Consider the following 56,397-nt stretch of genomic DNA (forward strand, 5'->3'; position numbering starts at 1 on the left):
TGGTCCCGATCGGGCGCAAGGAGCAGGGCGAGCAGGCGGCGGCCGAGGCGCGCAAGCTCGGTGCCGCGATCAAGATGATGGGCATCCGGGTCCATGTGGACGACAACCGTCCGCAGCTGTCGCCCGGGTTCAAGTTCAACGAGTGGGAGATGCGGGGCGTCCCGGTCCGGATCGAGTTCGGCATGCGCGATCTGGAGAACGGCGTCGCCACCGTGGTGCGCCGCCTGCCGACCGAAGAGGGTCAGGGCAAGGAGCAGATCCCGCTGGAGAAGGTCCCCGAGCTGCTGCCCGGGATCCTGGCCGAGTTCCAGTCGTTCCTGCTGGCCCGCGCGGAGACGTTCCGGGACGAGCACACGGCTCAGGTCGACGACTTCGAGGCGTTCAGGACGCAGGTCGACACCGGCTGGGCGACGGCGTTCCACTGCGGCCGTCCCGAGTGCGAGGACGAGATCAAGGCCGACACGGCGGCGACGCCCCGGGTGATTCCGGCGGACGCGCCGGAGGAGACCGGCGCGTGCGTCAAGTGCGGGCAGCCGTCCGCGTACGGCAAGCGCGTGATCTTCGGTAAGGCCTACTGATCACGCGCCGCCAATCGCTTGCTTCCTGCTGATCATTCGTCGCTGGGCCGGGCCGGACGCCCGGCCCGGCGGCGGATCAGCAGCGGCTGGACGAACCACGCCCACCCGCAGAGCACCACGACGGCCGCGGCCGTGAGGGCGGCGGCGAGGTCCGAGACCAGGGTGTGGATGATCAGCGTGGTGGCGGAGGTGATCGAGGTCGCCAGCGCCAGCGCGCCGAAGATCCCGAACCGGTTGGCCCGCCGGATCAGCGCCGGCTTCTGGTTCAGCTGGAACAGGATCCGGTGCTGGATCACCGGCGCGATGAAGGAGATCGAGGCCACCGCGGCGCTGAACAGCGCCACGTAGAACAGCCGCCGGCCGGTGGCGTTCACCTCGTCGAAGCCCGGCGCGAACGGCACCGTGAGCAGGAACGCGAACAGCACCTGCACGCCCGTGACCGCCACCCTGAACCCTTGCAGCATCTCCATCAGCTGCCGGTCGAGGCGCTCGTGCTCGGTCTCGTTACGGGCGTTGTTGCTGGGCCTCATGCGCGAGGACATACCCCCGAAAACCAGGACCTAGTCGGCGTGTCGCGGTCCGTGCCGGTCATGCCCGTGATCGATCAGGGCAGCTCGCGCGGCAGCACCCGTACGGCCAGCATCGACACGTCGTCGCGCAGATCGCCGTCGCAGAAGTCCAGCAGGGCCCGCTCCACGGCGTCGAGCATCTCCTGTACGGAGTGGGTCGCGGTGCCCGCCAGCGTCTCCAGCAGCCGCTCCTGCCCGAACTCCTGGCGGGACAGGTCGCAGGCCTCCAGGACCCCGTCGGAGTGCAGGAACAGCGTGTCGCCGACGCCCAGGTCGATGGTGTCGATCCCGGCCTCGAAGTCCTCGAACAGGCCCAGCGGGACGCCCCCGCGCGAGGCGGTACGGATCACTCCGTCGGCCCGGACGATGATGGCCGGCGGATGGCCGGCGGTGCCGAGGGTGATCGTCACGCGGTCGTTGCCGATCTTCAGACCGGCCATGACGGCGGTCACGAAGCGCTCCTCGTCCAGCAGGGCGTGGTTGACCGCGGACAGGACCTCGTTCGGGTCGTCCCGCCAGCGCGACATCAGCCGCACGCCGTGCCGGGCGGTGGCGGTGACCGCCGCCGCGTCCTCGCCCTTGCCGCAGACGTCGCCCAGGACCATGCCCCAGCCGTCCTTGGTCGGGAACACGTCGTAGAAGTCGCCGCCGACCTCCGCGCCGTGGGTGGCGGCCGTGTAGTGCGCCCCGAGCGCGACGCCGGGGATCGAGGGGAGGCGCCTGGGCAGCAGGCTGGACTGCAGCGTCTCGGCCACCTCGGCGCGCCGCCGGTACAGCCGCGCGGCCCGGATGACCAGCGCCAGGTAGCGGCCGAGCCGCTGCACGACCGCCAGGTCCATCAGATCGAACGGGCCGTGCTCGCCGCTGCCCGCGAGGGTGATCGTGCCGAGGCAGCGCTCGCCGTCCTCGATCGGGACGCACAGCGTCGTGGTGACGCCGATGGTGCCGCAGATCGGCTGGCCGTCCGGGCCCGAGCCGAGCAGGTCCAGGTCCTCGATGTGCGGGCGCAGCGCGCTCTGCCGGGTCGTGAACACGGTGGCGGGCAGCGTCCCGGGGCCGGGGTCGAGCTTCTCGATGGCCTGGGTGGCCTCGATCGAACGCTCGTCGTCCGGGCCCATGACGACCTGCCGCTGCAGCCGTCCGGTGCCCGCGGCGGGGTCGGCCGGATCGGGGCGGCCGCCCGGCTGCCACGGCGTCTGGCCGGCCTGCGCCGCGCCGTTCGCGCCGGCCAGGTCGATGATCGCCCAGTCCGCCAGCTCGGTGGCCAGCAGCCGGGCGCAGCGGCGCACCGCCACGGTCTCGTTGAAGACGGGGTCGTCCAGCAGCAGTTCGGCGGCGTTGGCCAGCACGTCCATCCGGTGAACGATGGTGGCCACGGCGTGGTCGTCGTCGGCGCGGACGGCCGCCGTACGGGGCGCCTCCGTCAAGGGGGCCGAGGGGGTCCCGCTCGTCCCCTGTACCCCGGCCGTCGCCCTCGACGAGGCCCGGGGCGACGCCTCCTGGCGGGCGCCCGCCGCCTTGCCCGTAGCCGCCTCGCCCGCCGCCGGGTCCTCGCCGGTGGGCGTGGTGCTCGGCCCGGCCACGGCGACGACCATCGGGTCGGGCTCGCCGCGGATCCACACCCGCGCCAGCGTCACCACCGCGTCGACCGGCCGCTCGCGGCCCAGGAACCGGACCGGTACGCGGCGCCGCCGCCCGGTGCGGACGACCCCCGCGACCTGGGAGCGCAGCGCGGCCCGGGTCGCCAGATCGCAGAACGCGGTGAACTGCTTGCCCGAGACGTAGCCCGGTGAGGTCCCCAGCAGCGTGGCCGCCTGCCGGTTGACCCGGCGCACGCTGGTGTCGCGGTCGATCAGGAACAGCGGTACGGGGGCGTCCTGGAAGACGGTCCGCAGCACCCGGCGCTCGGTCTCGGCCGACGCCGAACGCCCTGCGGCGTTGGAGTGGTCGGAGCCCATGGTGCGCAGTGCCGTCAGGGCCAGCTCGAGCTCCACCAGTGCCGCGTCGAGGGTGGCCTGGAGGTCGGGCGCGGGCATGCCGGCAGCCTGCCGGAGTTCACCGATCCGGCCTTCGAGATCGGTGATCTCCCGCATGATGCTGCCGGGTTCGAGCTGGTCGGGCATGAAGGGAGCTCCCTACGGTCCCAGGGGCACGGCAGCACCGGACCGGGCTGGTCAATGCGCCGGGTACGACCGCCGAGCGCAGCTTATGCCGGTTTCTCATAGTGGGCCTAGTCGGTGGTTCGATCAGGCCTTTCGGTGATTTCGGGGAGTCCCTGGTCGCCCACGATCCGTTGCGCGAGCGCGGTCAGCTTCACGTGCCGGGTCTGTGAGATCCGCCGCATCTCGGCGAACGCGTCGTCGGCGTCGCAGCCCAGGGCGTGCATCAGGATGCCCTTCGCCTGGTCGACGATCGCGCGGGCCTCGACGGCCTCCTGGAGCTGGACGGCGGTGCGGTGGACGCTGTCGTACTGCAGCGAGTTCGACATCGCGGCGCTGCCCTGGGCCACCAGCAGGGACGCGATGGCGTGCTGGCTGCGCGCCAGCGCCCGCGCACCCACCCCGTACAGGGTCAGCGTCACCAGGACCGGCGCCCTGACGTGCGGGGTGGTGCTGAAACAGCGCACGCCCCGGCTCAGCATGTCGTTCACGGCCTCGGGCCAGCGGGTCTCGACCAGGATGTCGTCGGAGGACACCGCCCGCCGGTGCTCGACGACGTCGAAGACCGGGCCGCGCCGGCGGGCGAGCTGCCGGTCGGCCACCTCGGCCAGGTCGGGATGGCTGGCGGCCGAGGCCAGCGGCTCGGGCCGCTCGCCGGCGTCGCCGGATGGGATCGCCCACCGGATGCTCGTGGCGCCCGCGCAGCCCGGAACGGCCTGGCAGGCCAGCTCGGTGACCCGGTGGAGGGTCCCGATGTCGGAGGACTCGCCGACGATGCCCAGCCGGGCGATCTCCACCGCGAGCTGGTCGGTGAGGACGGACGGGGTCTGCTGCACAGCTCGACGGTATCCGTTATGTCGGGCTACCGGGGCCCGGGAGGACAGGTCGGCGGCCGGGATCCGCCCGTGATCCAGAGGCCGCCGTTCAGAGGTTCGGCGGGGCCTTGCTGATGTCGCACAGGGCATGGGCGCCCGCGCCGTCCAGGCCCTCCATGATCGCCAGATCGCCGATCGAGACGATGCCGACCGGGCGGTACTGCTCGTCCACCACGGGGACGCGGCGGACCGCCTCGTCCCGCATCAGCCGCAGTGCGGTGTCCACGTCGTCGTCGGGGCCGACCGTGATCGGCTGCGCGGTGCACACCTCGCTGAGCGGGGTGTGCGCGGCATCCCGGCGCTCGGCCACGCCGCGCACGACGATGTCGCGGTCGGTGACCAGCCCGCACAAGCGTCCCGAGAACGTGACCAGCACGTCCCCGATTCCCACGTCGCGCATGATCCGCGCGGCCTCGTCCAGGGTCGCGTCGAGGGGCAGCGCCCGCGGACTGACGGTCATGACGTCGCTGATTCTCCGCGACATGGGCGTCGGCCTCCCATCGAGGGCGGCCCGGACCGCGGTCCGGGCGGGGCTCGGTTCGGGTACACGCGGGGTTCGAAGCGGTACACGGGACGGGCCCGTGGACGCGCCCTACCCCGAGTGAACGCGCCTATGCGGACGGCGCCCTTAGAAACGGAAGAGGGAGCCGGTTCGGGCATCGAGCACGCAGTCGTTGGCATATTCGGCTCTGAAGCGTACCGGCCGTCCCCGCCAATGGCCACGGGCCTCGGCGATCACCGGGGCGTGGATCATCGTGCAGACGGCGTCCCGGTCGGGCTCGCGCTCGATCCGGCCGCCGGAGCGGGCGAGCTCGGCGCAGGCCTGGGCGGCCTTGGGATGGGTGCCGCCGAGCGGGTCGCACTGCAGCGTGACGCTGCGGGCCCCGGACGCGCCGTCACCGGGGTGGGTGAGGGTCAGCCGGAGCGAGGTCGCCGGCGCGGTGGCGGGCGGCGTCGCGGGCGGCTCGGCGACGGCCGCCTCGGCGGGCAGCAGGGCGAGGGCGGCGCCGGTGAGCGCCGTCGCGACCAGATGCGGCATCGATACTCCCGATGATCGGTTTCGGCCCCGTTTTCGGTCACGGGGCCGGGCATGGGCCCGGATCATCGCTCAATGTATCGGTGTGGTGACAAAAAGTATCGGAAGAGGGGGTGATCCCGCGGTCACGGGGCAACCGCGGGATCACGATCGTGCAGGGGTGAGGGGAGAGCAGGGGCTGGGAGCAGGCGGTGAGGATCGGGCCTGGCGGGGGAGGCGGGCCTGGCGGGGAGGCGGGGGCTTGGCGGGGCGGGCTGGGAGGCGGGGTACGGTCACGCGGCCAGGACGTGGGCGCGGCGGTGGTCGGAGAGGGCCTCGCGGAGCTGCTTGCGTCCGCGGTGCAGGCGCGACATCACCGTTCCGATGGGGGTCCCCATCATTTCGGCGATCTCCTTGTAGTGGTAACCCTCCACGTCGGCGAGGTACACCGCGTCGCGGAAGTCCCTGGGCAGGGCGCGCAGGGCGTCCACGATCCGGCTGTCGGCGATCCGGTCCAGCGCCTCGGACTCGGCCGAGCGGAAGCCCGCGGTCGCGGTCTCGCCCTGGTCGATCTGCCACTGCTCCAGCTCCTCGGAGCCGGCCCGCTGCGGCTCGCGCTGGCGCTTGCGGTAGGTGTTGATGAAGTTGTTGGTCAGGATCCGGTGCAGCCAGGCCTTGAGGTTCGTGCCTTCCTGGAACTGGTGGAAGTTCACGTACGCCTTGGTCAGGGTCTCCTGGACCAGGTCCTCGGCGTCGGCGCTGTTGCGCGTCATGCGCACGGCGCTGGCGTACAGCGGGTCGGCCAGCGGCAGCACATCGCGCTCGTAACGCTCGGACGTCCCCGTGGCGGGGACCGATGTGGCGCAGGCAGGGGTCGTGTCGCGAGTCGGCATGGTGACAGCGGTCATCGTCGCTCCCCGTAAGGTCGTGACCCGGGTCGGGCCGGTTGCTCGTGCGGCGCGCCGGAGGGCGCGCGGCCACCGGGCGGATCGGGCCGCCCCCCTTCAGGGGTACGTTCCACCGATCCCGGCGGTTCGGGTCCGGTCATGACCCCGATGCCGGCGGAGCCGGTCATCGTCATGCCGGGCCGGGATCTCTCGGCCGCGCTTGGAGGGTGGGCCGAGGACGGCGCGCGGACCGCCGCTGCCAGGGCGACCCCGGTTTCGGGACGTCGCGGGCTCTGTACGGTCGGGCGCTGGGACGTGTCGGTGGTGCTCCCTGCCAAGTAAGACGCCCGATGGCTCCTTACAGGTTGCGAGAACCGCACGTGTCCTCCATCACATCACGGACAATCAGCATCATTCACGACAGTTGCCCCGATAAAGGGCATGCATGCGCGGTGATCGTCCCGCCCGCCGGCGCGCACGCCGAAGCCGCAGGGCTCCGGGAGCGCCGAGGGCCCCGGCCGGTGGAGGCGGCCGGGGCCCTGACGGTCTCATTCCTACCCGAGTTCCTACCCGAGAAGGTGGTCCAGAGCCCTGCGCATCAGGGCCTCCTGCTCCTTCCTGGTGGTCACCTGCTCAAGCCCGAACCCGAGGGTCAGGGTGTCGCGGGTCGCCACGGCCGAGACCGAGTCGATCAGGGCCTGGGTCCGCACGAACTCGCTCGGGTTGCCAGGGCTGCCCGCCGGCGCGCCCTGGATCGCCCAGGGACCGAGACCGGACTCGAAGCCCTCGGCGTCCAGCTGCCCGCCGGACGTGGTGACCTTGGTGTCGTCCACGAACAGGCCCGAGCCGCCGGTGAACGGGTCGCTCACGTATGCGATCGTCACCTCGACCTTCTTCCCGGCGTACGCCGACAGGTCGAACGCCGCGGGCACCCAGCCGTTGGAGTCGCCCGTGAACGAGTTCCACTTTCCGCTGGAACCGGTGTTCTGGCACGGGTTCCCGCCGGTGAGGTAGTGCCCCAGGAACGGATGCATGGCGAGGAAGTAACCCGCCTCGCACTCGGACGGCACGGCCGAGCTCGTCCGGCCGTTCTTGTCCGCCAGCGTCGTCCAGTCCTCGCCGCCGGCCGTCCGCGCCTCCACGATCACGTGGTCGTAGCCGCCCTCGGTGCTGTACGACAGCTGCGCCTGCAGCGCCGGAAGCTGGGCGGCCGTGACCGTCGAGAGGTCGATCGTCCGGGTCAGCCGCCGGTACGTGCTGTCGGTGTGGGTGCCGGCCACGTACCACTGGCCCTCGACCGGCTCGAACGGTGCCGCCGCGCCCAGGTAGTCGCCCGCCTTCCAGCTCCTGAACTGCGGGAACTTGTCGGCCGGCAGGACCGTCGAGGTCACCTGGAAGCCGCCCGCCTCGTTCACCCGGTTGGCCGGGGTGCCGCCGATGTCGGCGTCGGTGCCGTCGAACGGCCGCCCCGTACCGGTGAATCCGGTCGGCGCGCCCACCAGAGCGCGGTCGTAGCCGCCCAGGTAGTACTGCATGAAGTCGTCCGACAGCAGCTCGCAGTCGTCCCGGAAGTTGCTCGTGATCACGCACGGGCGTTCCGGATGTCCCTTGAGGCCGTAGTAGATCCCGCCGCCGCTGAGCCGGTTGAGCCGGCCCTGGTAGCCGCTGGTCTCGCCGGTGTAGAGCAGCTTGCCGCCCTCGTTGAGGTAGGACCGCACCGACAGCAGCAGGTCCCTGGCCCGGTCGGCCACCTGGGAGTCGGGGACGTTCCCCAGGTAGGTGCGGACCGGATCGTCCGCCGCGTCCTGGGTGAGCCGGTTGTCGCCCAGGTACCAGACCACGCCCTCGAAGTGCTTCAGCACGCCGAGGTCGTGCGGGACGCCGTCTTTGTCGATGTCCCAGATCATCGGCTTGTGCCTGGCCGACTTGACCAGGTCCGCGTACTGCCGCGCGTACTTGGGCGCGTTCGTGCCCGCCGGATAGGTGGGGTTGACGCCCTTGTAGTCCTCGTCGGCGACCACCAGCACGTCCGCGCGCCCCTGGTCCCTGACCGTGTAGGTGAACTTCTCGCTGCTGACGCGCTTGCCGTCCTTGGTCCCGGTGAACCAGACCTCGACCCGGTCGCCGGGCCGCTGCCGGGTGATCTTGCCCCGGTACTCGGCGTAGTAGTGGTCGTTCTCGTCGCCGAAGCGCTCACCGCCGCGCCACTCGTGCAGCCCGCCCGTACGGACCCGGCCGCCGTTGACCCGGTACTGCAGCTTCTTGGCGTGCAGCGACCGCCGGATCACCGAGGCCACTTCCTGGGACGAGCCGAACGAGGTCCCGAACGTGTCGGCCTGGAAGTCGGGGGCCGTACGGCCGACCGGCGAGACCGGCTCGTCGGGCGTGTGCGCGGACTTGCCGACCGCCAGCGCGAGCTTGATGTTCTTCTGGAACTCGGCCTGGATCAGCTTCTCGTCGTCCGGGAACTCGAAGACGCTGCCGCAGTCGCCCGGCTCCCACTCGTCGTCGGGGTCGGAGCGGGCGGCGGTGACGCAGGTCGCCATCTCGGGCGTGATCGACAGCGCGCCGTGCCGGTTGTCGGCCTCGCCGTCGGTGTCGCCGTTGGTGGTGTAGAGCTGGGCGCCCAGCTGGGGCGTGTAGCCCGGTACGGCCGGGTGGTCGATGTCGCCCAGCAGTGCGTCATGGATCAGGTCGTCCGGGCTCCGCGTGAGCGACTGCCAGCCGACACCGTGCAGCAGCAGCTCGGCCGCCGAGTGGTAGTTGAGGACGTACTTGGGCTTCAGCCGTTTGAACAGGCCCGTCTGGGCCTTGGTCTCCGGCTCGGAGCCGGGGCTCGGGCCGCGGTACGTGCCGCTGGTGCCCTGGTCCGAGGAGCCCTCGTTGTCGTAGCCCCACTTGTACGGGAAGTTCCGGTTGAGGTCGACGCCGTCCTGGTTGGTGATCTGGCCGTCGCCGTCGTTGTCGCGGACGTTCTTGCGCCAGAGCCGGAAGCCCTCCTGGAACGTCAGGTCGTAGCCGTCCACGTTCACGACCGGGACGAACCACAGGTCGGTGGTGTCGACGATCCTGGTGATCTCGGCGTCCTTGCCGTACCCGTCGACGTAGTGGTGCAGCAGCCGGCGCACCATCTCCGGGGTGATCCACTCCCGGGCGTGCTGGGTGGCCTGGTAGATCACGGCCGGGCGCTTGCCGTCCTTCAGCCGTGCCACGTCCTTGCTCACCCGGATCGCCGTGATCGGCTTGCCCTGGCCGGACTTGCCGACATCGACCGCGGTGGCGATGCCCGGATGGTCGGTGGCGACCTTGAGGATCTCCTCGCGGAGGTTGCCGTCGCCGCTGTACGGGCGGAACACGTTGTCCGGCTCCGCCTGGGCCGCCTTGGCCCGCTGGGTGACGTCCTTGCCGTCCACCTTCTTGACCTGGAGCTTGATGCCGCGCTTGGCCAACGCGCTCGCCTGGGCGCCGTTCATGACCGCCTCGACGCGCGTCTTGCCGTCCTCGGCGCGCCCGAAGGAGACCTCCTCATGGTCGAGACCCGCCCCGTTCAGCGTCTTGAGCTGGTCGGGGGTCAGATCACCGGCATAGACCTCCACCCCGCCGGTGGCGGGCTTGGGGCGTGGTTCGGCCTGGGCCGGGGCCGCCACGAGCGTTCCGATCAGGAGCGCCGCGGCGGCCAGGATGGGGGCGGCCGTCATCCGGCGCCGCAGCGGCGGACGCCGGAGATGCCTGTGGTGCCTGCGCGTCATCGCGCCTCCCTGGCAGGGGATCACAAAGGGGCGGCGTGATCGTCTGCCCGGACGCGAGGGGTGTCAATGTGCCGTCAGTGCCGTTTGCCGCATTCGGTCATTTCGTGGCTTGTGTGCTCCATTGACCCTCCCGATGCGTCGGCCGTCCCGCGCGTGCTGCCGTCCGGGCGCGGTGCCACGGCTTCCTGCCCCGGCGGCTACACATTGTCGCCGTCGCGACAGGCGGTTTCCGGCGGTGCGTTTCGCATGATCGGTAGGAGGACCGGACGGGTCGGGGCCGCGTGCGTGGCGCGGTGCCCAGGGCGGGGGTACGAGGTTGGGTACGAGTCTGACGCTGCCGGTTCCCGAGACGCTGGAGGCCACGTACGCAGTGGCCCTCGCCGCCCCGCCGCCCGACCCCCGCGAGCTGGCCAGGGAACGGGTGGCACGGTGGATCGAGGCGCCGCTGCGCGACCTGGTGCTGGGCATGCTCGACAGCCCGCTGCTGACCCTCGACCTGCGTCCCGCCGCCGAGTTCCCGCCGCTGCCCGCCGACCTGCTCGTCGCGTACGGTGCCACCCGCCGCGATCTGGCCGGCATCGCCGCGGCCTCCCATCTGCTGGCCGTGCGCGCCGCGTACCGTCCCGGCTGGCCGCCCGCGCACGAGTGGGTCACCCGCGCCATCGCCGGCGCGATCGGCCTTGAGGCGGCGGACAAGGGACGGGCCGTTCCGGTGATCGATGTCTTCACCCCGCAGGTGCTCGCCGCCGACCGGATCCGCGACTCGCTCCCCGGCCCGGACGGCACCGTACGGCTGACCGACTGGATCCTGCTGCCGCACACCCCGGTTTCCGCCTCGGACGCCGCTCACGCCTCGGACGCCTCGGACGAGGAGTGGTTCTGGTTCACGACCAAGGGGCTGGCCAGGTTCGGGCTGCCGGAGCTGCAGACCGAGCACGTCCCGTCGCGGCTGGTCGAGCCGTGGGGCCGGCTGCTCAACGGGCTGGCCTCCCGCCTGCTCGGGCTGTGGCTGGACGAGATCCCGGCCGGCGAGCAACCCGTCTTCGTGGAGCTGCCGGAGATCGTCTCGGTCGGGCTGCGGGACGTGGCCGCTGCTCAGGGCGCCGAGGAGCCGGCCGGGCGCGAGGTCCGGGTACGGCTGCGGATGGACGCCGACGGCACCGGCCGGCCGCTGCTCACCGTGCTGCCCGCCGACGGCGGCCCGGACGGTCTCGAAGCCCTCTGCACCGCCCTCTTCGGCACGTCCCGTCCCGCCTGACGGCACTGTGCTCAGGGCCGTGCGGCCCTGTGTTTCTGGCCCGACGGCGCTGCGCTTCCGACCTGAACGGCCCCGTGTTTCCGACATGACGGCACTGTGTTTCTGGCCCGATGGCCCTGCGCGCGGGCGGATGCGCTTGCCGGGATCATCGCGAGGCCTGAGGATCGGAACGTGAGAATCGGTCCGCGCGACAGTCCCAGGCCCGAGCCGGGAGACGAGCCCCCCGAGCCCCGAACCCCCCGCCCGGTGCCTTATCCCGGCGATGTCCATGTTGCGGGCTCCCCGTCCGCCGACACCGCCGAGCCCCCCGACGACCCGGGAGCCACCGGAGACCCTGGAACCACCAGAGATCTTGGAAACGCCGGCAACACCGGAAACCCGGGATATCCCGGCAACAACGACCCGGCCCCGGCCGACTGGGTCCCCGTACAGGGCACGCCCCGTCCCGAGGAGCCGATCGTGGCGGAGGACCGGCGCGAGCAGCGCGAGCGGGAGCTGGCCGAACTGTACGAGCGGCGCCGCCGGGAGCTGCGCCGCCAGCGCGAGGCCCGTGACCGGCGCGAGCCCGAACACCCGGAATCGGCCCCGGAGCCGGAACGCCCTGCGGCGTCCCCGCCTCCGCCTCCGCCCGCCGTGACCGTCCCGGACCTCTCCGCCTGGAGCGTGCCCGAACGCCCCGCCGCGGTCGGGCCGATGGACGATCCGGAACGGCGCCGGACGCTGGTGGACGCGTTCGTGGCCGAGTTCGTCGCGAGCGCGACCTGGCGCGCGACGCTGGCCGTGCTGGAGGGCGCGTTCCCCGGTCTCGGGATGGCGGCGACGCTGTCGCGCCGTACCGACGAGCTGTGGCGGACGATCCACACGCTGGAGGAGGTGGGCTCGGCCGGGCTCGGTGTGCCGGTCTGGCTGGACGGCGGCGGACTGGTGTTCGACCTCAGCGCCCGGCTCCGGGCGCGGCGGCACGGCGGTGGCCCGCAGCAGGGGGTCCGGCCGCGTGCCTCGTGGCCGTACGCGGGCGCGTTCGTCGTCGACACCCTCGATCCGCTGCGCTACCACCGCGCCGTCGGGGGACCGGCGGCACCGGCCGCTCCGCTGCGGGAGGGCGCGCCGGTCGCCCCGCCGCCCGGCGAGGAGGACGACAGCGGCGTGGTGATCGTCGCGGACCTGACCCTGGCCGGGGTACGGGTGCTCGACGCGGCGGCGCTGTGGCGGTACGCGGGCCGGGTCGTGGTCGCGACCCTGCACGATCCGGTCCGCCCGGAGACGCGGGCGGTGGCGCGCCGGGCCCTGCGGGCGCTGCGGCGGGTCGTGTTCGTCGACCCGTACCTGGGCCTCGGGATGTGCCTCTGGATCGACATCACCCGGACGCCGCGCTGCCTGCTGGTGTTCGCCGTCGACCCCGACGACGAACGGACCCCCCGCTTCGTCCGCCCCTAGCGGCCCCGGGTGTTGACTCGTGGCGTGTTCGCCTCAACGGGCGATGCCGGAGGCGAACACGCCACGGGTCAACGGAAGCGAGCGGCACGGCTGTGGGCGGCGCGCCTGCGGGCGCGGTCTGGGGTCAGTCCGGGGTGCGTAGCCAGCTCAGTTCCACCTGGAGTTCGGCGGGCAGTTCGCGGATCCGGGTGGCCGGCTCCCACGGCTCGGCGGTCTCCGGGACGTCGTCGGTCAGCAGCCCGCAGACGAGCGTGGCGGAGGTGCGGACGGCGGTGAACGCGCCGAGGCGGGCGATCCCGCCGCCGCTCAGCCGGGCCAGCTCGACCAGCAGCGCGGCCAGCGCCGAGGGGTCCTGCGGGTCGCGCAGGTCCCGGACGTAGGTGAACAGCTCCTCGGCCAGCGCGTCCTCGCGGCGCCCGGACAGGTGGTAGGCCGTCCCCAGGAACCCGCCGCCCGGGGTCTGTACGGACCGCTGGTCCCTGATCCGGACGCGCAGCCCGTACTCGGCGCAGCAGCGCTCGTACGCGTCGGAGAGCAGCGCCTCGGCCTCGCCCTCCTCGCTGAGCAGCAGCCCGGACACGATGCCCTCCTCGCGGCCGAGCCGTTCGAGCAGTTCGCGCCGCAGCTCGCCGACGACCTGCTCGGCCGCGTCCAGCGAGCGCGCCAGCGCGTGCCTGGCCTCACGGTCGAGCTCGGCCCCGGCCAGCTCCACCGTGATCGACTCCAGCTGCTCCTCGATCTTGTCGACCCGGACGCCGAGCTGCTCCACCCGGCCGGCCATCTCGCCCTCCATGTCGGCTGGCACAGGGGCGGCCGGCGCGGACCGGTCCGCGTACAGCGCGTGCGGCGGCGGCTCGGGCGGCTCGGGCTCGGGCGGCGGCGGCACCGTGATCGCGGCACCGTCCCGTACCTCGGCGAGCTCGGCCTGGAGCGCGTCGTGCCGCCGGCCGAGGTCGAGGACCTGGGCCCGCAGATCGCGCAGGTCCGCCTGCGCGCGGGGGAGTCGCTTGTCGGAGGCCAGATAGAGCTCGCGCCCGGCGATCGCCAGGCACAGCAGGACCAGGGTCAAGGTGGTCATGAAGCTCCTTGGGGGCGGGCTGCCCCTCGACCCTAACCGGCCGTGCCCGCCCCGGCCGAGAGCGCGGCGGATCTCCGTCCAAATCCCCCGGAATTTCCTATCTGCCGGGGGATCTGGGGAGTCCGGGAGATCTGCGAGCCTGTGCTGCGGTCAGCCGAAGAGTCCGCCGAGCAGCCCGCCGAGGATCTCCCCGACGGCGCCCGCCGCCTCACCCGCGACCGCGTTGGCGGCCTCGCCCGCGACGGCGTTGGCCGCCTCGTTCGCCAGCTGCCCGCCGACCTGCCCTGCGAACTGCCCGGCCGCGTCGGCGGCGTACTGTCCCGCCGCGTCGCCGAACTGGTTCATCGGGACGCCGGCCGCGTAGCCCGCGACGTTCCCGGCGACACCGGCCGCTCCGCCGATCACGTTGCCGAACGCGTCGACCGCCGCGCCGGCGGCCATCCCGCCCGCGACACCGGCGGCGGCGACCCCGCCGACCGCGCCGACCGCGCCCGCCGCGGCCCAGCCGGCCCCGTGATGGGGACGCCCGTGGCCGGGATAGCCCTGGTTCGGGTAGCCCTGGTTGGGATAGCCGTGGGACGGCTGCCCGTGCTGGGGCTGCCCGTAGGCAGGAGGCGGCGGCGGATACTGCGGCGAGCCATGGCTCGGGGGCGGCGGGTACTGCGGGGCGTTGTGCCCGGGAGGCGGCGGCGGGTACGGCATGCCGGGGTTGCCCGGCCCAGGCGGCGGCCCCGGGTACGGAGCCGGCGCGTGACCGGGCGGAGGCGGCGGCGACATCGGGCCCTGCCCGTGGCCAGGAGGCCCAGGCGGAGGCGGTGGGCCGGCGGGGTTGTGCGCGGGACCCTGGCCGGGCCCCGGAGCCGGCGGCGGGAACTGCCCCTGGCCGGGCCCGCCGGGCTGGCCGGACTGCCCGTACTCGGCGGGACCGCCGTACGAGGCGGCCGCCGGTGCCGGAATGCCGTGCCCCGGCGTGGCGTGGTGGCCGGGCGGCGGCGGGAAGGTCGAAGGGCCACCGCCGGGCGGGGGAAGCGGAGCGCCCCCGGGCGGCGTGTGGTGACGGCCCGGCCCGGGCGGCGGAGCGGGGGAGTTGAAGGACGCCTGCGAGCGCGGGCGCGACACGGCCTCGTCCAGCCAGCGGCCGATCTTGGCGCCCCAGTCGGTCTCGGCGGCCTCCGGATGCTCGACCTTGAAGCGGCCGAACGACTCGTCGCCGCCGCCCCCGTCGCGCCGGTCGGCCTCCAGCGCGAACACCATGTGCCGGGGCGAGGCCACGAAGGTCAGCCCGATCTCACCGAACCGGCCCTGGTACTGGGGCGGCGGGGAGAGCTGGATCTCCTGGAAGAACGGCAGCTGCTGCGGTACGCCGGGCAGCTTGGACTGCTCGAACGAGACCTGCTTGATCTTGAAGCCGAGCCGGGCGATGGCGGCCAGTACCCACTGCTGCGACTTCAGCGGCTCGACCGAGATCGGGTCGATGTCGCCCGGATCGCGCGCGCCCTTGACGTCCACCTCGGTGCACAGCCCGATGGTGAAGCCGGGCAGCTCGCGTCCCAGCACCGTGGTGAACGGCAGCTCGTACGGCAGCGGGATGGAGAACGACAGGTCGCGCCGCTGCCCCGGGTCCAGCCGGAACGAGCGGGTCAGCGCGCCCCGGTAGACCTCAGGCCCGGCGCTCTCGCCGCCGTAGCCGTTCTGCGTCCGCGGCATCAGCGCCAGCGTCACATGCCGGACCTCCGCGGGCTGCGCGCCGCCGAGGATGTGCACCTTCCCGGCCACGACGCCGCCGGGACGGCAGTTCGGCTCCGACAGGACCGTCTCGACGGAGATCCCGGGGCCGGGCCCGCCGCCGGGTCCGCCTCCGTGTCCGTCGCCGTACCCGCCCGCCATCTGCCCGTAGGACACTGGCCGTTCCCCTCTCGCGACACCCGGGGGCCATCCCCACAACGGCCGGCCCCGCATCGGTCAGACGGAATCCACCATGCCATCGGTTCACTCCGGCAAGCGATGTATTGCGCCCATAACATGACAGTGCGCCCAAAACATCACGGGTTGCGGCCTTTTCGCCGCGCGTCCGGATCAGCCGACCTTGAATCAGCCGCCCCCGGATCAGCCGGCTTCGGGAGCCTCCGCCGCCGAGACCGTGACCGGCGCGTATCCCAGCTTCTCCAGCGGCCCGACGATCTGCGCCGCGTCGCCGACCGCGATGACGGTCAGCGCCTCCGGGTCGACGTGCTCGGCGTACGCACGGGCGACGTTGTCCGGCGTCGCGGCGCGCACGGCCGCCAGGTAGCGGCTCGGATAGTCGGGGCCCAGGTGGTTGGCCGTGGCGTCGGCGAGCTCGGCGGCGACCGAACGGGCCGTCTCGTACTCGGCGGGCGCCCGGTCGGCCAGTGCCCGCACCGAGGAGCCGCACTCCTCCTCGCCGATGCCGCGCGTGCTCACGCCGCGCAGCTCGGTGAGCGCGTCGGCGACGGCGTCGGCGGTGACCTCGGTGTGCACGGCACCCTGCGTGATGAACAGCCCGCAGTGCCGCATCCGCAGCAGCCCGGCGCGCACGCCGTAGGTGTAGCCCTTCTCCTCGCGCAGCACGCTGTTGAGCCGCGAGGTGAGCCCGCCGCCCAGCACGTGCGACACGACCGTCAGCAGCGCCCAGTCGGGGTGCGAGCGGTCGGGTACGCCGTGCCCGATGCTCAGGTACGTCTGCACCGATCCAGGACGGTCGACGACGACGATGCGCGGGCCCGCAGTGGGCGCGACCGTGTCGGCGGTACGCAGGACACTGCTGGACGTCGTCCAGCCCTGCAGCGCCGCGTTCAGCGCCCCCTCGGCATCGACGCCGGACAGGTCGCCCGCAACGACGGCGGTCGCCTCGGCCGGCACCACCGAGCTGTAGAAGTCGCGTACGGCGGCGCCCTCGATCGCCTCCACCGAGGCGGGCAGGCCGCCGGTCGGACGGGACGCGCGGGCCTCGCCGGGGAACATCACGGCGCGCAGCTCGCGCATCGCCCGCGATCCCGGGTCGGCGTCGTCCTGCGCGATCTCCTCCAGCCGCTCGCGGACCAGCCGGCGGACGTCGGAGTCGGCCAGCGCCGGCCGCCGTACGACCGAGGAGAACAGCTCCAGCGCCGCGCCGAGCCGGGTGACCGGCACGTCCAGCGCGATCCGCAGCGCGGTCAGGTCGGCCGAGGCGTACAGGCTGGCGCCCAGCCGCTCGAACGCGGCGGTCAGCGCGGTGCCGCCGCCGGGCTCGGTGCCCTCCAGCAGCGCCCGCGCGGCCAGCGTGGCGACGCCGTCGTGGCCCTCGGGCTCGCGCCCGGCGCCCGCGTTCAGGACGAGGCGTACGGCGGCGAGCCGGCGGCCCGGCAGATCGCAGCGGAGCGTGCCGGGACCGCCGCCGGGCACCGTGCCCTCCGTACCGGCGGGGAAGGACCAGGCGGGAACGGGCCCGGGGACCGGGCGCGGCGCCAGAGCCATGCCGGTCGATCCGCCGGTCGATTCGGTGGTCACGACGCCGTACCTCCGTAGGTCAGGACGGAGCGGGCACCGGGCTTGAGCCAGTGCCCGGCCATCTCCTTGATCTGCTCGCCGGTGACCGCCGCCGCGCGGCCCGGCGCGGTGAACACGCGGGCCGGGTCGCCGAACTGGGTGGCGTTCTGCGACAGCGCGTTGGCCAGTCCGGTCACCGTCTCGGTCTGCTCCAGGAAGCCGCGCTCGGCCTGCGCGGTCGCCCGCGCGGCCTCGTCGGCGTCCGGGCCGTGCTCGGCGAAGCGGGCCAGCTCCTCGTCCAGGACCGCGGCGATCCGCTCCGGATCGGGGCCGATCGCGTCCACGATGGCCAGCGAAGGGCCGCCGGCGAGCCGGGTCACGCCCGCCCACACCTCGGTGGCGATCTCGTCGCGGCGCACCATCCGGTCGTACAGCCGGGAGCCGGAGCCGCCGCCGAGGATCTCCACGGCCAGCTCGGCCGCCTCGACGTCGTCGCCGCCGTCGGAGGGCAGCGGGAACATCGCGAAGTAGGCGGGCGAGGGCACGTCCTCGTCCACGATCTCGCCGTTGATCCGGTCCAGGGCGCCGAGCGCTCCGGGACGGGACGGCGGCACCTGCGGGCCGGTCAGCAGTCCGCCGAAGTAGCGTTCCACCGCGGCCAGCGTCTCGTCGGGATCGACGTCCCCGACGATCGACAGGACCGCGTTGCCCGGCGCGTACCAGGTGGCGAAGAAGTCGGTGCAGTCCTTGAGCGTGGTCGCGTCGAGGTCCTCCATCGAGCCGATGGGGGTGTGGTGGTACGGGTGGCCCGCCGGGAACGTCAGCGCGCACAGCCGCTCGAACGCGGTGCCGTACGGCTGGTTGTCGTAGCGCTGGCGGCGCTCGTTCTTCACCACGTCGCGCTGGTTGTCGAGGTTGGCCTGGGTGAGCGCGGCGGGCAGCGTGCCCATCCGGTCGGCCTCCAGCCAGAGCGCCAGCTCCAGATGGCTCACCGGGACCGTCTCGTAGTAGTTGGTGCGCTCGAAGGAGGTACTGGCGTTGAACGTCGCGCCGGCGCTTTCCAGCAGCGCGGCGTGCTCGCCCTCGGCGACGTTGGAGGAGCCCTGGAACATCAGGTGCTCGAAGAGGTGGGCCAGGCCGGTGCGGCCGGCGACCTCGTGCCGCGAGCCCACCCCGTACCAGATGTTGACGGCGGCCAGCGGTACGACGTGGTCCTCGCAGACCACCACGCGCAGGCCATTGCCGAGCGTGTGCTCGTGCAGCGGCTGTTCTGCCACGGAGGCGCTCCCGTCCGTTCGGAGGTCGTTTCGGTCTCTCCCTGGGGGTGGACCCCCAGACCCCCAGGGCGTCCGCCCAAAGGGCGAGTAAGTGGAAAGCACCGCGCGTCGGAGGGACGGCGCCACCCAGGCGGCGGGCTTGATCTCCGTCTCACGGTACCGGTTCGCGGCCCTGCCGGGTGCCGCGCGCCCGTGCTGGATGAGCCCGTGCGGATGAGCCCGTGCTGGGTCGGCCCGGTGTGGGCCGGCCGGTGGCGGGTCAGCCGGTGGTGAGTCAACCCGTGGTGGGTCAACCCGTGGTGGGTCAGCCGGTGGTACGGGAGTTGCCCGAGCCGCCGGTGCCCTGGGCGGTCGTGGCCTCGTGCGCGGCGAGCGCGTCCGCCAGCGACGCGTGCAGGACGAAGATCTTGGTGAGCTGGGTGACGTGGAAGACCCGGCGGACCCGGTCGTTGGCGCCCATGAAGGACATCGACCCGTCCCGGGCCCGGAGCCGGTGGTAGATCCCGACCAGCACGCCCAGCCCGGTGGAGTCCAGGAAGGTGACCTCGCTCAGGTCCACCACCAGGTGCGCGGCGCCGCTGTCGATGATGTCGAGCAGCATCTCGCGCAGCCGGGGACTGGTGAAGACATCGATCTCACCACTGATCTTCACCACGGTGAGCCCGTGCTCGACCCGGTGCGCGACGGCGAATTCCACCGAAAATTCCTCTCCGCTCGTTCCCTAGGGCCCCGTTCATTTTGGGGGATATGGGCCTATACCCGCAGGGAGCGGCCATTACCCCCGCTCGCCCCTGCGACATCCGCCACAGGTGTGTGGCGGCTAGGACGAGCGGAACAGTGCCCAGACGATCTTGCCGTGCGGCAGGCCGCACCAGCCCCAGCGGATGCTGAAAGACTCGACCAAATGCAGCCCGCGGCCGGTCTCGGCGATGTAGTCGGGTTCCTTGCGGCGCGGCGCGGCGGGGCTGGAGTCGATGATCCCGCAGAGCAGCCAGGGGGCCTCGTACAGCATCCGCAGCCGGATCGCGGCGGGGGCCGAGCCCAGCGGGTCGGCGGTCATCCCGGCGACCCGGCCGTCCCGGCGCGCGCGGCGGGAGAGGGGCGAGCCGCCGCTGTGCCGCAGCGCGTTGGTGACCAGTTCGGAGACCACGAGGCCGACGTCGTCGGCCAGGACCGCGCCGCCCCAGCCGTCCAGCCGGGAGACCGCGAAGTGCCGCGCTTCGGTGACCGACTCCGGCTCGGGCAGGACGGTGAACGAGACGGTGGGCCCGGCGGGCGCGACGAGCGCGCGCAGTCCCATCCCGAGCCGGGGCGGCAGGTCACACGATTCGGGCACCGCGACCGAAGCGACGGCACAGTCCTGTGAGCCCGCCGGCCCCGCGTTGGAGGCGGCCCCCCAGCGCGTGTCGTCGTGCGCGTGGCGTGACGTCATTCCCCGGACCCCGCAGAGTGATCTCGTTGTGCAGCCATGGCTTGGAAGTCTCGTGCGTTATCCTGCGCATCGTAGCGTGCGAATGCAAGGCCCAATGCACGTGCATCCGGCCCGGGAGAGTGATCGGGACGGTGCGTGCGCGGGTGATCGGAGGTAACCCCAGGACAGGGCCCCCAGTGGCACACTAAGTTCGCTGTCCGCCAACGAGCCGGGAGGTTGGGCGTGACTCCAGAGACGCCGGGAACCGGATCGACGGTACGTCGGATCCTGCTCGGTTCACAGCTTCGTCGCCTGCGTGAGACGAAGGGTGTGAGCCGCCAGGACGCCGGCTACGTCATCCGCGCGTCGGAGTCCAAGATCAGCCGCCTGGAGCTCGGACGGGTCAGCTTCAAAGAGCGAGACGTCGACGACCTGCTCACGCTGTACGGCGTCGTTGATGCCACCGAACGCGAGGCGCTGCTGCAACTCGCCCGGGAGGCCAACACGCCGGGCTGGTGGCACCGGTACAACGACGTCCTCCCCGGCTGGTTCCAGACCTATGTCGGGCTGGAGGAGTCTGCGGCCCTGATCCGGACCTACGAGCTCCAGTTCGTCCCGGGTCTGCTGCAGTCGGAGGGCTACGCGCGGGCGGTCATCCGCCTGGGCAACGCCGGTGCGGCCGAGCACGAGATCGACCACCGCGTCGGGCTGCGGATGCAGCGGCAGGAACGGCTGACCGGCGCGGAAGCCCCGCGGCTGTGGGCGGTCCTGGACGAGGGCGCGCTGCGCCGTCCGATCGGCGGGCCTGAGGTGATGCGGGGCCAGTTCGAGCATCTCATCGAGATGTCCAAGCTGCCCAACGTCACCATCCAGGTGATGCCGTTCCGGTTCGGCGGCCACGCGGCCGAGGGCGGCGCGTTCTCCATCCTGCGCTTCCCCGAACAGGACCTGCCGGACGTCGTGTACGTCGAGAACCTCACCGGCGCGATGTACCTGGACAAGCGCGACGACGTCGACACCTACCTGCAGGCGATGGAACGGCTGTGCGTCGACAGCGCGACACCCGAGCGCACCGTCGAGCTTCTCGGTGATTACCTCAGAGAGACATGATGCTCCGAACCGACAAGGGCCAGAACACCACCCCACGACGGATCAACGCCTACGACAACGGGATGCCGGCGACCTGGCTCCAGGGAGCCCGCTGGCTGAAGTCCCGGCGCAGCAACTCCCAGGGGAACTGCGTCGAGATCGCGGAACTGCCCGGTGACCGGATCGCGATGCGCAACTCGCGCCATCCCGAGGGCCCCGCGCTCATCTACACCCGCCCGGAGATCGAGGCGCTGATCCTCGGCGCCAAGGACGGGGACTTCGACCATCTGATCGCGGCCCCGTCCAACTGACTCCCGGTGCCCGCACCCTTCCGGCCGTTCTCCCTACCGACTCCGACCGACTCCGATCCGCTCCCGCGATTCTGAATCCCTCGATCCGACGAAGCCCGCCGGGCGCCCCCGCTCCCGTAGCAGCGCCCGGCCCACATTCCGTCGCCTCGCCCTGGCCCGCCGCTTCGCCGTGACCGGCGGGCTCGCTCCGGCCCGTCGCCTCGCCGGCCCGCCTGCGCGCCTCGTTCAGCCGCAGTTGCCGTAGGGCGCCGCAGTGGAACCGGATCCGTACCGCACGCACTTGCCAGGAGCCTTGACGTAGGCGGGACCCGCGTACCAGGCGAACGATCCGCCGTCGCTGACCCTGCTGCCGCCGCTGGCCTGGATCCACACCGACACCGACGAGGCCTTGCCGACGTTCTTCGTCTTCATCGTCACGGCGCAGTTGTACTGCGAGCTGCTGCTGTAGAGCTGGTACGCCCGGCCGCCCGCCACCGCCATCGAACGTTGCACGTAGTAGCCGCCGCCGGGGGCCTCGGCGTTGCACACGCCCTGGGGCGTGTACTTGTTCGCCGGCTCCTTGGCGGGCGTTCCGCCGCCTCCGCCACCACCCGTGGCAGGGGGAACGGACGTCTGCGGCTTGCCCGGCTGGTCGGGGGCCTTGGGATCGTTCGGCTTCGTCCCGGGCTTCTGGGAGTCCTCCGGCTTGGCCGTGCGGCCCTTCGGGTCCGCGGCCGTCCCGCCGGGAAGGTTCTCTTGGGGGACGGTGCCGGGCGGTGCCTGCTGACCTGCGGCGGCGTTGTCGCCGGCGCCCTTCTCGTCCCCGCCGCGCGTCGTCGCCCACACCGCACCGCCCGCGAGAAGGACCGCCACCGCCATCGCCGCGGCGAGCGGGATCAGTAGCCGGTTGTGGCCATTCTTGGCGGGCCGCGCCTGCTGATGCGGCGGCGGCCCGGCGTATGCGGCGTGCGCCTGCGGTTGCAGTGCGTACGGAGGCGGCTGCGGCGACGTCGCACTGTTGGCGAGCGGGGCGGCAGGCGGACCGGCGAGCGGATCGGCGCGCGGGTCGGTCAGCGGATCGGCGACCGCGAACGGGGGCGGCGGCGCGGGCATCTCGACCGGCGGCGGAAGCGGCGCGGGCGCCTCGCCCGGGGCGGCGCCGACGAGCCGCTCCTGGGCCTCGCGCGCGGTGGGGCGCTGCTCGGGCTCCTTGGCCAGGCAGGACTCGACCACCTCGCGCAGCGGGCTGGGCAGGTCGCCGAGGTCGGGATCGCCGGTGAGGATGCGGTGCATCACCGCGGCCATCTCGTCGTTGCCGAACGCGGGCCGCCCGGTGGCGGCGAACACCATCGTGGTGCCCCACGCGAACATGTCCGCGGCGGGCCCCACGGCCGCGCCGCTGAAGTGCTCGGGGGCCATGTACGCGGGCGTGCCGACGTTCTGCGTCTCGCCGGCCGCGCCGAGCGCGCGGGCCACCCCGAAGTCGATCACGCGCGGGCCGTCCGGGCCCATCATCACGTTGTGCGGCTTGAAGTCGCGGTGCACGATCCCGGCCTGGTGGATCGCGTACAGCGCGGTCAGCGTGCTGATCGCGAGCCGCTCCAGCGCGCCGCCGGTGCGCGGGCCCTCCTCCTGCACCAGCCGGTGCAGCGACTGGCCGGGCACGTACTCGCTGACGATGTACGGCTGGTCGCCCGCCAGATCGGCGTCCAGGACCTGCGCCGTACAGAACCGCGCCACCCGCTTGGCCACGTCCAGTTCGCGCACGAACCGGTTCCGGGCCGGGACGTCGGCGGTGAGCCCGGCGTGCAGGAGTTTGATCGCGACATAGTCGGCCAGCCGCTCCGGGCCGCCGGCGCCCGCGCGGCGGCCGAGGTACACCGCGCCCTGACCGCCCTCGCCCAGCCGGCCCAGGATCTCGTACGCCCCCAGGGTGGCCGGATCGCCCGACCGCAGCGGGTGGGCGTCCGGCATCGTCCTGTCCGTCACACGACTCTCTCTTCGTCTCTCTGCGTCGGCTCGTGGAAGAAGGCCAGACTATTGGGCGATCCAGGGTCGGCGTGCCGGAAGGCCCCGGCCGTTGCGGCTTGGTGATCAACGAACGAAGGCCCCCGCGCGGGTGCGCGGGGGCCTTCGGATCGGTGTTCGGGCCAGGCCGGACGGTCAGGCCGGGTCGGGCGTGCCCCGCGAGGGGCCTCCGTCCGCCCGGCCGAGTCCATGGCCCGGCGGTCCCTCCAGGGCATGATCGCGTTCCAGCCGGGCGGCGACCGCGAGCGCCCGGAGCGAGGTCGTCTTGACGTGCTTGTGCCCGTTCGTACGGGCCTTGGGAATGCTGCTGCGCATGGTTGACCTCCGTGTCGGGGGGCGCGGGGCCGCGGCTGATCGGGATACCCGATGCGCGGCGTGTCTCGCATGGTGCAACAGCAAGATCGTCGTCCCTATTCCGAGTGACCGCTCGCATTTTTACCTTCGGTGCAGTGGCCCGGGTAATCGGCGGCGCTGTCTAGGTTGTATTCCTAACTAGGTTGCTCTAACGTCTAGATCGTTCCACCGAACGAGCAAAGGTGCCCCCCCCATGACCACCGATCGCCGCTCCAGTTGGCTCAAGGGCGTTCTCGACCTGCTGGTGCTCGCCGACCTCACCGCCGGTGAGAGCTACGGCTACGAGATCGCCAAGCGGCTCGCCGCCTCCGGCCTCGGCCAGATCAAGGGCGGCACGCTCTACCCCGTGCTCAACCGCCTCGAAGAGGCCGGGCTGGTCGCCGCCGAGTTCCGGGCCGCCGAGCGCGGCCCCGGCCGCCGCTACTACAGCCTGACCGGCCCCGGCCGCGACGTCCTCGCCGAGCAGAGCCGGCTGTGGCTGGCCTTCGACGAGTCCGTCCGTTCCGTCCTTGCCAAGGGAGACCCCCGATGACCGTGTACTTCGACACCCTCGCCACCCGGCTCCGCGCCGAGGGCATGCCCGCCGAGGAGGTCACCGGAACGGTCGAGGACCTCGCCGCCTACACCGCCGACTCCGGCACCGACCCGCGCGAGGAGTTCGGCCCGCCCGAGGAGTTCGCCACCCGCCTGGCCGGCGGCGCCGCGGCCGAACCCGCCCCCGCCGCCGAGAACTGGGTGTGGACGGCCGACGCGTTCCACGAGCTCCAGCACCTGAACCACTTCGGCGACCAGGGCTGGGAGGTCGAGCGCGTCGACGGCGTCGGCCGCTTCGTCAGCCGCCGCGACGCGGGCGCCCCGCAGCGCTGGGAGTACCGCCGCGAGACCGTGCGGCCCCGCCGCGAGTCCCGTGCCGCGCTGGCCGGACGCCTCGCCCCCGACGGCTGGGAGCCCTGCGGCACCTGGATCTGCTTCGAATACTTCAAGCGCCCCAAGGCCGCCGACCTCGGCCCCGCCGCCGCGCTCACCGACGTCCCCGTCGCCCCCGCCCGCCGCGCCTTCTGGAGCAAGGGCTTCGCCGCCTACCTCCTCTTCCTGGGCGCCATCCTCGCCTGGAGCCTCCTTGGGAGCGGCGATTCCGGCCGTACCGCCACCCTCCTCCTCGCGGGTTCCGCGACGGGTCTCGCCATCGCCGGCGTCTGGTCCGTGCTCGCGCGACGGTCCGCCCGGCGTTCCTCCCAAGGGTGAACGGGCCGAGGGTGAACGGGCCGAGAGGTGCCCGAGCCAAAGGTGACCGGCCCGTCCCGGAATCCGTGACCGCCGGTCCTGACAACCGGTGAACGGCGCCGTCCGGCATCCTCTACAGTCGTGCGGCAAAGCCCAATACAGCGGGAGAAAGCTGTGCGCGCAGTCGTCGGAGCCGTGATCAGTGGAGCCTTCCTGGTGTTCCCGCAGGCGCCCGCCCACGCGGCCCCGGCGCCGGACCTCGCTCCGGCCCCCGACTGCCAGGTCGCGCGCGGCGTCCCGGGCCCGATCGGCGAATCCTGGGCCGACCGAAGGCTCGGCTTCGCCCGCGTCTGGCCGCTGACCCGGGGACGGGGCGTGACCACCGCCGTGATCGACAGCGGTGCCGACCCGTCCCACCCGATGCTCGCCGGCCGGGTCGCCAGGACCGTCGACCTGACCGGCACCGGCCCCAGCGACTGCGCCGGCCACGGCACGGGCGTCGCCGCCCTCGTCGGCGGCCGCGACCTCACCGGCTCCGGCACCCGGCTGACCGGCGTCGCACCGGAATCGCGGCTCGTGGTCATCAAGCAGCAGAACGCCGAACGCGACGAGGGCGGCGGCGCCCGCCTCCCCAAGGCCGTCCGGTCCGCCGTCGCCGCCGGGGCAGGCGTCATCAACATCTCCATCAAGGCCGGCGACAGCCCCGCCCTCGCACGGGCCGTCCAGGACGCCCAGAGCAAGGACGTCGTGATCGTCGCCGCGGCCGGCAACGCCCAGAAGGAAGGCGGCGACGCCGGCCCCGCCTACCCGGCGAGCTACCCCGGCGTCATCTCCGTCGCCTCGCTCGGCCCCGACGGCGCCCGCGCCGAAAGCTCCGGCGTCCAGTCCAGGGTCGATATCGCGGCCCCGGGCAAGGCCGTCCCGACCGCCTGGCCCGGCGGTGGCTACAACCCGCAGGCCGAGGGCACCAGCTACGCCGCCGCGTACGTGACGGGAGTGGCGACGCTCGTACGATCACGCCACCCGCACCTGAACCAGCAGCAGGTGGTGAACCGCATCCTGACGACATCGGACGGCAACGCGGGCCTCGGCACGGGACGCGGCATGGTCAACCCCGTCCAAGCCGTCACGGCCCTCGTCCCAGGAGAGACCGACGGTGGCGGTCCCGCGCCTACGATCGCCCCTGCCGCGCTGGCCCCGCCACGGCACACCGACGAACGCACCCGGGTGATCGCCTTCTCGATCAGTGGTGTCGCGCTCGCGGCCGCCGCTCTGGCGGTCCTCATCGGGGTCGTGACACCGATGGGCCGGCGTCGCCGCTGGCGCCCCGGCCGCGCCGTCCTGACGGAACCGGGCCTCGAAGAGGATCTCCTCCTCGAAGCCCCCGCGCCGACCACCATCGGCGCTCCCCGCTGAGCCGGCCTTCTCCGAGCCGGCCGCCGTCCTGCCGCCGGTCTCATGCCTCCCGGACGGCGGTCTGGATGAGACGGGCACCGGCGCGGCGGTCGCCGAGCGTGCCCCGCCCGGCCGGGAGCGGCATGGGCCGGATCTCGTGGAACAGCGGTCCCTCCTCCCGGCTCCCGGACATGATCAGAGCGGGCGAGGCCATGTCCTTGAGCTGCTGGAGGACCGGGTCGTACAGGGAACGCCCGGCGCCGCCCATCGCGCGGGAGAGCACCAGGTGGACTCCGATGTCGCGGGCCTGCGGCAGGAGGTCGCGGAGTGGCAGCAGGGGATTGTTCGACGTCGCGACCAGGTCGTAGTCGTCCACGAAGAAGAAGACGTCCGATCCCTTCCACCACGAACGATCCCGGAGCTGGTCGGGCGTGAGGTCGGCCGGCGGCAGCCGTTCGTTCAGTGCCTCCACCAGATCGGTCACCAGCTCCATGGCCGCCGACGCGGACGCCGCGTACCCGACGCGGTGCTCGGTGGTGGCGGTGTCGAGCAGCGAGCGGCGGTAGTCGATGAAGATCAGCCGCGCCTCGTCGGGGGTGTGCCGGGCGACGATGCCCTCGGCGATGAGGCGCAGCAGGTTGGTCTTGCCGCATTCGGTGTCGCCGACGGCCACGAAGTGCGGGTCGGCCGCGAAGTCCAGCTGGACGGGGGAGAGCGTGTCCTCGTCGATGCCGACGGGTACCCGCCACCGCTCCCGTGCGACGCCGGCCAGCTGGGAGACCGGCAACCGGGCAGGCAGCAGCCGTACCGGCGGAGCGTGCGGTCCCTGCCATGCCGCGGCGATCGCCTTGACCATCGCGGTCACGCCGTCGGCGAGGTCGTCGGTGCCGCCCCGCCCGTCCAGCCGCGGCAGCGCGGCCAGGAAGTGCATGCGGTCACGGGTGAGGCCGCGGCCGGGACGCCCTTCGGGGACGCTCTCGGCGAGCCGCCGGTCGATCTCGGACTCGTAGGAGTCGCCGAGCTTCAGCTCCAGCCGCGTGCCGAACACGTCCCGGATGCCCATCCGGAACTCCGACCACTTCCCGGCCGTGGCGATCACGTGAACCCCGTAGCCGAGCCCGCGGGCCGCCAGGTCGGTGATCGTGTCCTCGAGCTGCTCGTACTCCTGCCGGAGCGTCATCCAGCCGTCCACCACCAGGAACACGTCCCCGAACCCGTCGCCGGGAACGGTTCCGGCCGCGCGCAGCCGCCGGTAGGTGGTGATGGAGTCGATGCCGTTCTCGGCGAACCGCTGCTCGCGCCCTTCCAGCAGCGTGGACACTTCGGCGACCGTACGCCGCACGCGATCGGGATCACGGCGGTTCGCGACACCGCCCACATGCGGCAGTTCGGTGAACCCGGTCAGCGTGCCGCCACCGAAGTCCAGGCAGTAGAACTGCGCCTCCTCGGGCGTGTGCAGCACCGCCAGCGACGTGATCAGCGAACGCAGCAGGGTCGACTTGCCGGTCCGCGGTGCCCCCACGATGGCGACGTGGCCGGCGGCGGCGGAGAGGTCGACCCACAGCGGGTCGCGCCGCTGCTCGAGTGGCCGGTCGATGATGCCGGCAACGGCCGCCAGGCGTCCGCGCCCTTCCCAGCCCGCCGCCGTCAGCCCGTACCCGGTGGTGGCCGACAGTGCCGGAAGCAGCTGGTCGAGAGCGGGCGGGACATCGAGCGGCGGCAACCAGATCCGGTGCGCCGCGGTGCCGTTGTCCGCCAGCCGGTCGATGAGGGTCTTGAAGAGGCTCTCTTCGGGGCGCTGCTCCTGCGGCTCCACCGGCGCCGGCCCCTCGACCGTCCGCGGTGCGATGTAGGCGGTGGAGTACGGCGCGATCTGGCGCTGCCGCGCCGGCCCGTCCGGCCGTGTCCCGCCCCCCTCCGCGCTGACGGGCCCGGAGACGTACGCGGCCTTGAAGCGGACCATGTCGCTGACGTCCACCTTGAGATACCCGTTGCCCGGCTGAGAGGGCAGCTCGTACGCGTCGGGCACGCCCAGCACCACGCGGGACTCCATGGCCGAGAAGGTGCGCAGACCGATCCGGTACGACAGATGGGAGTCCAGGCCGCGCAGCTTGCCCTCCTCCAGGCGCTGGGAGGCCAGCAGCAGGTGCACGCCGAGCGACCGCCCCAGCCGGCCGATCATCACGAACAGCTCGGCGAACTCGGGCTTGGCCGACAGCAGCTCGGAGAACTCGTCCAGCACGACGAACAGCGTCGGCAGCGGGGAGAGAGGTGCTCCCTGCTCGCGCGCCTTCTCGTAATCGCGCAGCGACGCGAAGTTGCCCGCCGCCCGCAGCAGCTCCTGCCGCCGGATCATCTCGCCGTTCAGCGCGTCGTACATGCGGTCGACGAGATGCAGCTCCTCCTCCAGGTTGGTGATGACCGCGGAAACGTGCCGCAGCCGCTCCAGCCCGAGGAACGTCGCGCCGCCCTTGAAGTCGACGAGCACGAAGTTCAGCGTCTCCGAGGGGTGGCTGACCGCCAGCGCGAGCACGAGCGTACGCAGCAGCTCCGACTTGCCGGATCCCGTCGCGCCGATGAGCAGACCGTGCGGTCCCATGCCCCCCTGGGCCGACTCCTTGATGTCGAGCTCGATCGGCCGCCCGTCGGCGTCCACTCCGATCGGGACCCGAAGCCGGTTGCGCGCCGCCCGGGGCTGCCGCCAGGCGTACTGCGGGTCGAGGGCGTACGGGTCGCCCAGGCCGAGCAGCGACGTCAGCGAGAGATCACCGGCCAGCGGGTTCTGATCCGGCTCGTCGCCGGTTCCGGCACGCAGCGGGGCCAGCCTCAGCGCCAGCCCTTCGGCCTGGACACAGCTGAACGTGTCGGGGCGCCCCAGGGAACTCGCGATGTCCTTGCCGGTGTGGTCCCGTTCCAGCATCTCCAGGCCGTCGGCCGTCACGTTCAGCCGCAGCATGGTGGCGTCGGACGTCGGCGCGACGTTCCCGTCCAGGTCGATGACGCACACGCCCTTGACTCCGTCGGCGCCGAGCTGGGAGTCGGGCGGTACGGCGCCACCGTCGACGATCACGACGTGCAGCGGCAGGTCCGGGGCGTCCACGCCGGGGCTGAAGCGCGGCCTGTCCTTGAGCTCGTCGTCCAGCAGCCGTTCCAGCTCGGTGAGGGAATGGCCGAACAACCGCACGGGCCCCGCCGCGTCATGCCGGCTCGGGTGCAGGCAGTGCGGCAGCCACTTGGCCCAGTCCCACTCCAGCATGCGTTCGGGCGAAGCGCAGAACGACAGGCGCACGTCATCGGGCGTGTGGAAGACGGCGAGCTGGGCGACCATGGCCCGGGCCATGGAACGGATGGACTCCGCGTCCCCGGTGGGCACGATCCGCGCGAACGCGGGCAGCGACACCGCGACCGGAAGGTCCGGGACCGCCGCGTGAGCCCGCAGGAACCTGCGCAGCGCGCCGGCGCACATCGGCTCGAGATCCTCGATCGGCCTGGTCTCCGGGGTGATGAGCTCCAGCGCCAGCCGCTGCCGCCCGCGCCCGATCCGTACCTGGCCGAAGTCCGCGTCGGCCGGACGCCGCTCCCACAGGCGGTGGCTCATCGCCAGTGACCACAGTGTTCGCGGGTTGGGGCCGGTCCATTCCAGAGCCTCGCGCTGCTGCGCGGCGGCCTTGCGGACCCGTGCCCGGATCTGGTCGAGGTAGCGGTAGTAGTCGCGGCGCGCGCCGTTGAGCTGCTGCTTGCGTTCCCCGGCCCCCTGGCCCATCTGCCCGATACCCATGCCGACCATCGACAGGACGAACAGCCCGCTGGCCACCCACATGATCGGGTTCCCGCCGCCGGCACCGCCCGCGCCGCCCATGAACATCAGCCCCATGGCGCCACCGCTCGCGGCCATCGGAAGGTACATCAGGGCATTGGTGAAACCCTGGGTGACCGCCTCCGGAATTTCGGGCGGTGATTCCAGCAGGATTTCGCCTTCCGGAAGGCGGGGCGGCGGCCGTCGTTCCGGCCGGCGTACGAGAACGATGCCCAAAGACCGATCCCTTCAGATCGCCCTGACCAGTGGTCAAAGACGTGTCATCCTACTGATTCCGGGCGCGCCGGAGGTGTCGTTCTCGCCTTTCTGTGTCAGTACGGCGAGAGGGAGAGCGGAAACTTCATGATCATTAATGATCGTTGGGCTACCCTGGCGCACCGATGGCCTGACTGGACGTGAATATGCGGTCATCATCGGGCGTAATGGCATCGGAGCGGAGACCGAGTGAATTCGACCACCGGGGCGGATCTGTGTCGCGTGGTGCTCGTCGCGCCGCATCGCCGGCTGGACATCTCGCTCCCCGCGGACGTTCCGCTGGCCCATATGCTGCCCACGTTGTTGCAGGTGGCGGGGCAGAATCTGGCCAACGCGGGGCTCGCGCACTCGGGCTGGGTGCTGCAACGCGTCGACCAGCCCCCGCTCGACGAGTCTCAGACCATGTCGGCGCTGGGCGTCCGTGACGGCGAGCTGCTGTACTTCCGCCCCGAGCTCGCCCAGCTGCCCGAGGTGATGTTCGACGACGTGGCCGACGTCGTCGCGACCGGGGTCAACGAGCACGCCGACCGCTGGCGCCCGGAGACCACCCGCCGGTTCGGGCTGATCGCTGGCGCGGCCGTTCTCGTCGCCGGGGCGGTGGGCCTGGCCGGGTCCGGCCCGCCATGGGGCCTGGCCGCACTGGCCGCCGCAGTGATCGCGATCGTGCTCCTGGTCGCCGGGATCGCGCTGTCGCGCGCGGTCGGCGACTCGGGCGCGGGGTCGGTGCTCGGCTTCGCGGCGTTGCCGTACGCGTTCCTCGCCGGCCTGCTGGCCCCTGCCCGGCCGGTCGCACTCACCGACCTCGGTGCCCCCCACCTGCTGGCCGCACTGGCGGCGGTGACCCTCGCCGCGGTGGTGGCGGCCTTCGCCATCGCCGCAGGGCTGCCGACGTTCCTCGGCCTGAGCTTCGCCGCGCTGCTGGGACTGATCGCCACCGGATGTGTCCAGGGCTTCGGCATCGCACCGCACGGAGCCGCGGCCTTCGCCGCCGCACTCTGCCTGACCCTGACCGCCCTCATCCCCTCGGTGGCCTTCCGGCTGGCCCGGCTGCCGCTGCCACCCGTACCGGAAAGCGCCGAGGAACTGCGCAGCGCGCAGACGTTCGACGGGCCCACCCTGCTGCGGCGCACCAGGGAGGCGGACCGCTTCGTCACGGGCCTTGTGGCGGCGGTGGGGTTGGTCGCCCTGGTCGCCCTGGCTTACCTGGTCCCCATGAATGGCTGGCTGCCGTTCTCCATGAGCGTCTGCGTCTCTCTCGTACTTCTCCTGCGCGCGCGTGTCTTCCACGGCCGTACGCAGAGGTTGTGGATGCTCGGCACCGGCCTCACCGGCCTGGCGCTCCTCGGCCTGCGCCTGGCGTCCAGCGCTTCCCCGGGCGTGATGATGCTCGGCGTCATCGCGCCCATGCTGCTGACCGTGACCGTCATGTTCGTGATGGCCCTGTGGCTGCCGGGCCACAAGCCCACCCCGTTCTGGGGACGGGCCGGAGACATCATCGACCTCACCCTCATCATCAGCCTGCTCCCGCTGGCCATGGGACTGCTCCACCTCTACTCCTGGCTACGCGGCCTGGCCGGCTGAACTCGGGGACGAACGCATGCAGACCCGTAAGGACCTCTATCAGGCGCACCGGCTGATGACGCAGCGGGTCGCCCTCGCACTCCTCCAAGGAAAGCCCGGGGCCGCCGAGTCTCCGCTCCGGCGTACCGGCGTCGGCACGATCTGCGGAGTGATGGTCGTCGTCCTGGTCGCGGCGGGATTCGGCATCGCCGGACTCCTCTTCAAGGGCGGGGCCCGCAACCTGGAGAAGCCCGGGCTGGTGCTCATCGAGAAGGAGACGGGCGCCGTCTACGCGTACAGCGCGCAGGACCGGCGGCTGGTCCCGTTCCTCAACTACGCCTCCGCACGCCTGGCGATGTCCACGACGTCCATCGAGCGGAAGATGGTCTCGAGCAAGTCCCTCGCCAAGTACGGCAGGGGCCCGATGACAGGCATTCAGGGCGCCCCCGAGTCGCTGCCAGAGCCCCGCAAGCTCACCAAGGCCCCCTGGTCGGTCTGCGTTCGGAATCCTGGTGGCGGTTCGGTCGTCTCCTTGATCGGAGGCCGGGACGTCGGAGGCCGCGCCCTGGGCGACGACCAGGGAGTGCTCGTCCAGGGTGGCCCTCAGACATGGCTCGTCTGGCGCAACACCAGGATGCGGATCTCGCCTAAAGCGGCCCGGGTCCTGACGGCAGACCAGCCGGCCCCGGTCGACCAACGTTGGCTGAACGCCCTGCCGCAAGGCCCCGACTTCGCCGCGCCGCCTGTCCCCGACTGGGGACGCCCTTCCCGAGGCCCGGACGGAGCCCCGGCTCCCATCGGCCAGGTCTTCCGGGTGGCACCCGTCGCGGGAACCCCCGCGCGCTGGTACGTCCAGCTGGTCGACGGCCTGTCAGGCGTCTCCCAGTCCCAGGCCCGCCTGCTTCTCGACACAGCGGGCAGCGCGCCCCCTCGCGAGATAAGCCCGGCCACCGCCGGATCCCGGCCCTCACGGACGAATCTCTTCGACCGAAACCTCCCGGAGAGCCCACCCCGGATCGCCGCGTACCGAACCGGCGAACCTCTCTGCGCCGCCTACCGCGACACGGGCCGACTCGCGACCGAGGCCAGGTTCACCATCGGCGGCTCACTCCCCGCACCCCCGGCCACACCGACTTCCGCAGGGCTGGACCAGGTCGTCATGCCCGGCGGCGGGACTTTCGCCGGCACACTTTCCCATGCGGGACAAAAGCCCCAAGCATTCTCATTGATCACCGAGCAGGGGGTCCGTCATCCCATTGCGACCCCTGACGACGTCGCCAAACTCGGCTATGCCATGAACGCCGCCGTCCCCGTACCGGCCAACCTTATTCAGCTGTTCCGTACCGGACCGATATTGGCCTCTGAGGCAGCGGTGCGGCCGGTTCCGGCCACCGGTCCCCATGACCAACCGGCCTCTTGACAAATGGCCATGCAGCTCACAGGCAGTTGAGTCAACTGTTGCTCAGGAGCCCGAATTTCCTTCATGTGCTGGGCGTGGACAGCCGATTCCGCCGTCCCTACGCTTCATCTTGCTTGCTGTCACGGGGTGTGTCGCTGTCGAAGCGTCACTGAGAGTAGGGATCGGCGTGCTCTGTGATGCCACACGCAACCCGTCCACGTGGAGGACTCGGTGACACAGCAGTCGGGACACAGCCAAGAAGGCATGCGCAAGGGCGCAGACGCCATCGAGAACGCCGAGCGGCAGCTTCGAAGCACCCGCTCGCGCCTGGAGGCCGAGCAGAAGTCCCTCGCGGCCCGTTGGAAGGGCGAGGGTTCGATGGCCTTCGTGAAGGTGTACCAGCAGTTCGATCAGCAGTTCGTCAAGGTCCTGACCGACCTGAACAAGATCCAGCAGAAGCTCGGTGACGCCCGCGTCTCGTACGCCGCCAACGAAGCCGAGACCACGGCCCGGGTCAACAAGCTCACCGGCCTCATCAACAGCTGACACCCACGAAGGAGCCCACCGTGAGCAACGACTACACCCTGGTCAACTTCGGCGCGATGAAGGAAGCCCAGGCCAGCTTCAACAAGGCCTTGAGCGAGTACAAGGCGGCCCTGTCCGAGCTGCAGAGCAAGGTCCAGTCCACCCTCGCCGAGTGGGAGGGCGACGCCGACGAGGCGTACAAGGCCATGCAGAAGCAGTGGAACGCCGCCGGCGACCAGCTCGGCCACGTCGTCCAGAACATGGGCCAGGCCATCGGGGACTCCCACGACGGCTACCTGACCACCGAGCGCCGCAACACCGCCATGTTCGGCGGCTGACCGCCGACCGCTTCACACCACGGGGAAGGGACGCTGTGGCTCCCAGGGAGAGCGAACACAGCCCGGAGAAGATGCGCCAGATCGCCCGGTCGATGCGGGCCGAGCTCGACAAGCTCCAGTCCGGGGCGAGCGGCCATCCGACGACCGTCGGCACCATCGGCGCCTGGGACGTACCCACGGAGCTCGGCAAGCGCGTCGACGCGGCCCACGAGTCGATGATCACGTACGTGACGGAGTTCGCGAAGCTCTACGAGGCGCTCATCAGACGCATCGAAACCTCGGCGAGGGACTTCGACCTGAGCGATCTCGCTTCCCGGGATGCGGCCGAGAGGGCCGGCCGCCCGCTGGACCCGCGCGTGACGCGCGAAAGCCAGAACTAGACCGCCGGAGCAGCGAAAGGAGGCGACCGCATGGGCAACCAGAGCTACCCGGTCAGACGTGGAGCGATCGGACCCGGCACCCCGACCGCGTTCGACCATGAGCAGATCATGAACAAGATCAACGGGACGAGCTACGCAGAACTGGACAGACTCTCCAGCACCTACAGAACCCTTGAAACGCTCCTGGGCAAGGCCCAAGCCGACCTCGCCTTCCACCGCGGCAGGCTGAAGACCGCATGGCCCCAGGGATCGTCCTCGGACGCGGCGCTGGCGCAGATCAAGCGCATGGAGCAGGCGGCCGACGAGCTCTCCAAGGCCAGCGGCAAATTCCGTACAGCCCTCGATACCGCCTCCCGAACCGTGGCCACGTACAAGGCCAACCCTCCTGAGGCCACAGGGGCGCTTGGAGTCGTTCAGGATCCCAAGCAGGAATCCCCGATGGACAAGTTCGCCAAAGACCGTGCCGCCCAGCAGCACATGGACCAACTGAACAAGGGCCTGATCAGCGCCTACTCGAACATCCCCCCGTCCGTCACCCTGGATCTCCCCAACGACAGACGAGGTGGCCTCATCGCCGAAGGCGGAAACGCCTCGGAGGTTCCGGCCGGTTCCGGCGGCGAAACCGGCCAGCCAGGGGCTCAACGCATCGCCCCGCCTTCTGGCGAGACGGATAGGCAAGGACCATCCTCCGTGCCATCGCTGGGCGGGAATCTTCCAGATGTCCAGGGCTCTCCTGACCAGGGCGGCACCGATCTCGAAGGCACAACGCCCGGGGGTACGGGGATGCCTTCTGGAAATCCAGGGCAGTCGCAGGGATCCTTCCAGTTACAACTGATCTAGGCTTGTGGGAGAAGGCGATACGCTACGCAGCGGACCACGGTGCAAAGGTCATTAATATGTCTCTTGGCCGAGAGACATTCCAGCCTTGTCGCCCTGAGACCCAGGAGGCGGTCGCCTACGCACTGCGACGAGACGCCGTGATCGTCGTTGCAGCGGGAAATGAAGGGCGTTCCGGTGACTGGCGCAGCCAGCCGGCCAACTGCGCTGGTGTCATCGCGGTAGGAGGCGTAGATGGGCTGGTCAAGCCATGGAAGGGCACGACGCCAGGCGAGTACATTTCCGTGGCCGCTCCGGCCATCGACGTCCGCACCATTGGTTGGCATGGCAATATCGAGATTCATAAGACCGGAACCAGTGCCGCTGCGGCTCTAACGTCCGGAGTGGTTGCTCTAGTCAGGGCAAGGTACCCGAGGATGCCTGCTCGCGAAGTCGTCCAGCGCATCACCGCTACCGCTAAAGACGTCGGCCCTGCCGGCTGGGACGACATAACGGGCTACGGCCTGGTTCGCCCTTACCGAGCATTGGTAGATCACGTACCAGCCAATGCACCAAATCCAGCATATGTGCAATATGACAAGTGGCTGGAGAAGTCAAAACAAGGTATCTCGTCGATACCCTCAAGGCCGAGTGCGACATCAACAGGAGGAGTAGAAAAAGGAGACCAGGAGAAAGGTTGGGTCACGGCCGCACTGTTGGCATCATCTTTCTCCTTGGTGGGCGCGGGGATATTTTGGGTTTTCTGGCGACGCTCAACCACGTAAGCACTCTAAGGCGCTTCTAAGGTGTGATGTAGATGGACATGCAGAGGAGCCAGAAGAATCCCAGCGACAGCCTGCTGGGTCTTTATATCCTAAAACTTCTACCGTTCCCCTTCTTCGCGGCCGTTGCTCCACTGTTTGGACTAGGTTCAAGAATGAACGAATGGGCTGCCACCTCGGGCCCCTATGAACTATCCGACTTCGTGGTGCATCTAGCCTCTGTGCCTTTTTTGGTTCTAGTAATAATCATGACGGGCATATGCCTTGTTCGTGTTCCAAAGAATCCCGACCGCTGGTTTGGTCTGATGGCACTGCTTCTAATCGTCGGCTGGGTGGCATTCTTCAACACAGCACCTACATCTTGATGGTGGCTCCAGCACTCAGATTGCGATACTGCTACTTACACGAAAGGTGGTTGTGATATATGACTGAGTATTCGGTGTATTCACCCGATCTTGAAGGATATTCACAACAGGTGGGTCGTGTCGGCGACCATTCCAAAGCGGCACTCAGTTACTTCAACCAGCATACCTCCCTCTCTCCCTTGACTCGGGGGCTTGTTTTCGGGTGGCTTATGACAACCCATAACCGAGTGGTTAGTGCGTCTCAAGATGTATTTTCAGAGCTATCTCAAAAGTCCAGCGAATCGGCAACCGCACTCAAGGCGGCTGCCCGGTATTACCGACAGGCGGACGAAGACGCGGCAAGGAAAGCGGATGCCACTTACGGCGACCCTAAGCGAATCGATCGACTCCCGGCCGTTCGGCAACTCACGACTGGAATCATCAATTGGGAGGACCGGCGCGTGCCGGCTCACCAGTTCAAAGACGGTGTTGACCCGCAGTCAAAGCTCACACCGCCTGTAGCACCGGAGATGAGTCCGGTGACAAAACTACTAAAAAACCCGTTTGGTGTTCTCGATTATTTCAGCCCGACGAACGCGGTATTGGAAGTGTGGAAGCTACTCGGATTTACTGACCCGATTGATGAATACGTCAAAGTACTCGGCGGTGACTGGGAAGCGGTACACAAGGCAGGCACAGCCATGATTAATATCGCCGATTGCATCGGCGCGATTTCAAGCAATATTGATTACGGTAACAGGAGCTTGGATGAATCATGGCACGGGAGAGCCGCCGATGCATCGTTTCAGTATTTTTCGACACTTCATGCGATTCTCAATCGCCAAGCAACGGAATTCAAGCAACTCGGCCAAGGGTATCGTCAGGTCGCAGAAGCTATGTGGCAACTCGCTGACACTGGGGGAAGCCTTATCAAGGGGATGATCGATACAGCGGTGATTGTTGCACTTGCGGCATCGACTGCTGGTGCTGGAGTGGCCGCGGCTGAAACTGGTGTGGGTGCGATTGTAGCGGTAATAGCCAGTGGAACCTGCGCGTGGGAAATTTTTGTATTGTGGCAAAAATATACCAAACTTACTGCACTGTTGAATGTCGGCGCTAGTACCTGGAATATAATAAGAGGTCTCGGAAACATGGCACTTGCTCAGAAAAGCTTGCCGAGAGAGCTCGGCCTACCCGCTTCGGCCTATTCCCATCCTGCACTAGCGAAGAAGTGATTTCTTTGGCTCAACTCGACCAAACTTTACTGGAACTTTCCGAGGGAGATCCAGTTCGCGCTCGCTCGATCCGAGAATATCTCGAAATACTCGCGACTGGGAAGAATGATTTGCTTAGAGAGATGGCTACAGACATTCTGGCGGAGCGAATTGGTTTGAGGGAAGCTGTCAGCAGCAGTGTTTACGAGAGCGCCCTCATGGACGGGTTCGTGAGCTTTTGGAGCGAGTTTGAAAGACTTAGCCCAAGCGAGCAAGAGGAACTATCTCGCGCAGGTGAAGCACATCTGAATAATTTGCGGGCAGAAATAGACGATCCGCTTGCCTGAAAAATGAATTTTACGTCATTACGTCATCGATCGCGTCGCCGGCCCGATTGGCACCGGTGCCGCGTTGGCCGCTGCGGGGGAGCGCGATAAAGGGCGCCTTGGGTTACTTCTTTTAGAAAAGTCGTCATGCTGGGAAATATTTCAGGTGTAATTTTGCTTATTCTTTCGTTTGTCGCCTACAAAAAGGCTGTCAATGCTCAACAGTCCAGTAAAGTAAGCTGGACTGTCATTGCATTGATCAACTTCACTGCAGGGGCATGGCTATTGACGTTAGGTTACATAAAAAGCGAGGCTTTGGCCAAGCTTGCGATGTTTTTATTTTTGGCCGTATGTGTAATGGGTATTGCGTTTGTTTTCCATCGACTTGTTGTTTGGTTGCATGAAGAATGACTGTTGAATGGAAGACGGGAGACACTCGCCATCGCCGCGTGTGACCGTGGTGATCCATGTTGCGCCGCTTATCACAACACCGGCCGGCTTGCCACTGAGGCGCGGTTCACCGGCGGTGGTTCCCTGGCGAGCCCGTCCTCGCTCGGCGCCGGCGGTTTGGACCAGGTCGTGCTCCCCGGTGGAGGCGCGTTCGTCGGGGTGCTGGCGGGCTCCGGCCTCCGGTCCCAGACCTACTCCATCCTCACTGACCATGGGATCCGCTACCCGGTGGCGACCCAGAAGCATGTCACCAAGCTCGGCTACTCGACCGGCGCGGCGGTGCCCGTTCCGGCGAACCTCTTGGCCCTTTTCCGGACAGGCCCTGCCCTCACTTCAGAGGCCGTACTCCGACCGGTTCCGGCCATATGATCGTTGAACCTTTTCCGGGATATCAACGTTTCGGCTGATCAGCTATGGGGTCGGTGAGAAAACGGTCATCTCCCCTCCGGTCACGTTGATTCCTTTCACATGGACAGCCGATAAGGCGCTTCTCTACTCTCGTTCTTGCTCAGTGTCACGGGGTGTGTCGCATTATCTGCCAAACGGGTCTTCTGCATCGATTCGGGCATGCGTCGTGATCCTTTTCAACGACGCCTGAGGAAGGTGCACATGGCTCCCCAGTCATCAGTCAACCGGCAACACATGCAGCAGGCCGCGGGCAAGGTGCAGGACGCCCATGGCCAGATGGGTCAGGTCAAGAACCAGCTGACCGGCCACCACGGTGAGCTTCAGGCCGCCTGGCAGGGCGAGTCGGCCGCCGCGTTCACCCAGGTCTTCCAGCTCTTCCAGACCGAGTTCACCAAGGTCATGAAGGACCTGGACCTCATCCACCAGAGGCTCGTCGACACCCGGGTCAAGTACGAGGCGGCGGAGCAGGAGAAGACCGGCCGCATCAACCAGCTCAAGGGCGTCGTCAACGGCTGACCATCTCTACCCGGATCGGCAAAGGAGCAGAACATGACGCATGACCGCACCTATGTGAACTTCGGCGGAATGTCGCAGGGCCAGGCGAACTTCCTGAACGTGCTCAAGCAGTACCAACAGATCATCGAGACCCTCGACACCCAGGTACGCACTCACCTGGCCGAGTGGGACGGCGACGCGCGTTCCGCGTACGAGATGAAGTCCCGCGAGTGGAAGGCTGCCTCCCAGCGGATGTCCACCGCCGTGTCCGGCATGGGCCGTTCCATCGGCGACGCCCACGACATCCACCTCGGCGCGGAGAAGATCAACACCGCGCTCTGGGCCTGACGGACGCTCACACGGGGAGGAAGGGCAGTGGCACCCCAGGACGACCAGTCAGGTCTTGACAAGCTCCTAGCGGGGGCGCCTCAGGCACCGCCGATCAACCCCGCCGATCCGAGGACCTGGCCCATTCCGGGTGGCACTGGGCAGGCACCGTCGGGCGGCGCGGGCACGGTCGAGCACCAGCGCGAGCAGATGCGCCAGGTAGCGGCGGCCATGCGCCAGGACCTGTCCCGATTGCAGGGCGAACTTCTCGCCCTGAACGGCGAGCACGGCGCCCCTGGGAACTGGGACGTGGCGCAGAGCCTCGGTACCAAGGTAGGAGCCGCACACCGCAACATGCTGGCGAGCGTCCAGGCCTACTGCCAGGCATACGAAGTCGTGGTCCAGCGGGTAGAGCAGAGTGCCGCCAACTACGGCAAGGCCGAACTGGCGGCAGAAGCGGCCGGCAAACGTCCAGGACAGCAACTAGGCCAGTCGCCCGGACCTGCTCCGTCTAGCGATCCTTCGCAGACACCTCCATGGCGGACCAGGCCTGCACCGTAGAAGAGAGGAGGACGAGCATGGGCGGCGGTAACCACCAGCAGGACATTCGCACGGGAGAGCTCGGTAAGGGAAACCCGGCGCAGTACAACTACGACGCGATCGCGGCGCATCTCAAGGGCGCCCAGGCGGCGCCGCTGGAAGCGGTCGGGAACGCGTATGCAAAGGCGAAGGGCGCCTTCAGTGCGACCGAGAGCGAGCTGGCGAAGCACACGAGCCGGTTGCGATCGGTCTGGCAAGGGAAAGCCCAGGAACTCGGCGTCGGAGACTTCAAGCGGTTGATCGAGTCCGCTGCGCTGCTCGCCGATGCCAGTACCCAGTTTGAGAAGGCGATGAAGGAAGCGGGCGGAGTCATCCGGAGGTCGCCGGCATCGCTTCCTGTGAAGAGCGTGCCGACTCTGCCCGGGCAGTCCAAACCGGGCGCGCCCGACGGCTCCCTGCCGACGTTGGTCGATGACAGAAAGGCGCAGGCCCATCTGGCCAAGGTCAACACCGAGCTGAACATCGCCTACGCCCAGATTCCGGAAATCTTGGCCCTCAGCCTTCCGAGAGCGAAGGACGATACAGACCCCCTGCCGACCGCTGTTGGAGGCGGCGAGTCAGGCGGTGATGCTGTCAGCGGAAGGGGAACCGGGACAGCGAGCGCCGTAGCAGGAGGCTCCGGCGCCCCGCGACTAGAAGGACTGCCTACAGGCAACGAGGCTGGTGGCCCCGTTCCCGGTCAGGTCGTCGGCCGTAGTGGGAGTGGAGTATCCGACCTAGAAGGTGTCGCTACTCCTGCGACAGGTGGAGCCCTTGGACCCGGATTGGGCGGGACCGCCTCGTCTCCTGGACCGACGGGAGCTGGAAGCCTTTCACCAGGCATGGGGGCGCCGCCCCCAACCCCTCTGGGACTGAGCGGGTCTCCTGGAAGAACGGGCGGAATCGTTTCCGGGCGTGGTGCCGCCATGGCGCCGTTCGGAGGGGCGTCCGCGCCAGGCCTCGGCAAGGTCGGCATTCCGGGTTCCTCACCGATGATGCCCGCTGGTGGGGTCCTCGGTGGAACTGGTCAGCCTGGCCGGGGGGCAGGCGGCGGCGCTACCAGCCCCCTTGGCCGTGGAAGCACTGGAGGCGCGCTCACCAGAGGTGGCGTGATCGGGCCGACGACCGGTCCTCCACTGGGTGCGTCAACGGGGAGTGGCGCTGGTCCACAACCGAACACAGGACGTGGAGTCTTTGGTGCGCCGATGGGCATGGCGGGCGGCGGCCGACCGGGCGGCGGGGAGCACGAGCGCGAACGGCACACGTGGCTGATCGAGGATGACGATGTCTGGGCGGAAGACCGTGACATCGCACCTCGAGTGATCGGAAAGCCCCAAGATACAGAATGACTAGGCAGGCCATCCGTTCTGGAAAGGGAGGCGGGCCGACAGCGTTCCGCTGGAGGCTGACTGCAACGTGTGCCGGGATGATGCTCCTCCTTGGACACGCGCAACCGGCCTCGGCTGCACCCCGGCCACGTTCGGACCAATGGTGGTTCCCCGCCTGGGAGATCGAGAGCAAGGTCTGGCCGATGACCAAGGGGCGAGGGGTCATCGTGGGACTGATCGACACCGGAGTGGAGGCACGGCTCCCAGAGCTCCAAGGCGTCGTACTCAGAGGAAAACAGTTCGCAGGAGGGTCGGGTGATGGGCGTACAGATAAGGACACAGAGAAGGGTGGCCATGGCACAGCGATGGCCGTCTCCATCGCAGGACAAGGTGGAGGTAGTGGCCTTGTTGGCGTAGCGCCGGAGGCTCGCATTCTTCCGCTGGTCGGAGGATCCTATTATTATACGGATCGCATTCGCTACGCCGTCGACCATGGCGCAAGAGTAATAAATATATCGCAATCGACCGCGTCGGCAAGCTGTCCACCGGAAACTCAGGAGGCAGTCACCTACGCGATCGAGCGGGATGTGATCATTGTCGCATCGGCAGGAAATCGGGCGATAGATAAAAGCACATTGTCTTTACCTCAGAACTGTGCGGGCGTGCTGGTTGTTGGCAGCCTGGATGCCGATCTTAATATGTGGGATAAGTCGACGCCTGGCAGCACCGTTATGGCTGCCGCACCAGGCGTCGACGTGGGGGCGATTGGCAAGGCTGGCATTTACGCCAAGGGAAGAAGGGGTACCAGTTATGCGGCCGCGTTCACATCCGGTCTCGTGGCACTCATGAGGTCTCGATACCCCAAAATGTCCGGGCGTGAGGTTGTCCAACGCATGCTCTACACCGCACGGGACGTCGACACCAAGGGCTGGGACGAGCGATCCGGCTATGGTGCCCTGATTCCCTACAGTGCCCTGACCGCCAAGGTGCCCGCGAACGCTCCGAACCCCGTCTACGAGCGCTTCGACCAGCTGACCAAGCCCAGTCAGGCGTCGGCGAAGCCTGCTACGCGGACCTCTAACGATTCTGTGGCTGGTCAGGGCCACAATGCTCTGCGCACCGCTTTGATCGGCGTGGTAGGCCTGATCCTAGTAGTAGCACTAATTGGCTTCCTGTACCTCCGTAAGATAGGGACGGGCGCGCAGTGAAGAAACAACATGGAGACATGAGGGCAATACTCAACACAGAACCGGTCCGTGGGATGCCGGGCGGGTCTTTCGACGCGGGCGGAGGAGGAGGCGGTCTCCGGGTACCGTAAGCAGATCAAGGGCCGTGAACTCGTCGGCGGCATGCTTGAACTCGCTGACCTGCACCGGGAGCTCGGGATCACCCTGACTGAATTCAAAGTGGCGAAGAAGGGTGTCGACCACATCTTCTTCAGGCTCGCGGCTCGGTTGAGCATGAACGCGCCGGTCGCTGGCTTCGGGCGCAAGCTCAAGCAGAGCGCTCGCACTGTGGAGGCGGTGGAAAGGCGGTCAGGCGCCGGGTGTCCGATGTTCCTGTGGGGGACTGCAGATGGTGACATTCGCGCAGCCTCGCGCCGCGCGGCTCCTGTCGAGGCACAGGCGGTCGCGGCTTGGACGAGGCTTGTACGGCAACTCGAAGCCGCAGAAGATGCCTATCGCTACAAGCCGCTCAAGCCACTGGGCGACTCGAGCTGGCAGGGCCGGGGCCAGGTGGCCGCGTACGCGAAGCTGGTGCCTGTCACGCAGAAGACCCAGGTATCCACAGGACACTATCGGGGAGTGCAACTTGAATGGGGACGCTCGCAGGAGTGACGCTTACGCATCCGTAGAGGTGGTCTGTCAATGAACCAGCCGAGGCGCCGGCTCGTATAAGAGGTATCCATGAGCGAACATATTCGGCTGTCGACGGGGCCGGGCGTCAGTGCGTGGATATGGAGCGCATTCAATCTTCTGATGGCCATCGCGCTCGTGGCATTTGCTGTCTACGCCGTTCCGATGCTGATGGAGGCCCGGTACGTCCTCGCGATGGCGCTCGTGGTCGCCAGTAGTGTCTTCATGATATTTATCCTGGCCACGTTGACGGCTTCCTATCGACGTTATTTTTGGCTCGACGGAAGCATGTTGTGGCGTAAGGGCGTGTTCCGGGACTGCGGGTACGATATGGCGTGCGCGGCTGTTGCATTGGAGTCCAAGCGTATGGGACTCCTTGGGCCCGTGGCTCCGCAGTTGGTTCTTCGGTCTGCGGGCCGCCGGCCTGTCAAGCTCGTGTTGCGGAATCGTGATACCGGTCTGACCTTGCTCCCTGCTGACCAACTGCATGCCCTCGCGGATGCCATTGGTTCGGCTGGTGAATCCGGTGCCGATGTACGGGGCATCGTACACCGCCTTCGCCGCTTGGCCGATGATGATTTTTGAGCAGTACTGGGTATGGAGATCGCATTCAGCGAGGAGCGGTACATGAGGGCCGGCGCCTTGCGTATCAGTGTGGGGCCTGGCGCTTTGGCATGGTCTCTGTTCTCGGTTGCCTTTGTGTTGACGCTACCGCTGTGGCTGGTTGCGTTGGTGGCTTTTGTTGCCATCTTTGATGGTGGCGGACTGGTGGCCGCCGTGTTGTTCGTTCTTTTGGTGGCCATCTGCGGAAGTGTCCTGGTCTTCGGCATGCTGCAGTATGAGCGCGCGTATCGGCTCGAAGGCACCGTGCTCGTTCAGCGCCGCACGGGACGGGCACGGCGGTGTGACCTGAGTACCGCATGGGTTCGGATGGACGCTCTCTCCCCGGATTACGCCGGCCGTACCGCTGCGCTGCCGCAGTTGATCGCCTGGCATGACGGGCATGCTCCGATCAGACTCTGGCTTCGCGATCCCTATCGCCGTCGAGCCATGTTGCCGCCACATGAGCTGCTGGCCCTGGCGAACTCCATAGCGTACGGGCGTGAGGGCGATCCACGTATCGCGCCCATTGTCGACTGGTTGCGTGAAATGGCTAGGCAACCTTTGTAGGAAGCTTATCGCTGATGAGTCTTATTTCGGTTGGGTCGGACGAATGGTTCCGTGCGTGGAATCCTCAACAGCGTGTCGCCACCGTGAAGATGGCTCGGCGGCGAGCACGGTGGTCGTTGGTGTGGCTGGTGTGCGCTTTCGTTGCTGTGGTGGTTGCTCTGCTTGCGTTCTTCTTTGGTGATCCTTCCGATGAGGACCTTCCATCGATGAGATTGGCTCCTGTTCTGGGCGCTCTCTCGTTCAACATCCTTGTGTGTGCGGTGAACCGACGGGGATGGCGGCTGGTTGAGCGGGTGTTCGCTGAAGAAGAGTCACCTGTCGTTCTTCGGTCGGTGCGCGTGCCGAGTGCAGTGCTGAGTCTGCTCGCCTGTCTGGCCAGTGCGGTCGTGGCGGGATCCGCCGGCGTGCCACCTGCCTTGGCACTGTGGACAGGGCAATTTTCGTGGACCTTCGCATGCACCGGATTTGCGGTGGTCGTGATGTTCGGCTCTGGGATTTCGGTTTTGCGTCTCTGGGTCAACCTGTTGCCTGTCGGGCGTGTTGCGTTGGACGAGGAGGCGTCATGACGCGCATGTGGGGTTGGACGGCTGGGGGACTTGGACTGGCGGTGGCCTGCTGGGTGGTGTTGGAGCTGATCGACCACTGGAATTTCGTGGTCGATCCGTTGGTGACGGCGGGACTGCTTACGGTGATGATGCTGGCGGCTGGGGGCGGAGTCACGCTGGCGTTGAAGACCCTTGTTCTGCGGATCCTCGTGCTGGCGACGACGGTCGCCTTGGTGGTCATCACGGGTCTCACCATTTTGGTCTTCGCTTTTGGGCCCGATAGCGGTGTGACGCAGCAGCGGGTTTCCTCGCCCGGCGGGCGCTATGAGTTGTTGGTGATCGACGGTGCCGGGTTCGTCAGTATCGACCGTGAGATCGATGTGCGGATCAGGGCGGCGAACAAGATGTTCGTCCAGGAGTCACTGGTCTGGGATGGGTTGGAGGAGGGGAAGGCTCCCGAGACGGTGCGGTTCAGTGGGGCGCACGCGATCGAGATCGTTGCTGATGACGGGTGCCGGTATCGGTCGACCTTCGACCCGGACACGTTGGCCGTTCGGCCGGTGCACAGGATGGGGTACGAGCCGGGCTGCTGACACGGGAGGCGGTACGCCCCGGACAGGCGGGGAGGTGGAGGGAGAACGCCGAGGCGACCTGGCGGTTCAGCTCGTTCGGGTGTTGGTCCAGACGAGGCCGCCGTGGTGGGAGACCAGTTCCTCGGCGCATTGGTGGGCGAGGGGTGCTGCTGGGAGCAGGCCGGCCGCAGCACGTAGTTCGACCCACCAGATCGGCAGGGGGACGGTCGTGCCGAGGAGTCGTTCTACCTCGCCGGGGACGTCGATGCGTAGGGGCTTGGCGATGGTGACGAGCAGGCGGTTCGTGGTGTCGTACAGGTGGGTTGTGCCGGTCTGACCGCTGGTCGACAGGCCTGCGCCGCGGAGGGAGTTCAGGAGCAGGGGGATCTGTGGTTGCTCTCGGAGGAGCGCTACGAATTCCCTCATGGCGCTCCTCCTGATTGGGCGCGGGTGAACGATTCGAGCGCGATCGTGGTGATGGCCGTGTGGGTGGTCTCGGCCAGGTGGTCTGGGTGGATGGCGGTTCCGGCGGCCAGGTGGCGGTCGAACGGGACGATCGTCACGGGGAGGCCTCCGGCGCCGAGCAGGTCGCGTGCGCCTTCGAGGTCAGTGTCGGGGCTGGGCGTGTGCGCGACAAGGGCGACGACCGTACGGGTGAGCAGGTCCGAGTAGCCGTTGGTACGGAGCCATTCCAGGGCGGAGTGCGCGCTGACGGCGCCGTCGCCGGTTCCGGGCACGGCGAAGATCTGGGCGTGTGCGGAGTCCAGGACGCCGCGGTGGATGGGTGAGCCGATTCCGGCGCCGCAGTCGATCACAGAGACGGCGAAGTACCGGCCCAGGATGCCCGCTCCCGCGCGGAGGGTGGTGTGGTCGAGATCGAGGCCGATGGCGGCGTCGGTCGTACCGGCCAGGACCCAGACGCCGGCTTCGGCGGCGGCGAGGTGCTCGGCCGCGTCCTCCCAGGTACGGGGGCGGGCGGCGACCACGTCGTGGACGGAACGGGTGGGGGTCACGCCCAGGCGGAGGGGGAGTGAGCCCAGGCCGGGGTCGGCGTCGATCGCGAGGACGCGGTCGTCGCGGTGCTGCTGGACGGTCCGCGCGATCAGGGCGGCGAGGCTGCTCTTGCCCGCGCCGCCGCGGATGCTGGTCACTGCGATTCGTCGGCATGAGCGGACCGGTGTGCTGAGCCGGGCGGTGACTTCGGAAAGGTCCCGTACGCCGGTTCCGGCGGAGGCGCCGATGGCTTTGCGCATGCCCCGGCTCAGGCGCTTGAGCGCGGGGTCGCCGTACGGGTTGCGTCGTACGAGCTGTTCCGGGGCCGGTTGTGGAATGAGCGCAGGGCGGGCCAGTGGTGGGTTCTCCAACGTGGTAGTCACTGGGGGCGCGGCCAGAGGTTGGGACTGTGAGGGGTCGCGCGGTAAGGCGAATGTCGGAATTCTCTGGCTGGTGCCGTCCTGTCCGTTCGGTGGCGTGACGGGACGGGGCGTGTCCAGGGGGGTCGGCTGGGGGTGGGGTGGGACAAGACCGGACTCCAGGGCGCCGATTTCGCGCAACACCTCGTACTGCCAGTCCTGATCGGACACCGAGCTCCTTCCGGACGAATCAGCTAGGCATGTCTCTCAAAGTGGCCTCAGCCACCGCGCGAGCGCGCTACCTGCCCGGTGAGGCGATGCCGGAGGCGAGCCTCACCCGGCAGATCGCGAAGCGATGCCGCGCTCGCCCAAGGCACGGTCACGGTGCGAGCCGCCAGGCGAGCACCGTGAGCCGGGGCTTTAAAACACTGCCTAGTCGAGTCTAGTTAGGACGGGGGTCATGGTTCAGGGCGTTCCAGGGTGAGGGGGGTAGGTATCCTGCGGGATTCGCTTGCGGGTTATGTTGGGGCCCGCTCGACGTTGAGCCCGGGAGGCCGTCGTTGGTGGGCGGCCTCGTCCATACCGTCTCCTGGGAGTTACGCCGTGATCGAAAAGGTGCTCGTCGCCAACCGTGGTGAGATCGCCGTACGGGCCTTCCGTGCCGCGTACGAGCTGGGGATCTCCAGCGTGGCCGTCTACGCGCATGAGGACCGCTTCTCGCTGCACCGGCAGAAGGCGGACGAGGCGTACGAGATCGGTGAGCACGGCCATCCGGTGCGGGCCTACCTGGATGTCGAGGGGATCGTGGCGACGGCCCTCCGGGTGGGCGCCGACGCGGTGTATCCCGGGTACGGGTTCCTGTCGGAGAGTCCGGAGCTGGCGGAGGCGTGCGCGCGGAACGGGCTGACGTTCGTGGGGCCGCCCGCGCGGGTGCTTGAGCTGGCCGGGAACAAGATCGAGGCGATCGAGGCGGCGAAGCGGGCGGGGCTGCCGGTGCTGGGGTCGGCGACGCCGGAGCCGGGGGCCGAGCTGGAGGCCGCCGACGAGATCGGGTTCCCGCTGTTCGTGAAGGCGGCGGCCGGCGGTGGCGGGCGCGGGCTGCGGCGGGTCGATCGGCGCGAGGACCTGCAGGGTGCGGTGGAGGCGGCGCGGCGCGAGGCCGAGAGCGCGTTCGGGGACCCGACGGTGTTCCTGGAGCGGGCGGTGGACCGGCCCCGGCACATCGAGGTCCAGATCCTGGCGGACGGTACGGGGCAGATCGTTCACCTGCGGGAACGGGACTGCTCGGTGCAGCGGCGGCACCAGAAGGTCGTGGAGATCGCGCCGGCGCCGCGGCTGGACGCGGCGGTGGCGGAGCGGCTGTGCGCGGACGCCGTACGGTTCGCGCGCGAGATCGGGTACATGAACGCGGGCACGGTGGAGTTCCTGGTCGACGAGGACGGCCGGTACGTCTTCATCGAGATGAACCCGCGGATCCAGGTGGAGCACACCGTGACCGAGGAGGTCACCGGGATCGACCTGGTGCAGAGCCAGTTGCGGATCGCGGGCGGCGAGTCGCTGGCGCAGCTGTCGATCACGCAGGAGGACGTGCACGTCTCGGGGTTCGCCGTGCAGTGCCGGATCACGACGGAGGATCCCGCGAACGGGTTCCGTCCCGATACCGGGAAGATCTCCGCGTACCGGTCGCCGGGTGGGGCCGGGGTACGACTCGACACCGGGACGACGCATGCGGGCGCCGAGGTGACGCCGCATTTCGACTCGATGCTGGTCAAGTTGACGTGCCGGGGCCGGACGTTCGAGGAGGCCGTACGGCGCGCGCGGCGGGCCGTGGCGGAGTTCCGCATTCGCGGGGTCGCGACGAATATCCCGTTCCTGCAGGCGCTGCTGGATGAGGACGATTTCCGGGCCGGTGGCGTCACCACCGCCTATATCGCCGAGCATCCGGAACTGTTGACGGCGCGTTCGAGTGGTGACCGGGCGACGCGGCTGGTGCGTTACCTGGCCAATGTCACGGTGAACCGGCCCAATGGGGAGGCGCCGACCGATCTGGATCCGGCGACCAAGCTGCCGGAGATTCCCGGCGGGCCGCTGCCCGAGGGGTCCCGGGATCTGCTGCTGCAGCTTGGGGCGAAGGCCTTTTCGGAACGGCTGCGGGCGCAGCAGGCGCTGGCCGTGACCGACACGACGTTCCGGGACGCGCACCAGTCTCTGCTGGCCACGCGGGTGCGGACGTTCGATCTGGCCGCGGCGGCGCCCGTCATGGCGCGGACGGCGCCGCAGTTGCTGTCGCTGGAGGCGTGGGGCGGGGCCACTTATGATGTGGCGCTGCGATTCCTGGGTGAATCGCCGTGGGATCGGCTGTCGGCCATGAGGGAGGCCGCGCCGAACATGTGCCTCCAGATGCTGCTGCGCGGGCGAAACACGGTCGGGTACACGCCTTATCCGGATTCGGTCGCGCGGGCTTTCGTGAACGAGGCGGCGAAGACGGGTGTCGACATCTTCCGGGTGTTCGACGCGCTCAATGATGTGGAACGGATGCGGCCCGCGATCGAGGCCGTATTGCAGACGCACGCGGTCGTCGAGGGGACGATCTGTTACACGGGCGATCTGTCGTCGCCGCGCGAGGAGCTTTACACGCTCGACTACTACCTGCGGCTCGCCGAGCAGCTCGTCGAGGCGGGCGTGCACGTGCTGTGCGTCAAGGACATGGCGGGGCTGCTGCGGGCTCCGGCTGCGCGGACGCTGGTCACGGCCCTGCGTGAGCGCTTCGACCTGCCCGTTCACCTGCACACCCACGACACGGCGGGCGGCCAGCTCGCCACGTACCTCGCGGCCATCGAGGCCGGGGTGGACGCGGTGGACGGGGCGGCCGCGCCGCTGTCGGGGACGACGAGCCAGCCGCCGCTGCAGGCGATCGTGGCTCACACGGACTTCACGGAACGCTCGACCGGGATCGATCTGGACTCGCTGACGGTCATGGAGCCGTACTGGGAGGCCGTGCGCAAGCTGTACGCGCCGTTCGAGATGGGGCTGCCGTCGCCGACCGGGCGCGTCTACCAGCACGAGATCCCGGGCGGGCAGCTCTCCAACCTGCGGCAGCAGGCGGTGGCGCTGGGGCTCGGCGACCGGTTCGAGGAGATCGAGCGGCTGTACGCGGCCGCCGACCGGATCCTCGGGCGGCTGGTCAAGGTGACGCCGTCCAGCAAGGTCGTGGGCGATCTGGCGCTGCACCTGGTCGCGGCGGGCGCCGATCCCGATGACTTCGCGACGCACCCGGAGCGGTACGACGTACCGGACAGCGTGGTCGGGTTCCTGAACGGTGAGCTGGGCGACCCGCCCGGTGGCTGGCCCGAGCCGTTCCGGGGGCGCGCGCTGGCGGGGCGGCAGTACGCGCCTGCGCGGGCCGAGTTGACCGGTGACGAGGAGAAGGCGCTGGCCGGGCCGGAGGTCCGCGACACGCTCGACCGGCTGCTGTTCCCCGGCCCGGCCAAGGAGTACCGCGAGGCGGTGGCGGCGTACGGCGACCTGTCGGTGCTGCCGACCGGGGCGTTCCTGTACGGGCTGCGCACCGGGCACGAGGTCTCGTTCGACCTGGAGCCCGGCGTGCGGGTGCTGGCCGGGCTGGAGGCCGTCGGCGAGCTCGACGAGGCCGGGTTCCGGCAGGTCATCTGCACGGTGAACGGCCAGATGCGCACGGTCTCGGTCCGCGATCGCGCGGTCGCGGCGGACGTGCCGCCGGTGGAGCGGGCCGACCCGTCCGAGCCCGGGCAGGTCCCGGCGCCGTTCGACGGATCGGTCACACTGCGGGTGGGCAAGGGCGAGCAGGTGGCGGCCGGGGACGTGGTCGCGACGATCGAGGCGATGAAGATGGAGGCCGCGATCACCGCACCGGTCGCCGGCACCGTGACCAGGCTCGCCGTACCGGAGGCGACGCCCGTCCAGGCCGGTGACCTGCTCCTGGTCATCGGCTGAGCGGTACCGGCGGGTGGACGGCCCTTCGCTGAACGGCGTGATCGGCCGAGCGGCCCGGGGCGCCGCGGGTTTCCTTAACGGGGCCTGATGGCGTCCTCAACGGCAACCCTTGATCAGCTGACCGGATGGTCGCCACAGTGTGACATTTGGCAGGATGTCGATCTCCGGGTGCTGCGGGATGCCACCATGAGAGATGTCGGGCGACAAGGCGACGGGTACAGGAAGAGACGGGATGTCGACGAGGCGGTTCGTTCGATCCAGGCGGTTTGCCGGAGTACTGCCGGTCGTGATGGCGGCGGTGCTGACGCTCGGCCTGTCGTCCGCCCCGGCGCACGCGGATCCGCAGTCGGTCTCGTTCGACGACGCCAAGCTGCGCATCACGCTTGACGCGACCCACGAAGCGGGCATGTACGGGCTCTATTCGTCCGTTCGGCGTGATGACGACAAGTGGAAGGGCGCGTCGGGCGTCGCGGACGTCCGTACGAAGCGTCCCGTACGGCCGAACATGGAGCACCGCGTCGGCAGCATCACCAAGACGTTCACCGCCACCGCTCTACTGCAACTGGTCGAGCAGGGCCGTATCCAGCTCGACGCGCCCATCGCGCAGTACCTGCCCGACGCCGTCCCGGGAGAGCGCGGGCAGCAGATCACAGTGCGGATGCTGCTGAACCACACCAGCGGCATCGCGGACTACGTCGGCTCCGCGTTCCCGTCGTTCGCGCAGTTGTCGCCCGAAAGCCTGGACGAGAACCGTTTCCGTACGCTGCGCCCAGAGCAGCTCATCAAGTGGGGCGTTCAGTCACCGCCGACCCACGCGCCCGGTGCGGCATGGTCGTACTCCAACACCAACTACATCGTCATCGGGCAACTGCTGGAGAAGGTCACCGGCACCGAGGCCGAGACCTACATCGACCGCAACGTCATCCGTAAGGCCGGGCTCAAGCACACCTACTTCCCGACCTCGCCCCATATCCGCGGATCGCACTCCCGTATGTACGAGGCGCTGTACGGAAAGGCCGACCCGCCCCGCGAGTACAGCGTCTACAACATGTCCTGGGCCGGTACGGCGGGCGCGCTGATCTCCACCATGGACGACCTCAACGCGTTCTACCGGGCCCTGCTGACCGGCAAGCTCCTTGGCGAGGGCAGCCTGACGGAGATGCGGCGTACCGTTCCCGTGAAGGACGCCGATGGCAACACCGTGATGGACTACGGGCTCGGCCTCTACTCGGTCGACCTTCCGTGCGGCAAGTACTGGGGCCACGACGGCGCCGTCTTCGGCGCGGGGACGCAGTCGCTGTCGAGCCCCGACGGCCGCCGGCAGATCTCCTACGGCCTCAATCTCATGAAGTACCAGCAGCTCAACGGGCAGGGCGTGCCGATGCCGCACGCGATCGACAACGCGCTCGGCGCGCACCTCGTCCAGGCCGTGTGCGGTGGCCAGGGGCCGCTGACGGCGGCCACTCCGGGCCAGCGCGCCACGCCGCCGCTCCCGCTGCAGTTCGTGACGCCGCGGACCGCCGGCTGACCTGACGGTCCGTCGCGCGCCGTACCCAGGGGACGTCAGGTCGTCAGGTCGCCCGGGTCGGTGTTGGCGCCGCAGAGCAGGATCGCGATGCGCTCGCCGGCACGGGGACGGTACGAGCCCGTACGGAGGGCGGCGACGGCGGCGGCCGTTCCGTGCTCGATCACCAGCCGGTACTCGTCCCACATCCGGCGGCGGGCCTCGCTGATCGCGTCGTCGGTGACGAGAACGGACCGTACGCCGGTCCGGGCCGCCACCGCGTACGCGATCTCGCCGAGGCGACCGGCGCCGAGCGAGTCGGCCGCGACGCCCGAGACCTCGACGTCGACGGGCTTTCCGGCCCGGAGGGCGGCGTTGAGCGTGGGCGCGTTGGCGGGCTCGACGCCGACCACGATCGCCTGGCCTTCGAGCGCGGCCGCGACGCCCGCCATGAGGCCGCCGCCGCCCACGGCGCACAGGACGGTGTCGAGCCCGCCGGCCTGCTCCAGCAACTCCAGCCCGATGCTGCCCGCGCCCGCGCACATGTCGGGCTGGTCGTACGGGTGGCAGAACAGCGCGCCGCTGTCTTCCGCGCGCTTGATGGCCGCCTCGTACGCGTCGGCGTACTTCACCCCCACCTGCACGACGGTCGCGCCAAGCGCGCGCAGCTTGGCCACCTTGACCGGTGGCGCGGTCTCCGGCACGTACACCTCGGCCTTGGTGCCTATCTGACCCGCCGCGTACGCGACGGCCAGGCCCGCGTTCCCACCGGAGGCGGCGATGACGCCGGACTCGGGTATGCGTCCCGCCTCCGAAGCGGCCAGGATGCGGTTGAACGCGCCGCGCGCCTTGAACGACCCGGTGTGCTGGACGTGTTCAAGCTTGAGCCACATCTTCGAGGGGACGGGCAAGCCGCGCGGAACGAAACCGGTCGGATCGACCTCCATGACAGGCGTCCTGCGTACCCGCCCTTCGATACGCGCGGCGGCGTTCCGTACGTCCGGCAGAGCAATCATTCAGTGGGGTCCTCTCCATAGCGCGGCGCGACGGCACTCTCATGCCTACCAGGCCACCATGGGAGACCGTGACGCCACTCCGGTCGGCTTCCAGAGTGGCCTATTGCGCCTGCTCTTCCGCGGTCCAGGTGAGGATTTCGCCGCCCTGCCCCATGAGCACCGTTCCCGGGAAGACCCGCAACCGCCACGGCGTTAGCCGCAGTGCGGCGAACGACGGTTTCGTGGGGCCTCCCCAAGTGGGAACGATGGCGGGGTCGTAACCGACGGGTTCCGGGGCGTTGATGAAGAGGTCCCACACCTTGGTACGGGTCTCGTCGTCGAACGCCCACTCCGCCTTGCATTCGGCCAAGGCGGTGTCGTGGGAGGGCGACCAGTAGTTGCACGCCACGTACGGGCTCTGCTCCAGATGCGCGCGCTTGGCCGGAGTCGGCGTCGTCCCGACCCATCCCACCAGTTCGTCGTTCTCCCACACCCAGATGGGGTGCAGGATCCGCGAGCGGGGCCGTCCCTTCCCATCGACCGTCGAGACGGTGCACCAGACGATCTCGTGCGCCATCGAGACGAACGAGGGCGCGACTGCGGCAAGGCGGGTCATTCGGATACCTCCGGTCGTTCGCTGCGCAGGGTGGCTGAGGACGGCGGCGGGAGGAGGGCGTCCAGCAGGGGCTGGATCTCCGCTTCGGAGCCGTCCGTCAGGGTCGCGGTGACATCGCCGCAGTGGACGGTGATCGCGGCCGGCCGGGAGCGGGTACCGCGCCAGGCGGTGAAGGCGATCACCAGGGTGCCCAGTCCCGCCACCGCGCCCGAGTCCTGCAGCGATACGTTGATCACGGTGATCGTGCCGGCCGCCGAGCCGGGGCGCGGGGCCGCCTCGTCCAGGCTCACCCGGGCATGCCGCGAGACCGAGGCGTCCTGGGCGAACCAGCGGTACAGCGACACCACGTCGCCGTCGTCGGCGGCGCTGATCCTGAGCTCCATCCGGCCTCCCTGGGCAGGTCCGCCTTGGGGCGGAATGCGGGCATCCTCCCGTAATGATCGCGGGCCTGACAATACGATCTCCGCCTCCGTACCGGGCCCCGGCGCGGGTCCATGGAAGGGGCCGAAGCGGCGCCTCGCGCGGGCCGCCGCCCGGACCAGGCATTGTGAACCGACTGCTAAAACTCCGTCGCACCATGTGAATCTTCTTCATTCCACCGATCGGTGGCGGTGAGCGAAAGTCGGCAGCGTTCACTTTCACCCCCCTCTGCTTTCCCCCCGGTCTGGAGTGGCGATGAGACTACGGACGCTGTTGACCACGGTGGCGGCGGGCGCCGCGCTGGTGGTACCGACCCTGGCGGCCGTTCCGGCGGTGTCTGCGGCGCCGGCGGGATGTACCGCCTCCGACGCCGAGATCTACGCGGCGCAGGGCGCGATCACGGCCGGCCCCGGCGAGCTGCTGGCCTGCCGGCCGACGGCCCTGCCGGGCATACCGCACAACATCAAGATGAAGGCCTGGAAGGTCAGGTACGCCTCCACCGACGCCAAGGGCGCCAGGATCGCGGTCTCCGGGTTCGTGGCCGTACCGGAGGCGGCGTGGACCAAGGGCGGATCCCGCCCGGTGGTGTCGTTCAACCCGGGCACCCTAGGGTCCGGCCTGCAGTGCGCGCTGTCCAAGCAGATGTCGGGCAAGTACGTGGACGCCTACGAGGGCCCGAACCTCGCCGAGTTCCTCAAGTCCGGGTACGCGGTCGCGGCGACCGACGGGGTCGGCTACCTGGACGGCCAGGTGCACACGTACATGGTCGGCGCCAACGCCGGGCACGCGCTGCTGGACGTCGTCCGCACCTCGCGGCAGATCCCCGGCGGCGACCTCAGGCCGGACGGCAAGGTCGGCATCGCGGGCTACTCCGAGGGCGGCGCCGCGTCGCTGTGGGGCGCCCAGCTGGCCGCGTCGTACGCGCCGGAGCTGAACGTGGTCGGCGCGGCGGCGGGCGGCGTGCCCGGCGACCTGAAGATCACCGCCAAGCAGCTGAACGGCAGCCTGTTCGCCGGGTTCCTGGCCGACGCCCTGGTCGGGCTGAACGCCGCGTACCCGGAGATGCCGTTCAACGAGTTGATGAACGACGCCGGCAAGAAGGCCATCCAGGACGTCAAGAGCAACTGCCTCTACGGCACCCTGGCCGTCTTCCTGGGGCAGAAGGTCGAGAACTACTCCAAGGACAAGCTGACCCTGGAGCAGATCTACGCGCTGCGCGGCCCGAACGGCGTGACCTGGGGCGAGATCCTCGACCGGCAGAAGCTCGGCGTCGACATCGGGACCCCGTCCTCGGCGGCCAAGTACAAGATCGGCTTCCCGGTGTTCCAGTACCGCGGCTTCTTCGAGGAGATCATCCCGCACGAGACCGAGGACGCCACCCGCGCGGCCTACTGCAAGGCGGGGATCACCACGAAGTGGAACCAGTCCTACCCGGCCGAGCACCTGTCCACCGACTGGCTGGCGGCCGGTGACGTGAGCGCGTTCCTGGGCGAGCGGTTCGAGGGCAAGCCCGCCAAGGGCAACTGCTGACCGGACCGAACTGCTGACCCGACGGTTCTACACGGGCTGGCCACACGGGCCGTTCCACACGGGCCGGCCACATGAGCACGCGGCCCGGGCGACATGGACTCATCGCCCGGGCCGCGTCATCTCGCGTTGGGCTCGATGGCCTGCTGGGACGCCGCTGCCCTTTCCTTCAGTACGGACTGTTCGGCGGCGTTGCGCGTGAGGGAGGCGGCCCGTTCGAACTCCGCCCTGGCCTCCGCGAAGCGTCCCAGCTTGAACAGCAGGTCGCCGCGGACGCTCGGCAGCAGGTGGTAGCTCTGCAGGGACGGCTCGCCGGTCAGCGCGTCGACGACCTGGAGGCCCTTCTCCGGGCCGTGCGCCATGCCG

General features: G+C 69.4%; 54 protein-coding genes and 1 pseudogene (2 of these 55 cut by a window edge). 32 read left to right on the forward strand and 23 right to left on the reverse strand.

Annotated elements, in window-relative coordinates; translation table 11 throughout:
* On the forward strand, positions 1–578 hold the end of the coding sequence (proS, locus tag ACH34Q_RS14820) for a proline--tRNA ligase (protein ID WP_395983476.1). It extends 871 nt beyond the left edge of the window; only the last 578 of its 1,449 coding nucleotides appear in the window; its start codon lies beyond the left edge, outside the window; the stop codon is at positions 576–578.
* 32 nt (positions 579–610) lie between these two features.
* On the opposite strand, the gene ACH34Q_RS14825 is transcribed toward proS, so the two are convergent.
* From ACH34Q_RS14825 to ACH34Q_RS14850, 6 genes are all read right to left on the reverse strand, one after another.
* Positions 611–1,108, reverse strand: coding sequence for a DUF6328 family protein (locus tag ACH34Q_RS14825; RefSeq protein ID WP_395983477.1), 498 nt, complete (start codon positions 1,106–1,108; stop codon positions 611–613).
* Positions 1,109–1,182: 74 nt separating this feature from the next.
* The gene (locus tag ACH34Q_RS14830; RefSeq protein ID WP_395983478.1) at positions 1,183–3,270 is read right to left on the reverse strand and encodes a SpoIIE family protein phosphatase; all 2,088 of its coding nucleotides are present in this window, start codon (positions 3,268–3,270) and stop codon (positions 1,183–1,185) included.
* A 107-nt stretch (positions 3,271–3,377) separates the two neighbouring features.
* Positions 3,378–4,142, reverse strand: coding sequence for an ANTAR domain-containing response regulator (locus tag ACH34Q_RS14835; protein ID WP_395983479.1), 765 nt, complete (start codon positions 4,140–4,142; stop codon positions 3,378–3,380).
* An 88-nt stretch (positions 4,143–4,230) separates the two neighbouring features.
* Positions 4,231–4,641, reverse strand: a complete 411-nt coding sequence (locus tag ACH34Q_RS14840; protein WP_395983480.1) for a CBS domain-containing protein — start codon at positions 4,639–4,641, stop codon at positions 4,231–4,233.
* A gap of 168 nt (positions 4,642–4,809) precedes the next feature.
* The gene (locus tag ACH34Q_RS14845) at positions 4,810–5,220 is read right to left on the reverse strand and encodes an SSI family serine proteinase inhibitor (protein ID WP_395983481.1); all 411 of its coding nucleotides are present in this window, start codon (positions 5,218–5,220) and stop codon (positions 4,810–4,812) included.
* A gap of 269 nt (positions 5,221–5,489) precedes the next feature.
* Positions 5,490–6,104 (reverse strand): sigma-70 family RNA polymerase sigma factor, encoded by a 615-nt coding sequence (locus ACH34Q_RS14850; protein ID WP_395983482.1) that lies wholly within the window; start codon positions 6,102–6,104, stop codon positions 5,490–5,492.
* Positions 6,105–6,242: 138 nt separating this feature from the next.
* Between ACH34Q_RS14850 and ACH34Q_RS14855 the strand changes: the two genes are divergently transcribed.
* Positions 6,243–6,425 carry a hypothetical protein gene (locus ACH34Q_RS14855; RefSeq protein ID WP_395983483.1) on the forward strand — a complete coding sequence of 61 codons (183 nt, stop codon included), beginning with the start codon at positions 6,243–6,245 and terminating at the stop codon, positions 6,423–6,425.
* 224 nt (positions 6,426–6,649) lie between these two features.
* Here the strand turns inward: ACH34Q_RS14855 and ACH34Q_RS14860 are convergent, their stop codons facing one another.
* The gene (locus ACH34Q_RS14860; RefSeq protein WP_395983484.1) at positions 6,650–9,832 is read right to left on the reverse strand and encodes a M14 family zinc carboxypeptidase; all 3,183 of its coding nucleotides are present in this window, start codon (positions 9,830–9,832) and stop codon (positions 6,650–6,652) included.
* A gap of 316 nt (positions 9,833–10,148) precedes the next feature.
* Between ACH34Q_RS14860 and ACH34Q_RS14865 the strand changes: the two genes are divergently transcribed.
* Positions 10,149–11,090 carry a hypothetical protein gene (locus ACH34Q_RS14865; protein ID WP_395983485.1) on the forward strand — a complete coding sequence of 314 codons (942 nt, stop codon included), beginning with the start codon at positions 10,149–10,151 and terminating at the stop codon, positions 11,088–11,090.
* A gap of 171 nt (positions 11,091–11,261) precedes the next feature.
* Positions 11,262–12,527 carry a hypothetical protein gene (locus ACH34Q_RS14870; protein WP_395983486.1) on the forward strand — a complete coding sequence of 422 codons (1,266 nt, stop codon included), beginning with the start codon at positions 11,262–11,264 and terminating at the stop codon, positions 12,525–12,527.
* Positions 12,528–12,651: 124 nt separating this feature from the next.
* On the opposite strand, the gene ACH34Q_RS14875 is transcribed toward ACH34Q_RS14870, so the two are convergent.
* The 6 genes from ACH34Q_RS14875 to ACH34Q_RS14900 form a co-directional block, all read right to left on the reverse strand.
* Entirely contained in the window at positions 12,652–13,605 is a 954-nt protein-coding gene (locus tag ACH34Q_RS14875; protein WP_395983487.1) for a hypothetical protein, read from the reverse strand.
* 150 nt (positions 13,606–13,755) lie between these two features.
* Positions 13,756–15,507: a sporulation protein gene (locus ACH34Q_RS14880; protein WP_395983488.1), complete on the reverse strand. Its 1,752-nt coding sequence runs from the start codon at positions 15,505–15,507 to the stop codon at positions 13,756–13,758.
* A gap of 204 nt (positions 15,508–15,711) precedes the next feature.
* Positions 15,712–17,112: a M16 family metallopeptidase gene (locus ACH34Q_RS14885; protein ID WP_395983490.1), complete on the reverse strand. Its 1,401-nt coding sequence runs from the start codon at positions 17,110–17,112 to the stop codon at positions 15,712–15,714.
* Entirely contained in the window at positions 17,109–18,368 is a 1,260-nt protein-coding gene (locus tag ACH34Q_RS14890) for a M16 family metallopeptidase (RefSeq protein WP_395983491.1), read from the reverse strand. The genes ACH34Q_RS14885 and ACH34Q_RS14890 overlap by 4 nt, the downstream gene beginning before the upstream one ends.
* A 304-nt stretch (positions 18,369–18,672) precedes the next feature.
* Positions 18,673–19,065 carry an STAS domain-containing protein gene (locus ACH34Q_RS14895; RefSeq protein ID WP_395983492.1) on the reverse strand — a complete coding sequence of 131 codons (393 nt, stop codon included), beginning with the start codon at positions 19,063–19,065 and terminating at the stop codon, positions 18,673–18,675.
* A gap of 123 nt (positions 19,066–19,188) precedes the next feature.
* On the reverse strand, positions 19,189–19,800 hold the full coding sequence (locus ACH34Q_RS14900) for an ATP-binding protein (RefSeq protein WP_395983493.1): 612 nt from the start codon (positions 19,798–19,800) through the stop codon (positions 19,189–19,191).
* Positions 19,801–20,067: 267 nt separating this feature from the next.
* On the opposite strand from ACH34Q_RS14900, the gene ACH34Q_RS14905 reads away from it, so the two are divergent.
* Both ACH34Q_RS14905 and ACH34Q_RS14910 read left to right on the forward strand, forming a co-directional pair.
* A complete protein-coding gene (locus ACH34Q_RS14905) occupies positions 20,068–20,889 on the forward strand; it encodes a helix-turn-helix domain-containing protein (protein WP_395983706.1) in 822 nt (273 codons plus the stop codon).
* Complete coding sequence (locus ACH34Q_RS14910; RefSeq protein WP_395983494.1) at positions 20,886–21,179, forward strand: DUF397 domain-containing protein; 294 nt, start codon at positions 20,886–20,888, stop codon at positions 21,177–21,179. Before ACH34Q_RS14905 ends, ACH34Q_RS14910 begins: the two co-directional genes overlap by 4 nt.
* Positions 21,180–21,404: 225 nt before the next feature.
* Here the strand turns inward: ACH34Q_RS14910 and ACH34Q_RS14915 are convergent, their stop codons facing one another.
* Positions 21,405–23,147 carry a serine/threonine protein kinase gene (locus tag ACH34Q_RS14915; RefSeq protein ID WP_395983495.1) on the reverse strand — a complete coding sequence of 581 codons (1,743 nt, stop codon included), beginning with the start codon at positions 23,145–23,147 and terminating at the stop codon, positions 21,405–21,407.
* A 174-nt stretch (positions 23,148–23,321) separates the two neighbouring features.
* Positions 23,322–23,501: a hypothetical protein gene (locus tag ACH34Q_RS14920; RefSeq protein ID WP_395983497.1), complete on the reverse strand. Its 180-nt coding sequence runs from the start codon at positions 23,499–23,501 to the stop codon at positions 23,322–23,324.
* A gap of 232 nt (positions 23,502–23,733) precedes the next feature.
* Here ACH34Q_RS14920 and ACH34Q_RS14925 point away from each other — a divergent pair, with 232 nt between their 5' ends.
* From ACH34Q_RS14925 to ACH34Q_RS14935, 3 genes are all read left to right on the forward strand, one after another.
* Positions 23,734–24,072, forward strand: a complete 339-nt coding sequence (locus tag ACH34Q_RS14925; protein ID WP_395983498.1) for a PadR family transcriptional regulator — start codon at positions 23,734–23,736, stop codon at positions 24,070–24,072.
* Positions 24,069–24,785 (forward strand): hypothetical protein, encoded by a 717-nt coding sequence (locus ACH34Q_RS14930; protein WP_395983499.1) that lies wholly within the window; start codon positions 24,069–24,071, stop codon positions 24,783–24,785. The genes ACH34Q_RS14925 and ACH34Q_RS14930 overlap by 4 nt, the downstream gene beginning before the upstream one ends.
* Positions 24,786–24,938: 153 nt before the next feature.
* Positions 24,939–26,180 carry a S8 family serine peptidase gene (locus tag ACH34Q_RS14935; protein WP_395983500.1) on the forward strand — a complete coding sequence of 414 codons (1,242 nt, stop codon included), beginning with the start codon at positions 24,939–24,941 and terminating at the stop codon, positions 26,178–26,180.
* A 40-nt stretch (positions 26,181–26,220) separates the two neighbouring features.
* Here the strand turns inward: ACH34Q_RS14935 and eccCa are convergent, their stop codons facing one another.
* Complete coding sequence (gene eccCa / locus ACH34Q_RS14940) at positions 26,221–30,192, reverse strand: type VII secretion protein EccCa (protein WP_395983501.1); 3,972 nt, start codon at positions 30,190–30,192, stop codon at positions 26,221–26,223.
* A gap of 228 nt (positions 30,193–30,420) precedes the next feature.
* On the opposite strand from eccCa, the gene eccD reads away from it, so the two are divergent.
* The 7 genes and pseudogenes from eccD to ACH34Q_RS14975 form a co-directional block, all read left to right on the forward strand.
* A complete protein-coding gene (gene eccD, locus ACH34Q_RS14945) occupies positions 30,421–31,812 on the forward strand; it encodes a type VII secretion integral membrane protein EccD (protein ID WP_395983502.1) in 1,392 nt (463 codons plus the stop codon).
* Between the two features lie 16 nt (positions 31,813–31,828).
* Positions 31,829–33,211 (forward strand): type VII secretion protein EccB, encoded by a 1,383-nt coding sequence (eccB, locus tag ACH34Q_RS14950; RefSeq protein WP_395983503.1) that lies wholly within the window; start codon positions 31,829–31,831, stop codon positions 33,209–33,211.
* 243 nt (positions 33,212–33,454) lie between these two features.
* Positions 33,455–33,736: a WXG100 family type VII secretion target gene (locus ACH34Q_RS14955; protein WP_395983504.1), complete on the forward strand. Its 282-nt coding sequence runs from the start codon at positions 33,455–33,457 to the stop codon at positions 33,734–33,736.
* A 20-nt stretch (positions 33,737–33,756) separates the two neighbouring features.
* Positions 33,757–34,053, forward strand: coding sequence for a WXG100 family type VII secretion target (locus ACH34Q_RS14960; protein WP_395983505.1), 297 nt, complete (start codon positions 33,757–33,759; stop codon positions 34,051–34,053).
* A 71-nt stretch (positions 34,054–34,124) separates the two neighbouring features.
* Positions 34,125–34,433 (forward strand): hypothetical protein, encoded by a 309-nt coding sequence (locus tag ACH34Q_RS14965; protein ID WP_395983506.1) that lies wholly within the window; start codon positions 34,125–34,127, stop codon positions 34,431–34,433.
* Between the two features lie 30 nt (positions 34,434–34,463).
* A complete protein-coding gene (locus ACH34Q_RS14970; RefSeq protein WP_395983507.1) occupies positions 34,464–35,273 on the forward strand; it encodes a hypothetical protein in 810 nt (269 codons plus the stop codon).
* Positions 35,274–35,275: 2 nt separating this feature from the next.
* Positions 35,276–35,761: pseudogene (locus ACH34Q_RS14975) on the forward strand (S8 family serine peptidase); the annotation flags it as partial.
* 41 nt (positions 35,762–35,802) lie between these two features.
* Here the strand turns inward: ACH34Q_RS14975 and ACH34Q_RS14980 are convergent.
* Positions 35,803–36,030, reverse strand: a complete 228-nt coding sequence (locus tag ACH34Q_RS14980; RefSeq protein WP_395983715.1) for a hypothetical protein — start codon at positions 36,028–36,030, stop codon at positions 35,803–35,805.
* Positions 36,031–36,066: 36 nt separating this feature from the next.
* Between ACH34Q_RS14980 and ACH34Q_RS14985 the strand changes: the two genes are divergently transcribed.
* The 13 genes from ACH34Q_RS14985 to ACH34Q_RS15045 all read left to right on the forward strand — a co-directional run bounded on the left by ACH34Q_RS14985 (position 36,067) and on the right by ACH34Q_RS15045 (position 45,666).
* Positions 36,067–36,396, forward strand: a complete 330-nt coding sequence (locus ACH34Q_RS14985) for a hypothetical protein (RefSeq protein WP_395983508.1) — start codon at positions 36,067–36,069, stop codon at positions 36,394–36,396.
* A gap of 59 nt (positions 36,397–36,455) precedes the next feature.
* Positions 36,456–37,610 (forward strand): hypothetical protein, encoded by a 1,155-nt coding sequence (locus tag ACH34Q_RS14990; RefSeq protein WP_395983509.1) that lies wholly within the window; start codon positions 36,456–36,458, stop codon positions 37,608–37,610.
* A gap of 5 nt (positions 37,611–37,615) precedes the next feature.
* On the forward strand, positions 37,616–37,936 hold the full coding sequence (locus ACH34Q_RS14995) for a hypothetical protein (RefSeq protein WP_395983510.1): 321 nt from the start codon (positions 37,616–37,618) through the stop codon (positions 37,934–37,936).
* Between the two features lie 126 nt (positions 37,937–38,062).
* Positions 38,063–38,326 carry a hypothetical protein gene (locus tag ACH34Q_RS15000; RefSeq protein WP_395983511.1) on the forward strand — a complete coding sequence of 88 codons (264 nt, stop codon included), beginning with the start codon at positions 38,063–38,065 and terminating at the stop codon, positions 38,324–38,326.
* Positions 38,327–38,482: 156 nt separating this feature from the next.
* Positions 38,483–38,734 (forward strand): type VII secretion protein EccB, encoded by a 252-nt coding sequence (locus tag ACH34Q_RS15005; RefSeq protein WP_395983707.1) that lies wholly within the window; start codon positions 38,483–38,485, stop codon positions 38,732–38,734.
* A gap of 240 nt (positions 38,735–38,974) precedes the next feature.
* Positions 38,975–39,289 carry a WXG100 family type VII secretion target gene (locus ACH34Q_RS15010; protein WP_395983512.1) on the forward strand — a complete coding sequence of 105 codons (315 nt, stop codon included), beginning with the start codon at positions 38,975–38,977 and terminating at the stop codon, positions 39,287–39,289.
* Between the two features lie 33 nt (positions 39,290–39,322).
* A complete protein-coding gene (locus ACH34Q_RS15015) occupies positions 39,323–39,616 on the forward strand; it encodes a WXG100 family type VII secretion target (RefSeq protein WP_395983514.1) in 294 nt (97 codons plus the stop codon).
* A 2,089-nt stretch (positions 39,617–41,705) separates the two neighbouring features.
* On the forward strand, positions 41,706–42,710 hold the full coding sequence (locus ACH34Q_RS15020; RefSeq protein ID WP_395983515.1) for a S8 family serine peptidase: 1,005 nt from the start codon (positions 41,706–41,708) through the stop codon (positions 42,708–42,710).
* A gap of 48 nt (positions 42,711–42,758) precedes the next feature.
* Positions 42,759–43,340 carry a hypothetical protein gene (locus ACH34Q_RS15025; RefSeq protein WP_395983516.1) on the forward strand — a complete coding sequence of 194 codons (582 nt, stop codon included), beginning with the start codon at positions 42,759–42,761 and terminating at the stop codon, positions 43,338–43,340.
* A 69-nt stretch (positions 43,341–43,409) separates the two neighbouring features.
* Positions 43,410–43,943 carry a hypothetical protein gene (locus ACH34Q_RS15030; protein WP_395983517.1) on the forward strand — a complete coding sequence of 178 codons (534 nt, stop codon included), beginning with the start codon at positions 43,410–43,412 and terminating at the stop codon, positions 43,941–43,943.
* A gap of 12 nt (positions 43,944–43,955) precedes the next feature.
* Positions 43,956–44,528: a hypothetical protein gene (locus ACH34Q_RS15035; RefSeq protein ID WP_395983518.1), complete on the forward strand. Its 573-nt coding sequence runs from the start codon at positions 43,956–43,958 to the stop codon at positions 44,526–44,528.
* A gap of 14 nt (positions 44,529–44,542) precedes the next feature.
* Positions 44,543–45,094, forward strand: coding sequence for a hypothetical protein (locus ACH34Q_RS15040; protein ID WP_395983520.1), 552 nt, complete (start codon positions 44,543–44,545; stop codon positions 45,092–45,094).
* Positions 45,091–45,666, forward strand: coding sequence for a hypothetical protein (locus tag ACH34Q_RS15045; RefSeq protein ID WP_395983521.1), 576 nt, complete (start codon positions 45,091–45,093; stop codon positions 45,664–45,666). Before ACH34Q_RS15040 ends, ACH34Q_RS15045 begins: the two co-directional genes overlap by 4 nt.
* A gap of 66 nt (positions 45,667–45,732) precedes the next feature.
* Here the strand turns inward: ACH34Q_RS15045 and ACH34Q_RS15050 are convergent, their stop codons facing one another.
* Positions 45,733–46,071: a hypothetical protein gene (locus ACH34Q_RS15050; RefSeq protein WP_395983522.1), complete on the reverse strand. Its 339-nt coding sequence runs from the start codon at positions 46,069–46,071 to the stop codon at positions 45,733–45,735.
* A complete protein-coding gene (locus tag ACH34Q_RS15055; protein ID WP_395983523.1) occupies positions 46,068–46,796 on the reverse strand; it encodes a MinD/ParA family protein in 729 nt (242 codons plus the stop codon). Before ACH34Q_RS15055 ends, ACH34Q_RS15050 begins: the two co-directional genes overlap by 4 nt.
* Positions 46,797–47,600: 804 nt before the next feature.
* Here ACH34Q_RS15055 and ACH34Q_RS15060 point away from each other — a divergent pair.
* Positions 47,601–50,969, forward strand: a complete 3,369-nt coding sequence (locus ACH34Q_RS15060) for a pyruvate carboxylase (RefSeq protein ID WP_395983524.1) — start codon at positions 47,601–47,603, stop codon at positions 50,967–50,969.
* Positions 50,970–51,258: 289 nt separating this feature from the next.
* Positions 51,259–52,497, forward strand: a complete 1,239-nt coding sequence (locus tag ACH34Q_RS15065) for a serine hydrolase domain-containing protein (protein ID WP_395983525.1) — start codon at positions 51,259–51,261, stop codon at positions 52,495–52,497.
* A 35-nt stretch (positions 52,498–52,532) separates the two neighbouring features.
* Here ACH34Q_RS15065 and ACH34Q_RS15070 read toward each other — a convergent pair whose 3' ends face one another.
* The 3 genes from ACH34Q_RS15070 to ACH34Q_RS15080 all read right to left on the reverse strand — a co-directional run bounded on the left by ACH34Q_RS15070 (position 52,533) and on the right by ACH34Q_RS15080 (position 54,467).
* The gene (locus ACH34Q_RS15070; RefSeq protein WP_395983526.1) at positions 52,533–53,489 is read right to left on the reverse strand and encodes a threonine/serine dehydratase; all 957 of its coding nucleotides are present in this window, start codon (positions 53,487–53,489) and stop codon (positions 52,533–52,535) included.
* Between the two features lie 100 nt (positions 53,490–53,589).
* Complete coding sequence (locus ACH34Q_RS15075; protein ID WP_395983527.1) at positions 53,590–54,084, reverse strand: pyridoxamine 5'-phosphate oxidase family protein; 495 nt, start codon at positions 54,082–54,084, stop codon at positions 53,590–53,592.
* On the reverse strand, positions 54,081–54,467 hold the full coding sequence (locus ACH34Q_RS15080; protein WP_395983528.1) for a hypothetical protein: 387 nt from the start codon (positions 54,465–54,467) through the stop codon (positions 54,081–54,083). Before ACH34Q_RS15080 ends, ACH34Q_RS15075 begins: the two co-directional genes overlap by 4 nt.
* A 292-nt stretch (positions 54,468–54,759) precedes the next feature.
* Between ACH34Q_RS15080 and ACH34Q_RS15085 the strand changes: the two genes are divergently transcribed.
* Positions 54,760–56,034 carry a lipase family protein gene (locus ACH34Q_RS15085; protein ID WP_395983530.1) on the forward strand — a complete coding sequence of 425 codons (1,275 nt, stop codon included), beginning with the start codon at positions 54,760–54,762 and terminating at the stop codon, positions 56,032–56,034.
* A gap of 116 nt (positions 56,035–56,150) precedes the next feature.
* Here the strand turns inward: ACH34Q_RS15085 and ACH34Q_RS15090 are convergent, their stop codons facing one another.
* Positions 56,151–56,397: the 3' portion of an RNA polymerase sigma factor gene (locus ACH34Q_RS15090; RefSeq protein WP_395983708.1), read on the reverse strand. 983 nt of this gene lie beyond the right edge of the window; 247 of the gene's 1,230 nt are visible here — the last part of the coding sequence; the start codon falls outside the window, past its right edge; its stop codon occupies positions 56,151–56,153.

It is taken from the genome of Actinomadura sp. 9N407 (genome assembly GCF_044326315.1).
Lineage (GTDB): Bacteria > Actinomycetota > Actinomycetes > Streptosporangiales > Streptosporangiaceae > Spirillospora.

Bases quoted from the DNA above. Each gene is read 5' to 3' on its own strand.
- ACH34Q_RS14860 (WP_395983484.1), bottom strand. From the start codon at position 9,832: ATGACGCGCAGGCACCACAGGCATCTCCGGCGTCCGCCGCTGCGGCGC.
- ACH34Q_RS14825 (WP_395983477.1), bottom strand. From the start codon at position 1,108: ATGAGGCCCAGCAACAACGCCCGTAACGAGACCGAGCACGAGCGCCTC.
- ACH34Q_RS15000 (WP_395983511.1), top strand. From the start codon at position 38,063: ATGCTGGGAAATATTTCAGGTGTAATTTTGCTTATTCTTTCGTTTGTC.
- ACH34Q_RS14900 (WP_395983493.1), bottom strand. From the start codon at position 19,800: ATGACGTCACGCCACGCGCACGACGACACGCGCTGGGGGGCCGCCTCC.
- ACH34Q_RS14985 (WP_395983508.1), top strand. From the start codon at position 36,067: ATGGACATGCAGAGGAGCCAGAAGAATCCCAGCGACAGCCTGCTGGGT.
- ACH34Q_RS15070 (WP_395983526.1), bottom strand. From the start codon at position 53,489: ATGATTGCTCTGCCGGACGTACGGAACGCCGCCGCGCGTATCGAAGGG.
- ACH34Q_RS15020 (WP_395983515.1), top strand. From the start codon at position 41,706: ATGACCAAGGGGCGAGGGGTCATCGTGGGACTGATCGACACCGGAGTG.
- ACH34Q_RS14920 (WP_395983497.1), bottom strand. From the start codon at position 23,501: ATGCGCAGCAGCATTCCCAAGGCCCGTACGAACGGGCACAAGCACGTC.
- ACH34Q_RS14855 (WP_395983483.1), top strand. From the start codon at position 6,243: ATGACCCCGATGCCGGCGGAGCCGGTCATCGTCATGCCGGGCCGGGAT.
- ACH34Q_RS15085 (WP_395983530.1), top strand. From the start codon at position 54,760: ATGAGACTACGGACGCTGTTGACCACGGTGGCGGCGGGCGCCGCGCTG.
- ACH34Q_RS14840 (WP_395983480.1), bottom strand. From the start codon at position 4,641: ATGACCGTCAGTCCGCGGGCGCTGCCCCTCGACGCGACCCTGGACGAG.
- ACH34Q_RS14990 (WP_395983509.1), top strand. From the start codon at position 36,456: ATGACTGAGTATTCGGTGTATTCACCCGATCTTGAAGGATATTCACAA.
- ACH34Q_RS15010 (WP_395983512.1), top strand. From the start codon at position 38,975: ATGGCTCCCCAGTCATCAGTCAACCGGCAACACATGCAGCAGGCCGCG.
- ACH34Q_RS15080 (WP_395983528.1), bottom strand. From the start codon at position 54,467: ATGGAGCTCAGGATCAGCGCCGCCGACGACGGCGACGTGGTGTCGCTG.
- ACH34Q_RS14875 (WP_395983487.1), bottom strand. From the start codon at position 13,605: ATGACCACCTTGACCCTGGTCCTGCTGTGCCTGGCGATCGCCGGGCGC.
- ACH34Q_RS15065 (WP_395983525.1), top strand. From the start codon at position 51,259: ATGGCGGCGGTGCTGACGCTCGGCCTGTCGTCCGCCCCGGCGCACGCG.
- ACH34Q_RS15050 (WP_395983522.1), bottom strand. From the start codon at position 46,071: ATGAGGGAATTCGTAGCGCTCCTCCGAGAGCAACCACAGATCCCCCTG.
- ACH34Q_RS15045 (WP_395983521.1), top strand. From the start codon at position 45,091: ATGACGCGCATGTGGGGTTGGACGGCTGGGGGACTTGGACTGGCGGTG.
- eccB (WP_395983503.1), top strand. From the start codon at position 31,829: ATGCAGACCCGTAAGGACCTCTATCAGGCGCACCGGCTGATGACGCAG.
- ACH34Q_RS15015 (WP_395983514.1), top strand. From the start codon at position 39,323: ATGACGCATGACCGCACCTATGTGAACTTCGGCGGAATGTCGCAGGGC.
- ACH34Q_RS15040 (WP_395983520.1), top strand. From the start codon at position 44,543: ATGAGTCTTATTTCGGTTGGGTCGGACGAATGGTTCCGTGCGTGGAAT.
- ACH34Q_RS14925 (WP_395983498.1), top strand. From the start codon at position 23,734: ATGACCACCGATCGCCGCTCCAGTTGGCTCAAGGGCGTTCTCGACCTG.
- ACH34Q_RS14970 (WP_395983507.1), top strand. From the start codon at position 34,464: ATGGGCAACCAGAGCTACCCGGTCAGACGTGGAGCGATCGGACCCGGC.
- ACH34Q_RS15035 (WP_395983518.1), top strand. From the start codon at position 43,956: ATGGAGATCGCATTCAGCGAGGAGCGGTACATGAGGGCCGGCGCCTTG.
- ACH34Q_RS14850 (WP_395983482.1), bottom strand. From the start codon at position 6,104: ATGACCGCTGTCACCATGCCGACTCGCGACACGACCCCTGCCTGCGCC.
- ACH34Q_RS14955 (WP_395983504.1), top strand. From the start codon at position 33,455: ATGCGCAAGGGCGCAGACGCCATCGAGAACGCCGAGCGGCAGCTTCGA.
- ACH34Q_RS14930 (WP_395983499.1), top strand. From the start codon at position 24,069: ATGACCGTGTACTTCGACACCCTCGCCACCCGGCTCCGCGCCGAGGGC.
- ACH34Q_RS14845 (WP_395983481.1), bottom strand. From the start codon at position 5,220: ATGCCGCATCTGGTCGCGACGGCGCTCACCGGCGCCGCCCTCGCCCTG.
- ACH34Q_RS14910 (WP_395983494.1), top strand. From the start codon at position 20,886: ATGATGCTCCGAACCGACAAGGGCCAGAACACCACCCCACGACGGATC.
- ACH34Q_RS14965 (WP_395983506.1), top strand. From the start codon at position 34,125: ATGCGCCAGATCGCCCGGTCGATGCGGGCCGAGCTCGACAAGCTCCAG.
- ACH34Q_RS14830 (WP_395983478.1), bottom strand. From the start codon at position 3,270: ATGCCCGACCAGCTCGAACCCGGCAGCATCATGCGGGAGATCACCGAT.
- ACH34Q_RS15075 (WP_395983527.1), bottom strand. From the start codon at position 54,084: ATGACCCGCCTTGCCGCAGTCGCGCCCTCGTTCGTCTCGATGGCGCAC.
- ACH34Q_RS15030 (WP_395983517.1), top strand. From the start codon at position 43,410: ATGAGCGAACATATTCGGCTGTCGACGGGGCCGGGCGTCAGTGCGTGG.